Below are 57,671 nucleotides of genomic sequence, written 5' to 3' on the forward strand. Positions count from 1 at the left end.
TTGAGGGATATTGGAGATGTTTTATTGATTCTCTCTTTTAAAGATTCTTAAAGAAGTTGTTCCGGGGGTATCTATTGCAGTTCATCGTTTGGAGTACTCTCTTCTGCTATACGTGGAGTTTGGTTTTGGCGGTTCGGCGATGAATGAGTATACGCGGTTAAATTGCTGTTCTTTAGCTGCCATTTCGAGCTGACTGACCTTCTTCGAAAGTTCATCGATTCGCTCATTCGTTTTTCCTACCATTTTGATCAGGCTGACCAGCAGCTTTTCAAGGGATTCATTTTCACTTGTCAAAATGGCAGCTCCTCTCGTTCTCTCTCCACCGGCGGTGCAAAACTTTCAACTTTATGCTGTGTGTTTTCTTTAATTGGCTTTGAGCTCAAAAACCTTACTCCTTCGGCAACTACCTCTGTAACGTACACTCTTTTGCCTTCCTGGTTCTCGTAATTGCGGGTCTGGATCCGCCCTGTCACTCCAATGACCGAACCCTTCCTGCAATAGTTAGAGGTATTTTCAGCTGTTTTGCCCCAAAGTGTACAATGGACAAAATCAGCATCAATTTCCCCGTTTGGATTTTTGTAATGCCTGTTTACCGCAAGTGTGATGTTCGTGACCGCTTTTCCATCCGGCGTCCACTTCAGCTCGGGATCTTTTGTAATTCTGCCTACTAGCGTAACTTGATTTATCACCTTATCAACTCCTTTCTCGGTTATATCCAAATCATATTCCTATCACTTTTCGGAGTAAAATGACGAAAATGCATGTTTTCCTCTTAAAAATAAGCTCCCATAGCATCTTTTACCGCTAATTTTTCAGTTTTTAATTACCCGCTTATATCGAAAACTCACTTTCTGCCATTTCAGGATTTTTTTTCGACAAACATGCTTTTTTTCGTTTTCTATATTCATTGTGTTATAATTTGGACAAGTATTACGGGAGGTGGTTGACATGAAGACCTTTAAGTTGATCTCAATGCAGCTTGCTGATGATGATGCTTTAGTGGATATCGAGATGGAGGACGGCCTTATTATCAACAAAGAGGATGATAAGGGAACATGGCTCGTGGAGGTTTTTACCGACCATAAATATATCCCTTATTTTGAAGATGCCTGTGCGAATGATAAAGAAATCATCGTTCAAGTCATCATCACTAAGCGGGAAAATGATCCTGCTGCATTCTCGACTAAAGTATGCTGCGTCAAAAAGCTTAAGAAACATGCAAGCATCCTTCTGACCGGAAAATTAACAAAACCAAAGAGCGATTATCCTGAAAAACTATTGGAGCACTTGATCGATAAGGGCTTCACTGGTGACCAATTATTAGCTGAATTCAAACAAAATATTGTTACGAAGCCAAAGATCGCTTTACCGAAAAAAGTATAATCCGACTCCAGCTGAATTTATTAAGCTGGAGTTTTTTTGTAAATTGTTTTTTTTCATGCGATTGTTTGATCTGATTTTTTCCACCTAAATGGAAATACGGAATTTTTCAGGGTTTTTGTAGAGATTATCGTTTAAACCGTAGAGATTAATTGGAGCATTGTAGAGATTATCGGTAAAATCGTAGAAATTAATTGGAGCACTGTAGAGATTCATACATTTTTTGTAGAGATGAATCCAATTTTCGTAGAACTCAATATGTAATAATCCAATCGCAAGATGCAAGATTTTTACCTTAGAAATTAAAAAACGGGCAGGAATCCTCCTGCCCACTAGCCAATTATTCGTCTTCCTTGTCCTTATCGTTCATATCTCTTTGATCTTCAATAGCATCTTCACCTGGCTCATTGTTGTCCTTCGTCATGTCACCGTCGTCATCTGTGTTGACATCTGGAGTGTCAGGTACGTTTTCGTCGTTATCATCGATTACGCCATTGTCATCGACATTGCCATTGTTATCATTCATATCGTTGTTGTCTGCTGGGTTCTCTACATCCACATCATCATTTGGAGGCGGTTCCTGGTCATTATTCGCGCAGCCAGCAAGGAACATTGCCGATAGCAATGAGCCACCAATTAGCATTAATAGCTTTTTCTTCATGAGTAAAAGCCCCTTTCATGTAGTAGGTTTTTAAGACCTGTTGCACGGGTCTGCTGTTATATTGCCCACCATTGAAAAAAACTTGCATGATTTTATACTATTTTCGCATTTTTATCAGGAAATAAAAAAGCCGAACCAAGGAGTCTCCTTCTCAGTTCGGCCAATATTCGAGTATTGCTTGAATTTTATTTTATTGCAAAAGTAATTTCTGCTTCGCAAGCAAGTTCCCCATCCACAGTGGCAATTGCTTTACCTTTGCCGATCGGTCCGCGCAGCTTGACCATTTCCACCTCAAGACGAAGCTGGTCGCCTGGTTTTACTTGTCTTTTGAACCGGCAGTTGTCGATCCCGGCAAAGAAGCCGATTTTTCCGTGGTTTTCTTCGAGCTTCAGAACAGCTACGGCTCCTACCTGAGCAAGCGCTTCAACAATCAATACACCAGGCATTACTGGGTAATCAGGAAAATGCCCATTGAAGAATTCTTCATTCGCGGTTACGTTCTTAATTCCAACGGCTCTTTTACCTTCTTCGATTTCCAAAATTTTATCAACGAGCAAAAAAGGATAGCGATGTGGAATGATTTCTTTGATTTGAGTGATATCAAGCATAATTTTAGTACCTCCTATTAATATTAGGTGCTTAGTTACCATTGTACTAAAAACTATAAATAAAAAGGAAGGGAAACTTCCCTTCCTACTGAATTATTCTTTATTCACCAGGTCTACAATATGAGTCCAGGTTGATTTTTCAAAAATATCTTTTGCTTCCCCGCCGCCCATGACGGCATATCCGAACATTGCGCCAAGCATAATGCTGGCACCCAAAAGGATGAGGACAATAATAATCCGAAGCCAGATCGGAATAAGGCGAACCCGGATTCTTTTCTTTTTTTCGCGTGTTTTCTTTTCTTTTTTCACTTGTTCACGCGTTGTTGCTTCATGATTATTTTTGTTCAAAGCCATTTTGTTCTTCCCCTCTTAACGGATGCCGTTCACAAGCCCAAGCATTTGGTCAGCCAGTGTTATCGTCTTGGCATGGAATTGATAGCCTCGTTGGACATTGATTAAATCCGTCATTTCTTTGCTCATATCTACATTTGATTGCTCAAGAACACCCTGCTGGATGGATACCTGATTTCTTAATGTCCCGGTCAGTTCTGTAAGGATTTCTCCTTCTGTAACACCAAGACCATTCAGGTTAGCAGGAAGTCCAAGTAAATTTCCGCCTTTTTGCTCTAAAAATTGCGGCTTCTTCACTAATACTACACCAAGATTCACTTCCTGGCTCGTACCATCATACCTTTCTGCTGAAAAATTGCCTGTTTCATTGATTTTGTAGCTTTTCACATTGCCGGTTATGGTGACTGGCTGATTGTTTTCGTCAAGAATGGCATGACCGTCACTGTTGACAAGCATCGTCTCATTATCAGAAATAGGTGATAAATAAAGCGCGCCATTCCGAGTTAAATTCAAACTGGTTCCGCCATTTTCATTTTGGACCATTACCCGGTAAAATTGTCCCTCAGCCGTAAATGCAGTGTCCAAATCACGGCCCGTTGATTTCAAACTCCCCTGGGTTAAAACCAGCTGAGTCTGACCCAGCCTTGCTCCTGTACCCTGACGAACATTGAAAGGTGTCTGGCGATTCCGTTCCAATGCATCATTTGGCTGGTTGCGGAATTCCTGCACGAGCAAATCAGTAAAAGAAGCTTCACGACGCTTATAGCCTGCCGTATCAATATTCGCCATGTTATGGCTGATCATATCCATCTGCTTTTGCAGCTGGGAAAGTGTATTTGTAGCTGTGATCATCGTCCTGTTCATATTTTATCCCTCAATGCGGGCCATTACGTGGCCGCCTTTTATTTTCAAAAAAACAGAGTCAAAATCAATGATTCGATTAAAGCTTGCCGATTTCATTTGCTGCCTTTTCCATGCTGCGGTCGTAGGCTTGAAGGATTTTCTGGTTGGCCTCGAATGCACGGTAGGCTGTCATCATATCGGTCATGGTCTTGCTCATATCAACGTTTGATTGCTCAAGGAATCCTTGCTGCAGCCTGAATTGGACACCGGCTGTTCCGAATGCGCTTGGAAGCGGTGTACCATCTTCCGTCCTGAACATTCCATCGCCCTCTTTAATCATTCTGCGGGGATCAATGGAATATCCAATGCTAAGAATGGCACGGTCCCCATTTTCACCAGTAATGACTCCAGTTTCATCAATGGTAAAACGGTCGCTTGAAAGCTGGATTTGCTGCCCAGAAGAATCGAGTACATAATGACCGCTGCCGGTTGTCAGGAACCCTTGTCCATCAACCGTGAAATTCCCATTGCGAGTATAGCGGACCGAGCCGTCTGTATGGCGGACATTGAAGAACACAGACCCATTTTCGGGCATATCGATATCTTGCAAAGCCACGTCCGTCTTATTTCCTGTTTCACGCAAATCGCCCTGGATGAATTTCGGAATGGCTTCCTGCATGTAAACTCCAGTATTAATTGTGCCAATTTCCTTGTTGAACGGTAAATTCAAACCGTTCTCTGTCGGGATGCGCTCCTTTTCAAACCGTTGGAGCAGCATTTCCGGGAATGCCCTCATCGCGGATTGATCCGCTTTGAAGCCTGGCGTGTTGGCGTTGGCCATATTATTTGTCAGCATTTCCGTCCTGCGCTGCTGTGCAAGCATTCCGGATGCAACTGTATAAAATCCTTTAAACATGTTTCCACCTCATAGGATAAGAAATGCGAAAGCTCCTTGCACCGTTGATAAAATCGCCGCTGTGTTTGGCCATTTACGATCATCGGTGTCCGCAAATATTTTGAGCGGTAATGATGAAATATTAATACTATTTGATAAAATCGAAATAGGGAATCTTTTCTCTACTTCTTATTATAAGAAATATATCGGCTAGAAACATTAAAAATTTGCAGGAAAATGTAGGATTTTGGGTTTTATTCCAGAAAAATTGGGTAAAATGCAAAAAAATCTGGATTCTCCCGCTATTTTTACCGGGAGATCTCCAGATTTTTAACCAAATTATTTATACGATTCTGCGTCGGCCTGCAATGCGGTCGATGTTATCAAGCATGATACCTGTTCCAATTGCAACGCAATCCATTGGGTTTTCCGCAACCAATACAGGAACCTTAAGCTCTTCCATCATCAGCTGGTCGATGCCGTGAAGCAATGCGCCGCCTCCAGTTAAAATGACACCGCGGTCGATGATATCAGCGGAAAGTTCAGGTGGTGTGCGCTCCAATACCGTTTTTGCTGCCTGTACGATAACCGCTACAGATTCTCTTAATGCCTGTTCCACTTCTTCTGAACGGACTGAGATCGTCCTTGGAAGTCCAGAAACCATATCGCGTCCGCGGATTTCCATTTCTTCATTGCGGCCGCCAGGGAATACTGTTCCGATGGTCAGTTTAATATTTTCAGCTGTACGTTCACCGATCAACAGCTTATATTCACGTTTAATGTAATTTAAAATTTCTGCGTCAAACTTGTCGCCAGCCATTTTGATCGATGCAGATGTCACGATATCACCCATGGAAAGCACGGCAACATCCGTTGTTCCGCCGCCGATGTCAACGACCATGTTTCCGCTTGGCTGGAAAATATCCATGCCTGCGCCAATTGCCGCAACCTTAGGCTCTTCTTCAAGGTACACTTTCTTGCCTCCGCTTTTTTCAGCAGCTTCCTTGATTGCTTTTTGCTCAACGCTTGTAATGTTCGTTGGACAGCAAATCAGGATGCGCGGCTTGGACAAGAAGCCCTTAACATTCAGTTTATTGATAAAGTGCTTTAGCATCGACTCTGTCACATCAAAATCAGCGATAACTCCATCTTTCAAAGGACGAATCGCTACGATATTGCCAGGTGTACGCCCAACCATTTTGCGCGCTTCTTCCCCGACAGCTAAAACCTTATTTGTGTTCTTATCAATCGCCACAACAGACGGTTCATTCAATACAATTCCTCGGCCTTTAACATGGATCAATACATTGGCAGTACCAAGGTCAATCCCAATATCCCTAGCAAACATTTCGTTTTTATCCTCCTTGACAAATGGCTGGCTGCGGCTGATTAGCCCCGTTTTCTCTATGACTTACTGTCTCATCCTTGTAAAAAAGATGACGATGTTCGAGAATATCCAGACGCTGCCGCAATCTGCGAACCATATTCTACCCTAATTGTTTATTTTATCACAGTAATAGGAAATAAGTAACCGTTTGCCGAAAAATTTGACATGTTTTGTGGAACTTTGTCATGAAAACTGAAATTTTTGTTTACATCCTGTAAAATTAGTAAAAGCGAAATAATGATCGGAGGAAATAAAATGAGTTTTTTAATCGCAGCAGGCGTGCTTGTCATTTTTAGTTCTTATATGATTATCAAGAATGCCCGCGGATCTGCGAACCGAAGCGATGGTCCGGATATCAGTGACCCTTCTTCTGCGCCCGACAGCATCGGGGACAGAGGCCATGACTCTGATGACGGAGATGGGGATGCTGGGGAGTAGTCTTGTTCTTCTGAATTGGGCAAGTGTAACCAATTTTGTTAAGTATGTAGATGGCTCGCTTGTTCTTGTCCACTTCCACACATGATAAAAAGGCGGCAGCTTCCGCTTTTGTATTGAGCAGAATCATACACGCCTTTTGTGGCGATGCCCGGCTTTTTCATATCTAAGCTGGGCATTTATTATGTTGGCTTCATGTAATGCACAGCTGAATTACATTCCCTCCATTCTGTAAAATTTACGTTTCCCGGTTTGTTCACTTAACAGGCTCTTCTTCCCTTTCCTCTTTCCGATACTTCATTTTAGTGGCTTCTCCACCTCTTAAATGGCGAATTGATTTATGATAATCGAGGATCTCTTTTACTTCATTGGCAAGGTCAGGGTTGATCTCAGGCAATCTTTCTGTCAGGTCTTTATGGACTGTACTTTTGGATACGCCAAACTCCTTCGCTATGACGCGAACTGTTTTTCTCGTCTCCACGATATACTTTCCAATCTTGATTGTTCTCTCTTTGATGTAATCGTGCACACCACTCGCCCTCCCTAAATTGGATGTGAGAAGTGTGAAATGAGACTCGCTTTTCATCGGCAAATACTGTTTTCCGCAAAACGCACGCTGCGGCAGAAGGGAATCCTTCTGGATATTACAATGATTAATCAATGTCCCCGGCTAAATCCTCGTATTGTTCAAACGATTCCTCACCTCAAACACTCTCTTTGTCAGGTTTGTAACATTTTATTAGCTTGGTTGAGGATATATGCACGAAAAAAGCAATAGGGACAAGGTATCGTGAAGTTTTTTAGAAAATTCAGCCATTTATTCTTTTTTTTAAGATGTTTTCGTATACTTTGTTGATTTTAATAAGTTGATTTCCGCTTCGTGAAGAAAAACTTTCCTACCTACCCAATTTAAGGACATAAAGAGAATTTTTCCGCCGAATTCCTGTTGAGGAGTTTATTTTTACATTGGGGGAAGAGCAGCTTGGTTACATACAGACAAACAAGAAACCAACGGATCAGAGAACAAAAACGTAAGGTATCACTTAGAAGGCGGCAGAAGGCAATAGGGGCTGCATTGGCGGGTTCTCTGGCAACTGCGCTCCTATTCGGCATGGGCCAAAGGAAAACTGAAGCAGACGGCGCTATCTATACTGTAAAGAAGGGCGATACGCTGTACAGTCTATCAAAAAAATTCGATACTTCTGTTGAATTGCTGAAGGTAACAAATTCTTTGTATCGGGACACGATCCATAGCGGCCAGAAAATACAGGTTCCTGTTGTCTGTGAGGCGGGTACATATATCGTGAAGAAAGGCGATACACTCTTTTCAGTCGCTAAAAAATACGGTGTTACGGTAAAAGCTTTGATGGAGGAGAATCACCTTACTAAAAAAACCATCTTCACAGGCCAGACCCTGATTGTTCCCACCCATTATCATCAATCTGGTGAAGGAATTTATACCGTTCAGCCGGGTGACACGCTATGGAATATCGCCATGCGATATGATTTGAGCTTAAATGAATTAAAGGATGCGAATAAATTAAAAGAAAATATGGTCCTGATTGGCCAAATGCTGATTATTCCTGGGGATCTTGACGTAATGGAAGCCACTGTTGCAGGGGCAGCCGACAATTTCACGGTTGAATTCACACAGAATGGACATGCCATACCATTAAAAGTCGCCTACGGTACATCTAGGAAATACCAGGAGCTGGCTGGCAAAACACTGATTGTTACTTATAAAAACGGTGCTGTTATCCAGATAGATTAAACGGAAAAAGGAGCGTTCACCGCTCCTTTTTTCTATTCCCTAAAACGGCATAGACCTCATCTGACTGTCCGTCGCTTTCACGAGTTCACCCCAAGTGGAGTGACCCCTGTCTTTGAATTGCAGGAGAAGTTCGGTAAACAGATAGGCTGTGGTCAAGGCATCACCAATTGCGCTGTGGCGGTCGTAAATCCGTGTACCAAAGGCCATTGCGTATCGCTCGAGATCGCGCATATCGTATGAAGGGGCAATAAAGCCAATCAAATCCAGCGTATCGATGGTGAACAGCCTTTTCAGTGCCAGCTTTTCGCGTTTAAGCTCGCTTTTTAAAACAGCTGTATCAAAGCTGATATAATGGCCAACGAGGCAGACTGTATCGTGTGATTCAACATAATCGAAAAAATGGGAGATTACATCCAGTGCAACAGGCGCTTCACTTGCCATTTCGTTTGTAATCGAGGTCAGCTCAATTATTTCCCGAGAAATTTGTCGCCTCGGATTTACATATGTCTGAAACTGGTCTTTTTCCATCACTTTCAGTCCGTTGACTGGAACAGCACCAATTTCAATCAGTCTGTCAGTCGTCGCAACCTGGAACCCAGTCGTTTCCGTGTCGAATACTATAAAGGTAAGATCATCGATTGGCGTCGATAAAGGAATCATATCGTATTTTAATGAACAGGAAATATTCTTGCGCTGAAAGAACATGACCTCCTCCTCTCCTTTTATAAAACCAAGGGTGACTATTTTCAACTAGCAACCCGCAAACTGTAAAACAGTTCACTAGATTCATATCTACTAAACCAGCTCCATCCATTCTACAAAATCACCTGACAAATCGCCTGCTAAATCGAAAATCTAGCAAAAACCATCCCCTGAAGCTCCCGCAACGTTCGCAGGCTCAGAATCAACTCTTCCTTTTGCCTTGTAGACATGGCGGAAAATGAAAGGACGGAACTTCCCCCTTTGCTCTCCCACCTTTGCCTCATGTACAGTTGGAAAACATGGCTGAAGGCCTCTTTTACATCGTGAGTGAATTCCGCGGTAAAAATCCCCTTCTCCTTCATGGCTGCTATTTTCTCAAGAGGTGTTCCTGGAATTCCACCGTAATAGAGGGATAAAATCTGCAGACTGTGATGATACGGAAATAAGATTTCCTTTTTCATGTCAATGCTCTTTCGGCCAATTCTAAACAGCGCCTTGATTGGTTCATCAAGCGTGGGGATTTCCTGCTCCCTTTCCGCCTGGACCATCCGGAATAAAAAGATTTTTGAGCGTTCCAGAAGCTCCGCGATTTTTTCCTCAAACTCGCCATTCAGCTCAATGCTGCCGGCAGCAAACCGGTAAGAGAAAAAGTTCTGTGCAAGCAGCAGGTTCTCATTTGTCGACTGCAGCATCCACTTCCTAACCCGGTCCTGCCATTGCAGGACGGTCCCTCTCCATTGCGGCTCGCTCGCCATCATCAAGCCCTTACAGCGGGCATAACCCGCTTTTTCAAGCTTAGTGGTGATTTCAATACCCAGCTTTTCAAAAAAGGCATGGTCACTTGTTTCACCATAGACCAGGAAATGGTCCTGGTCTGTCAGCATGAATTGTTCACCACGGCCGCTTGAACCCATTAAGTAAAAGGCAAACGGTACGGGCGGCGTGAGGCCTTGTTTGCGGAGCGCCTCAACTGATAATTCTACTGTCCGGCCAATCAATCGGTCATAAAGCTTGGTGATGATTTCTAGCAAGGCAAATATAGGCACTCGGTCTCGGAGCAGTGTATCGGTTATTTCATAAATAGCTGCTTTCACTTCAGGCAGACTTGCTTCATCAGCTTGCTCGATTTTTTTGATAGTCTTTATCACACTGTCATTCTTTTTCCGGTGCAGGTCCGTAAAAGTAACTATGCCGGAGATCTCGCCGTCATCAACGACTGGCAGGTGCTTGATCCCTTTTAAAAGAATCTCAGCGATCGCATCGTAATAAAAGGCGAACCTTGAAATCGTGACAGGGTTTGCGGTCATGGCTAATTTTGATGGATCGTCATAGCTTAGCCCCTTAGCGACGACTCTTCCGACAATGTCACGCTCCGTGATGATTCCTTTCAGCTCCTGCCCTTCAAGCACCAGCACAGAGCTTGTTCTGCTCTCAGCCATTTTTCGAGCTGCCTCCTGGATACTGGTTTCAGGGGCAACGGCGACGACTTTTTCCGACATAAGGTCCTGGACTCTCGTAAGGATGGTTTCACCTTCCCCCATTCCTTTTGCCAGTTTCACCTGTTCTGCAAGCGATCCGTACACATCCTTCAGCCTGATGGATACTTGGGTCAGCAAATAGTCATGGACATTCTGGTCACTCCATCTTTTTGACAATACAGCATAAGGGATGAGCAGCGCGTGGACATCTTCTATCGCTCTTACCTCGACTGTCGCCTGGGGTTTATCTGCTTTTTCAAAACCAAGAAATTTTGCGAGGCTTGAAAATCCGACAATCTCTCCTTTTTGAATGACCTCAAGAACTTCATCATGTCCGGCAGCATTTTTCACAAACACTTCTGCAATTCCCTGTAAAACCAGCAAAAGCCCCTGGCGCGGAGTATCAGCCTGGAGCATGATTTCTCTTTTTTGAAAGGTCAAAGCTTCACATTCCTCGACAAGGGAAAGGGCTGTGCTTTCCTCCACCCCATCGAATAAGGGGTGGAACTGCACAGCCTTCCATAATTCCTTATAGTGCTTTTGTTCCATCGTCATTCATCCATACTTCGCCGTTCTTATACACCATCTGTTCAGGATAGCGAAGGTCGAGTACTTCCTCCTGAATTTTTTGCGATGGTGCCGGAGTGGCAAGTGATACTACCACGTTGGCAAGAATTGCAGCAGTGGCACCGAACACGCCAGCACCTGTGTCAATGATTCCAAGGATCGTGTAGCCGCCATATTTTGCCGCAAAAATGTAAGCTAATGTTACGCCTAGACCGACAAGCATACCGGCAATAACTCCCTGTGAATTCGAACGCTTCCACCATACGCCGAGAATCAATGCCGGGAAGAATGTTCCGGATGCAAGTGCGAATGCCCAGGCTACGATTTGCGTAATGGCTCCCGGAGGATTTAAGGCAATGATACCAGCCAGCAATGTAGCAACAACGATTGAAATACGGGCTACGTTCAAACGGTTTTTATCCGTAGCGTTTGGTCTCATAACACGATAGTAAATATCATGGGCAAAAGCAGAAGAGATCGCGATCATCAAACCCCCCGCTGTAGAAAGTGCTGCGGCCATAGCGCCAGCCGCTACAAGCCCAACGACAAATACGCCAAGGTTTGCTATTTCAGGTGTCGCCATAACGACGATATCATTGGAAATGATCAATTCCTTCCATTGAAGGATTCCATCTCCATTTCCGTCCGCCAGCTGAAGCTTGCCCGTATCGACCCATGTTTTTGTCCAGGCAGGAAGCTCGCTGATTTTGCTGCCAGCCACCTTCGTCATTAAAATGAAGCGAGAGAACGCTGCATAGGCAGGTGCAGAAAGGTATAGCAAGCCAATGAAAAGCAGTGCCCAGGCTCCTGACCAGCGCGCAGCCTTCATCGTAGAAACCGTATAAAAACGGACGATAACGTGCGGAAGGCCCGCCGTACCAGCCATCAGTGTAAACATAAGAGCAAGGAACTGCCATTTCGTGCCGTTTGTAAACGGTGCAAAGTATTCAGAAATGCCGAGCTCACGGTCAAGTTCACCCATTTTGCCGACAAGCTCACCATACGAAAGCCATGGCAGCGCACTGCTAGTAACTTGGAGGGACATGAAAATAACCGGAATCAAGTAAGCAATGATCAAAATAATGTACTGGGCAACCTGAGTCCATGTAACACCCTTCATTCCGCCAAATGCAGCGTAGAATGCAATCAGGACTACCCCAATCATTGTGCCAAGCTTTGCATCGATTTCGAATAGACGGCCGATAACAACCCCGGAACCGGAAAGCTGGCCAATTGAGTATGTGAAACTGATGATAATCGTCGTGATTGCCGCGATGACGCGGGCAGTATGGCTGTTGAATCGGTCGCCGATGAATTCTGGTACGGTATAACGGCCGTATTTGCGCAGCTGTGGTGCCAACAGGAATGTCAGCAGCAAGTAGCCGCCCGTCCAGCCCATGATATACGCAAGACCATCATATCCAAGGAGCATAATCGTACCGGCCATCCCGATGAAGGACGCCGCACTCATCCAGTCAGCGCCAATCGCCATCCCGTTAAAAACTGGCGGCACCCCACGTCCCGCAACATAGAAATCAGATGTTTCCTTCGCTTTATTAAAAAGTGCAATTCCGATATACAAACCAAATGTGGCTAGAATAATAGATAATGAGACCAAGAATTGTGTATCCAAAGTTCTCCCCCTTTTTCAACTGCTTCTTTTTGTCCTTCATGTTCCAGTGGCTGGTGAGTAATATATAATCAACTGGCAATAAAGCTTTTTCAACCGTTAATATAATCGCTCTAACCGTTAATAAAAATAGTTCAACCGTGAATATAATTGCTCTAACCGTTAATAAAAGTCACTCAACCGTGAATATCTTCTTCCGAAACCTGCCACCACCGGGAAAAACATCTTCCAAAACTGAAATATGTTTCCGGCCGGGTCCAAAGGGAAAAATTAGTGATCCAAGCTCTTTCCTTCACTTAATTTAATATTCTTCTCTTCATCGATTCCGTACTTCTTATCGATTCCGTCACTAACCTTCGCATTAACGAATAACAGGATAATGAAGGTCAGGACTGCTCCCTGGGCTCCCATAAAATAGTGGAACGGAAATCCGCCGATAGAAATCTCGCTTAGCGGTTCTGCGAACATGACGACCCCGAAGGAAACAAGGAACCAGATCGCAAAATAAATGAACATGTTACGGTTTTTCTCACGGAAATACGCGTCTGCGACAGCCTTATCAATTTTTTTCACATTTACACCCCTTTGTGTTTGATAATCCCCTTTTTATAATCCTTTATGAATGACGGACACAGCTTATTGGATGAATCGCGTGCGTAGCTTCCCCACTCCTTTTTAAAATGAATTTGGGTTATATAAACTTTGCAATGGCAAAGTTGATACCTTTTTTTACGACGACGGGTACTCTAGCTGAGCACTTTGAAGATTTTTTGTTGGAAGTTGAAGTTATATCACTAGCTGAGGCTGAAGATGAATTTTAACGTTTCAAAGAATGGAGCGGGCACCATGATGATCTGGATGAGGAAGTAAAGAAATATGCTAAGAAATGGTACGGCCAGGAAAATCATTTTATTTTTCTTAAAAGCCAATAACAGGCTTATCCCGGTAATGACCAGCAAACCAACTAATATAATCAAACCGCTACCTCCATCTTCAATTTAACTAAATCTTTAGAAAATTTAATTTTATTATCCATATAATGTCCATGCAGGTCAAGATACTATTTCTGAAAAATGTAATCGTTTTCTATGTCGATATTTTTACGACCGTGAAAAAAACAGGAATACCATTAGGCTTTAACAGGCTTAATGATGTCCGGGCTTTGTCGAAAAATAATTTATTTGCATCAGGTCAAGCGGTAGCCAAATCTCATCGCCATCCCAGAATAACAAAAAAGGAACGCCCAATTATGAGCGTCCCTTAAAAGCTATTTTTTACCAGCATGCAATCGAGCCATCTGTCCTCATTTCCGTTCCGCCTGTCAGCACGCCTGTTTCCGGATTTCTTACAATGACCTGGCCTCGGCCAAAGCCGCCGCCGTCATATGCCACCTTCATCTGATGTCCGCGCGCTGCCAGCTGCTTGACGATGTGGTTCGGGAAGTGATGTTCCACCTCGATTTGCTTTCCTTCAATCCATTGCCAGCGAGGTGCGTCAAGCGCGGCCTGTGGATTCAGGCCAAAGTCGATCATATTCATGGCAACCTGGACATGGCCCTGCGGCTGCATGTACCCGCCCATCACCCCGAAAGGTCCAACTGCTTCCTTGCCTTTCGTGATGAAGCCTGGAATGATCGTATGATACGTTTTCTTGCCCGGAGCAAGTGCATTTGCATGATTCGCATCAAGCGAGAAATCATGCCCGCGGTTTTGCAGCCCGATGCCCGTGCCAGGGACGACGATCCCTGAGCCAAAACCCATGTAATTGCTCTGGATAAAAGAAACCATATTACCTTCGCCATCGGCTGTCGCCAAATACACCGTTCCGCCCTTTGGCAGCGAACCTGGTTCTGGCATCCTTGCTTCTTCACTAATCTTCGCTCGAGCTTCCTCCGCGAATTTTTCAGAAAGCAAATCGGCTGCCCTTGCCTGCATTGTCGCTGGATCTGAAACATATTCCTTGCCATCCGTGAATGCCTGTTTCATCGCTTCAAGCTGGAGGTGGACTCCTTCAACATCGTCACGGTGTGTAAACTCGTAACCTTTTAAAATATTAAGAGCCATAAGAGCGACAATTCCCTGGCCGTTCGGCGGAATTTCCCGGATCTCATGTCCGCGGTAGGACACGGAAATCGGATCAACCCATTCAGGTTGATAGTTTTCCAGGTCTGACTTCTTTAGGAAGCCTCCTGCTTTTTCAGATTCCTCAGCAATCTTGTCTGCCAATCTACCTCTGTAAAAACTCTCTCCTTTCGTCTCCGCGATTTCCTGAAGAGTATTCGCATGGTCTTCCGATTTCCACATCTGCCCTGCCTCAGGTGCCTTACCCTCAGGAGCAAATACGCGGAACCATTCTCCATATTCCTCACCCTGGAAGCGATTCTTGTAAGCTTTAAAAGCACCCTGCCAATATTTTGCGAGAGTTGGAGTCAGTGGATAGCCATTGCGGGCATAGTCAATTGCCGGCTGCAGCACTTCCGTCAGCGGCAATCGACCAAACTTTTTCGACAGTTCTGTCCACGCAGAAGGCGCTCCAGGTACAGTGACCGGAATCCAGCCATGTGAAGGCATTTTTTCATGACCGAGCTCTTTTACCTTTTCAATTGAAATCGATTGTGGAGCAGGACCGCTTGCGTTCAAGCCATACAGCTGATCCTTCATCCAAACGAGGGCAAACGCGTCGCCGCCAATGCCGTTAGAAGTCGGCTCCACAACCGTGAGGCACGCCGCAGTGGCAATTGCAGCATCAATTGCGTTGCCTCCCTTTTTTAAAATATCAAGCCCAGCCTGTGCAGCAAGCGGCTGCGAAGTTGCGACCATCCCATTGCGGGCAACTGCCGCCATCCGCTGCGATGGATATGGATATGTATGTAATGACATGTAGATTCCTCCGTTTATTCGTCTTACGAAATAGTATAGCAAAATAGCTGAAAATTCTAAATAAAAAAATCCCTCTCGATGATCGAAAGGAATTTTCTATGGGAAAATCGGAAGTCCGCCTGAATAGACAGATTCTAAATATGATAGAGACGGACCATAGCCACCTTGTGGGATCTTCGCTAAAAAGTCCTGGATGTATTTGTTATCAGAGATGGACTGAAAGGTTGCAGTTGATTTCACTTCCAGACGCCAGTCGTCCTCGTCAAAAAGGATTTCTGTATCCTCCATGTTCGCATTATTGGCATTAATGATATCCTGGATGTCCGCCGTGGCTACCGCGTAAAGGTCACTGCTGTCATTACCCAGCCTATTCCGGAATGCGATTTTTAATAACGGGTGTTTATCAAGCCTAGGCGGCAGCACATCGTTTGCAGCCTTAATAAAGGCATCTGCTTCAGAAGCACCGTTTGCCGTATATTCCGCTTCCTTTTCGGTAATCAAATCTTCAATGCTTTTTCCACCATCGAGGACTTTTTGGGCGACGGATTCTGGCCCGCTGTCGAAATCCTTAACCGCTTCCTTCGTCTTTTCAATAATCGCCGCAGTCCCGGCAATCGCCGCCTGCTCAACCGAAAGGCTGGCATGTTCTTTTACAATAAAAACTTTAGCAATGTTCAAGACGATCAAAAAAAGGATCGCTACAATACCAAGGAGCCACAGCATGAAAAAGACGGCGTTCCCTCTCTCATTGCGGAGATACTTCATGGCACCATCACCTTGCCAATTGCCTCCTGGTTAAGGTCTAGTGAAGCAGCACTTTTCCATGGAGATGGAACAAACACAAGCGGATGATTTGCAGACAGCTTCATTTCAAACTTCCCCTGGCCATCAAGGAAAACAACCTGCATGTTCTTGTAGTTGATTACCGAGCTGGTCCCGATTGTTTGGATTGCCACTTGCTCCGCTTCATTGATATCATTGGTCGCTGCAAACGTTTTAGCTGCGTTATTGACCGCCGTTTTTGCCGTGAAAACTGCATATCCGGAGGCGACCACCTGCCAGAGAAGCAGGAAGAACATAAAAAAGAACGGCAGGATTCCTAAGAATTCAAAGGTAATCGCGCCTCTTTCATTATTGAGTTTATTTTTTCCTGACATTAGAGACACCCCGGATAATTAAAAATAATTGCCTAGAAGCACTGTATTATGCCTTCAATTCCATGCGGTTCAATTTATATTGAAGGTACCAAATATGAAAAATAACGAGAAGCCAAGGGTTATACACTTTTTCATTCAGTTCATCTTCGATCGAATCTCTTGCCCTGAATACTGAAAAATACATAATTCCAAGGCCGAAAAAGGTAAGGATTAAATCTAGACTGTTAAAGACATTGATCCCCAGCTCGGTAAAAATGCCTGTATGGACAAGATTAAGGATAAAGGAAAAGATGTAAAGACCAAAAAGTACTTTCAGAGCGGTAAAATTAAGATTATTTTTTAACGTTTCGAAGTTCTTTTGCCGTGACAAAAACCAATAAGGAACATAGATTCCAAGAGAAACAGAACTCAGGAAAACCATCAGAGGGACATTTGTTTTTTTAAATAAGCTATTTTCCATAAATCATCTAAACCTCCGCAACATCTTCATACCTTTCCGCCAGATAAAAATAGATCAGCGGAAAAATAAACAGGTTAATCAGTATTCGCAAGATCGTATACGTAATGAGGTTCATATCGAATTGTGCAATCCCATTAACAAATAGTGCCCAAACCAGCAAATTAATAGAGGCTAGCAAAATCACATCTCGATGGATGGAAAAGAATCTGCTTTTATAAAAATGAACTGCCTTTTTGGCAAGGAGCTTAAAGTTATCTTCACCATCATTATAAAAGGGCAGAAAAAATGCTATGGTCAGCAGGATGAGTCCGGGAATGATAAATAAAGTAGTTCCTATATAAGACAGCAAAAAGATGATCATTGAACCAAAAAACACAAATCCGAACGACGAAATGAATGTTTTCAGCATACTTTTCAGACTGTAATCTTCGTTTATTTTCAAGTGTTTGTATAATTCAAGGAATGGCTTCATTGTAAGGATAAACATCAATACGTACACGTAGAGTGCCAGAACTGTCTCAATACGGTTCAGGTCAAGCTGATTAAAATAGTAAATCCAGCCGTACAGAAAAATTTGAACTGGAAGAATGACCAGGATCGTAAAACCAAGTATCTTCAGCAAGCTCTGATTATAATAATAGAAAATATCTTTAAGCATGGGCCATGCTCCTGTTTCTCATAAAAATTTTGGCGTATGCACCTGCAAGTGATACACAAGTACCGGTCAATAAAGAATAAAACACCACATCAGGATTGATCAGTATGTTCAGTCCGAGTACCAGATACGAGAATGCCAAATTAATGATGACCAGGGCGAGAGCGGTCATATATGCATTGAAATAGGGATAAACAGTATTTGTTGCGGATGCTATATATCCATTTAAAAAGTAAGTGATAATTAGAGAAAAAATTGATAAATTGAAGATATCCTGAATCACCACGACGCCGATAAAACCAGTTCCCATCATAAGAAGGATTGAGATCCCCAATGTCTTGATAAAGGCATTCATTTTTCCACCCCGCAAGCTATTTAAACTTTGTAAAAACACCGACCGTACTCTGCGCGAAGATTCCCAGCCAGAGGGATCCAATGAGCAGAATAAGTGAAAAATAGGCAAATGTTGCATTTGGTCCAAATGCATAAGAGAAATACTCTGCCGCTTTGTAGTAACCTCCTGCTCCAGCTACTAGCGCTAAACCCATTGTTCCGTGTAAAAGAAAGGTAAACTTACGGTAGCGATCACTCTCGGCAAAAACAATTGCATGCATGAGACGATGATATCGGAAGGTAATGAACGAAGCAGCGATCCAGATTCCTATAATGACTAACTGAATAAACGGCCGATCCTGGTAAAGCTTCACTGCTGGCAAAGCAAAATAAATAGAGCTTAAGACCAGACAAAAGTAACCAATGTATCCTCTTAGCTTACTTGATTTTTTTGACTTCCCAGTAAGGTCAAGGTAGACAGCAAATAAAAACACAGGCACGAACAGGGCAAGTGCCACCCACATGTAAACCATTGAAAAATCCGGGATTGGGAGAGTAATAGCTCCAATCACCAGCGGACCTATTGTTAGTATTGTTGTATTTTTGACCATACTCACTCTCCCTTTCCTAATTAGCCAAATACTCCTGACAGTTTTCCTTTCACACCATCAAACAGCTTTTTGACTCCTTTTTGAACGCTATCCTTAATGCTCTTTCCTGTTTTTGATTCCAGGAAAAGAGATATCCCAATTGCCGTCACTGCTCCTACAACCGTTCCCACTCCAGGTACCACGGAACCTGCCGCTGCTCCAGCTCCTGCTGCTGCAAGCCAGCCGACTCCAGCGCTCACTGCTGTAGACCCAACTCCAAATGCTACATCGGTTGTAATTCCCGCTGCAAAATCTGTTACGTGCGCAGATTTATTCTCTTGTTGAGCAAAATCACTGATTCTTGGAGCAACAGAAAGCAGGACATTCGCAATCCCGTTTCCTTTAGCTACTTTGCTTAATTTGAAAAATTCTTTATTGATGATATTGCCGCTTTTCCAGTTTGATGGTTTTAACGGATTATTAATACCAAACCAGTTTTCCGACATTTCCTTGCCTATTTTTGAGGTCACGGTTTTAAAACTCATATTTTCCTTGAAGAACTTATCAATATGTTTAGCTTTAACAGTCGTGCCACTTCTTAAATTCTTAGTAACCACGTTCGTCTTTTTTCCAAAAGCATCTGTTACCGTTTTCTGGTTCCCTTTCAGGATCAGCTTATTTTCTTTAAAGCTCTGAAGATAATTGTTATACCTCTTATTTAACCATCTATTAAACTTGTTGTTGTTATCTACAACATTATTTTTCCCGAGAATTTGATAGAGGTTCTTGTTCCCAGTTGCAGTGTTCAAATCCTTGATCCTGAACCCGGCAGCAAGAGAGAGAGTACCATCCAGAATCTCACCTAATCTTTTTGGATAGGTGACAAGAAACTTTTTAGCTTTCTTAGCGTAATCCGCGGTCGTCTTCACTCCATCTAACGGTGAACCATCAGCATCGCCATTTCCGGCTGATGCTCCGGCTCCTCCACCAGATGTACCGCCATTAGGGCCTTGACCTCCATCTGGACCCTGGCCTCCGTTCGGGCCCTGGCCTCCGTTCGGACCTTGACCTCCATTCGGGCCCTGGCCTCCGTTCGGGCCTTCACCACCGCTTGGACCTTCTCCACCACTTGGGCCTTGGCCTCCGTTCGGACCTTGACCACCGTTAGGGCCCTGGCCTCCATTTGGGCCTTGACCTCCATTCGGGCCTTGGCCTCCTGTCGGACCATTGCCGCCATTCACAGCCTGGCCTCCGTTCGGGCCTTGACCTCCCTGAAGAGGACTTCCACCTTCAATCCCGATGAACTCCCAGTAAAAGGCACCTGGGGGTGGCGGCGGAACATTCGGGATGATGAATAGACCTAAGGCATTTGGGGATTGCGGGATAATCGGTGTTCCCGATGCCCCGCCAGCTTCTCCAGACTGTGCCGCATCCCCTGGCTTAACCGCTTCTCCCGGTTGGTATACTTTGCCCGGAATGATAAATTGTCCGCCATCAATCGGCTTTCCTGGCTTGTATGTTTGACCCGGCTTAATCGCTTCACCCGGCGTTATGAAGGTGCCGGCCATTGCCATATAAGGCATGACGTTCCAGAATAGCAGGACGGCAATCATCGATATGGCAAAGATTCGATTAAATGTCCTTTCACGCAATTCGTTCACCCCGCTATTGGGAATTTTGCTGGTACTTTTCTTCAAGTGACTTGATTGCTTCTGAATAATTCATTTCGTTCAAAGTATGGAGTTCTTCCTTGAATTTCAGTATCTCGGAATCGATCCAGTCGTGGTATTCACGATTTTTTTCTTCAATGTAAACACGAGATTCAGCTGTCATCATTTCATTCTGCCATAAAACAAAAGCCACATGATTGATGAGATCCTTCTCTTTCTGGCTCTTCACTTCTTCACGAGTGATATAGACGAAGATATCCAGGCTGTTCTGGACTTTTTTGAGGTCAATGCTTTGCATGCCTTTCTTTTTCCACTCATCCCACGATTCAGCCAACTGATTTATCTGTGATAGTTCGTCGCTTAGTTCGGATTCATCTGCCACGCTCGTATAAATACCTTCTGTCGCTGCCGCAATTTCTTTGAGCTGTTTCTGCCCTTCATTATCGATATCAAAGCCGATTACATTGATAATTGGCTTTATATTTGAACCAAAAAGGCTCTTTGCTGCTTCAACTGGGTTATCTTCACATGTCGAAACCCCATCACTTACCAGGTAGACGATGTTTGTATTCGTCGCCCCATCAAACTGGCTTAAATCCTTCTTTGCTTCATTTAAAGCAAGACCGATTGGCGTCCAGCCGGTAGGCTTGATTTTATCCAGCGACGACTGGAACTTACCAGAATCAAAGCTTGAGATCGGGTACATGATTTCACTGCTGCTGCAGGAAAGCTGTTTATCAGAGTCGGCATTGCTTCCTTTATGGCCATAGACCCGGATGCCAACTTTGGCATCTTTCGGAAGCTTTTGTACGAATTGATTAATTGCGTCCTTAGCAGCATCCATTTTTACCTTGCCATTGACTTCCTGAGCCATGCTTCCTGAAGCATCCAGAATAATTTCTAAGTTCAAGTTTTCTTTAAATTGATAGCGGGTATCCTTCATCTCAGGACTGCCAATTGACTGGAACTTCAGACGCTTTATGGCTTCCTCAGGCCCTTTATAATCCTTCTGGACCATCTTCAGCACTTCGCTGTAAAAAAGATCAAGCTCTTTTTCAGAAGGAGTTCCGGACACATCAGGAAGCTCCTTGAATGTCTCCAGAAACATCTGTTGATTTTCTTCAGTCAGATCGTAATTTAAATCATGATATGGTCCCTGAGACAATGCCTCAAGCTCCTGATAGGTTGTTGGCAAAGGTTCCACAGCCAACTCTTCCTTTGGTTCTTCTTTTTCTTGATCCTCATTCGCTTTTTCATCTTTAGCTGGTTTTGTTTCTGCAGTTTTAGCTTTATCTGCAGGTTCTTTGCTCTTCTCAGCTTCCTGGCTGCAGCCTGAAACAAAAACGATAAGACCAATCAATAAAACCAGGAAGTGTTTGATTGCTTTCATTCTTTCCCCACCTTAGAGTATTGCTGTGAATTTCTTTTCCTGAAAAATATTAGCCAACCATTTTCGTGATTTTATCAATGATTTTCGTAATAACACCTGTAATGCTGCCCTGGCTGCTGCTGACCGCCTGAGAAACAATTCCCAAAACAAGAATTAATAATGCCGCAAGTCCTAACCATTCCAAAGACTGTGCTCCTCTTTCGTTTCTTACAGGTACCATAACTTTTGTCCATGCTTTGATCATTAAGTTTTTCATCGTAGAATCTCTCCCTTTTGTTTGTTAGTAGATTGTTGGTTTCTTATTTAAATAAATCAAATAGATTTGAATTGCCGCTGAATAGATTGATGACCATCAGTCCGCCGATTAAGATCAGGGCGGATGGCATGACGAGGAAGGTGGTGATCAAGGTTACCTTTGGTGAGGCTTTTGCAGCCTGCTCCTTGATCTTTTCCTTCTTGATTTTGCGCATTTCCTCGGATTGGTTTTTGAACGTCCTGGAAATCGGCACCCCGAGTCTTTCTCCCTGAATCAGGGAGCGGATCAGGGTCTGGAATTCCCGGCTGTCATTTCGTATGAGCAAAGTGTTATAGGCTTCTGCCCTTGGCACCCCTACATCCGTTTCCTGGATGAACCGGCCAAACTCTTCTTTAATTGGTCCCTCGAAATAAGGAACGATATCCCGAAGCGCCTGGTCGAGCCCTACCCCCGCCTGGAGCGTAACACTCATCGTATCGAGGAAGTCGGGCAGCTGGAAGCTCAGTTCTTCCTGACGCACCTTCGCCTTCCGCTTCAGCCACATGACGACTGCAAAGTATCCTGCGATTGGATAAAGAATGACGGCAATCTGGGACATCGGAAGCTGCAGAACGAGGGCAATGCCGCCAATGATTAATCCAACGACCATCATGAACATTTTTAATCCCTGGAACCGCTCGACCGTTAAGCCATATGGATAACCGGCGTGCATAAGCAGCTTCCTGACCTCATGATCCTCACTGAAAAAGTTGACCCTTTGGCCAATGGATGAGAAATCATCCGCATACTCGAACACTTTCGTTAAAAACTTTTCTTTTCTTGTGATCTTTCTTTCAAACGCATCGTAGATATAGGTTTTTTCGTGAATCTCTTTCTTCAGGTTCTCTTTTGATAACAGATAGTTATAATAGCTTCTTAAGGAAATCGCCAAAAACGCCAGTGACAGGCAAATGACAATAATAATTAATCCATCCATGAGATTACACCCTTATATTGGTTACCTTTCTGACAAGGATAAACGTAAGAACGGTACCACCCAGGAAAAATAACAGCAGGATGATGCCGATCCCTGAAAACAATGGGTCAATGAAGCCATCGATGACGTTATTCATCATCAACACAAGGAAAATCGGCAGGACTGGCACCATATAGGAGACATATCTTTGTTCCGCCGTCATCGTCTTGATTTCCTGCAGCAGGATTTTCCGGTCCTCGAGCGTCTGGCCCATTTCATCCAGAACGGAATACAAATTTCCGCCCGCCTTTTTCTGGATTAACAATGTGGCGACGAACAGCTGAAATTCCCGGCTTTCAAGTCGTTTTTCCATCGCTTTTAACGCGGCGTTGAAATCAATTCCCAGGGAAATTTCCTGTGCAAGCCTTCTAAACTCTCCCTTTGCAGGCTCGGCTGCTTCCTGGGCGACCATATTGATTCCCTGCGTCAGGGTCATCCCCGAACGCGTGGCATTAGCCAGCGTGCGGCATATTTCCGGGAGCTGTTCCACCAAACGCTGTTTCATCTTATTTTTTCTCAGTAAAAATAAAAGCCGTTTCCCGCCTTCAAGCACGATTGCAGCAGCAATCAGGTTGGTCGGGAATTGAATGCTGAAGAAGTTCTGTAAAACAATAACCAGCCCCATGAAGACTACGATCTGGGCTCCAATGTATTCCGATGGTGTCAACGGGATGTTTGCTGCCCTTAATTTTTCATAAAGAGGCTGGGCACCTTCTGTCCTGTCATACCGGTCTCCCCAAACGACGAGCACACTCTTCCGCTTTGCACCATCAAGATAAAACTCATTCGCCCTCTTCTTCCATTCGCGTTTTTCCTTCCGGTAGTCAAGGATGTAATAAATCGCGATGATGAAGGCCAAAGCAGACAGGGTCGAAACGATAAATTCCGTCATTGTTTCACCTCCTCGTATACAGGGGTAAAGGCTGATTCAGGAATGTTGATTCCGAAAACCTTCAGCCTGCTCAAGCATTCCGGTATATAGCCTGTCGGCGTGAAGTGCCCGATGATTTCCCCATCAGGTCCGATTCCAGTCCGTTTGAAATGGAAGATTTCCCTTACTTCATGTGAGCCATCCTTCTTCGTCACGACCTCGGAGATAGAGACGATTTTACGTGAACCATCGGTCAGCCTTGTCGCCTGGACGATGATATCTAGGGCACCGACGATATATTCACGGACGATATGGCTCGGCAAATCCATTCCGGCCATGACGACCATCGCCTCGACTCTGCGCAGTGCGTCATCCGGCGAGTTGGCGTGAACGGTCGTCAGCGAGCCTTCGTGACCGGTATTCATCGCCTGGAGCATGTCAAATGCTTCCCCGCTTCGAACCTCACCGACAATGATCCTGTCGGGCCTCATCCTCAGTGAGTTTTTAACAAGCTGACGAATGGTGACTTCACCGCTGCCTTCGACGTTTGCTGGCCTTGCTTCCATTCCGACCACGTTTGGCCTGTTGAGACGTAATTCCGCGGAGTCTTCAATTGTAATAACGCGTTCACCGAAAGGAATCGAAGCGGCAAGCACGTTTAGAATGGACGTTTTACCACTGCCAGTTCCTCCAGAAATCAATGTATTCATTTTTGCCTTGACGATGCCCTCAAGGAATTCTGACATCGCTGAATTCAAGGTATGGAAGTTTAATAGGTCCTCCATCTTGAAAGGTTCTTTTCTGAACTTACGGATCGAGACAAGCGTGCCATTCAAGCTGATTGGCGATATGACCGCGTTCACACGGCTGCCGTCCGGAAGTCTCGCATCAACCATTGGCGAGCTTTCATCAATCCTTCTGCCGATCGGCGCTACGATTCGATCGACAATATGCCTGACATGATCATCATCGCGAAACTTCACATCCGAAAGCTCGAGCTTACCGAGTCGTTCCACATAGACCTCTTCAGACCCATTGATCAGCACTTCCGTGATGGATGGGTCATTGATCAGCGGCTCAAGCGGCCCGAAACCGACCGATTCATCAAGGATCCTTGTGATCAAGATCTCTTTGTCATGGCGGGAGATAATGACCTTTTCCTCGGACATAAACTGTGAGACAAGCTGTTCTATACGGAGCCTCATTTCACCCTGTGTCAGCTTTGTCAGCGCTTCAAGATTCGTGTCTCTTAAGAGCCTTGCTTTGTAATGTTCAACAAGTTCATCCACAAGATGGTTTTCATATTGATAGGATTGAAGTTTCGCAGAGACAACGACCTTTTCTTTTCGTTTATCAAATAAAGATGCCATTCATGAATCCCCCTATTTCAATACAGAAACCGCCCATTTTCTTACGTCCTTAGCAAAAGGGATCATCCGTTTTTCTTTTGCGATTTTTCTGACCGGCTCACCTTTATTGATAAAAGGCTGCAGCCCTTTGATATCATGCCTTACTGTTGCGGCTATCGGGAAGCGCAGGAACGTTTTTAAGTCCTTTTCCTGCACCTCGTTCTCCTTGGCCAGTTTGTTGAGGACAATGGCCGTCCTTGATGGAAGCTCCATCCCCAGCCTTACCGCCAGCTCCTCGAACTGCTTCAGCACTTTTAGCGCAGGAGTGTCCGGAGTGAGGACATAATAGATTTGATCCGATTCCTCAAGTGCAGTGACTACATTGCTGTTGATATAAGCAGGAAGGTCGACGATGACGAAGTCAAAGCTTCTTCTGCACGTCCTAAGCAATTTAGCGACGAATTCCTCGGTAATCGTTTCCGCAGTTTCCGCATCACATGGGCTGATTAAAACCTCTAATTTCGATGATTCCAGCTTCTGCGATACGTTTCGGATATGGCTCTCATTCAGCTCATTGATAACCGGAGTCAGGTCGGCAATCGAACGGTTCGATTGGATGGATAAAAGCGTTTCGATTCCGCCAAACTGTAGGTTTAAATCGATTAAGATAACCTCGGCGGTAGACTCGAGCTTGATTGTCTGGGCAAGTGCTGCTGCAAGATTTGATTTACCGTTGCCGCCATTGCCGCTGAAAACCGTAATGATTTTTCCGCGTCCGCCTGCAAAAGAAGAGAATGAAGTATCCTGCTTCAGCTTTTGCAGCTCATAATTCTGGAAAATCGATGGGAACCGGCTAATAAATAACCCGTGCTCCTCAGGGTAAACAAAAAATTCAGAAGCCCCCGCTTTTGTGATATTCCGGAGCTGTGAGAAATCCGAATTCTTCGCGATAAAAATAACAAGTGTTGACGGACTTACCGACTTGATATATTGAATACTCTCAACTTCAATGTCCCCATCCGCCTGGACAAAAATGACAATATCCTGAACATCGCGGTTAATCTCCCGGACAACATCACCGGGTGCGATCAGCTGGATTGGATAACTCCCAGAAATGCCATTTAAAATTTGGTTATGAATGACCTCATCATCACTGACTAATAAAATCTTAAGTTTCGTTTCCATCGGTTCCCCTCATACCATCATTTTTATTTATTAGCTCTGTTAAACAAGGCTGTTGATTTTCGTTCCAGGCGCTGAGCTTTCCGCGGAAGAATTATGAAAAAGCCCAACTGCCGGCTATTTCATAAACAAATTCTTCTAGGGGCTGGCGCTGAGCCTCCTCGTCGCTTCGCTCCTGCGGGGTCTCACCTGTCCAGCTGCGCCCGCAGGAGTCTTCGCGCCTTCCACTACAATCAACAGGATTTGATATAACATTGGGCTAACAGAGCCTTTTATTTAGTTACTGCCTTTTTTTAGAGGCAGAATGAATTTTTACCATGATGCTTAATTGATATAAGTTAATTATTAATGTTTTGTGGTTTGAAACAAGTAAGATTCTTTATGGTGTACCACTTTGTTTTGTATCGGTTTGTTTATTATCTGCCGGTTTGGTACCTGTTGGTTTTGTCGCGTCTGTCTTTTTTGGCGTGGTTGCTGCTGGCTGCTGGGCCTTTGGCGGCTGTGTACCAGTCGGCTGCGTCTTCTGTTCAGTACCTTCTTTGGTTGTATCCGTTTCTGGTGGGGTTGCTGTATTCATCGTATCGCCTTTGCCGACGTTTGCTTTCAGCACCCGGACCTTGTCTGCGTAGTTCTGGATATGTATAAGTTTTGGCGCGTCTTCCATGCTTACTTCAAGCGCAACTCCTGCGAAATCCTTACCATTTCCCTGTGCGTATGCTACGGGTACATCCCTCATGAAGATTTCCGTCTTTTGCTTTCCGTTATCGTCGGTAGAAACAATAATATCAACACGGTCAAGTGCTTCGATTACCTGGTCGAATTGTATTTTTTCAGAAGGATACATGGAGACGAGGCGGTTATTTTCATTTCTAAGATTTGAGAATGGCTTTAGCATGTTTTCGGTTATGATATTTCCCTTGGAAACAGGAACAACCAGTACTGTATTGACTAAATCATCTTTTTTCACGACGTGAGAACCCTTTACATAAAACTTATTTGGGATTTCCATCGTCGTGATTTGATTTTCCTGGATCAGTGTCCTCGCTGGGATGTCGCTATTCGCAACATAGATTTTCGTCATGCCCCCCAACTCTGAGTTTAAGTCCTTTACTTTTTGATACACGAGGTATCCAGCCACTGAGGCTAAAAGAAAGGCAAGTAGCAAAAAGATGGTCGCTCTCCTTTTTGACTCTAACATCCTGCATTGATTCCCCTTAATGGTTATTTTTTATTTTTTATGAAAGAATTGGAAATGTTCATTTTCAAATTCCCAGTTTACTAAGTTAATAAACCTAAAAAATTAAAATTTCTCCTCTTTATTTACTATCACCCGTTCACATTTTAGTCAAATATTTACCAAAATAAGGAATAGTTCGTTTTAACTAATTTAATTGTAATTTTTGTTGAATATATCTTTAGTTCGAACTATTTTTTGTATTATTATGGGTCGTTTTTCCTTCTGTGAAAACGTATTATTCATTCTCAGTGAAAAATGCCTTTTCAATTTTTAGGCACATTTACTCATTTTTCCAAAAAGTTGCTTTGTAGGACTGAACCCCCAATTTATCCACTCTACCCCCATAAAAAATTTATCTCACCGTATCTGTCCAAGCTGGCTCTGACTTAAACGGGGCTGGAGACTCATTTTGACATGGTTAGACTTAATGTCGGTTATCTTTGAACACACAAAAAAAGGTCCAGCCTTATTGGCTGAACCTTAATCCATTATAATCCACTTTGCTGTCTTAGCTGATAAAATGCTTTTACTCTTGTAACGACATCTTTGGAGCCTGAGTTCTCGATCATCATCGAGACAATCAGGTCTGCAGATTGAGGGTTGTAGGCGACGAACCATCCGAGTTCTTTGCCTTTCTCACCTTGTTTCTGTTTGATCTCTGCTGTACCAGTTTTTCCGGCAAGCGGATAGTTGGCCATCATGGCACTATGTGCGGTACCCCTTGGATCCGTGACGACCTTGGTCAGCATCTTATTGAGTGTTGCTGAGTTTTCCGGAGTGATTACGTTTTCGTTCCAAACCTGTCCTTGCTGGTCTTCGATTCCAAGAATCGGCTTAATCAGATTACCCTTGTTCATCAAAGGCGAATAGGCTGCAGCCAGATGAAGCACATTCATCTCGACTTGTCCCTGCCCATAGGCTGAATCGGCCAGACTGATTTCACTTTCCATTTTGCCAATTTGCGATGGCTCCATTGGATACAAATATTCCGGCTGATCCTCAAAGCCAAACTTCTTCAGGCCCTCCGCAAAGGTATCAGCGCCGATTTTCTCAAGTGCGGCTCTGGCAAAATAAATGTTGTCCGAGTATATGAGCGCTTTTTCCAGATCAATGTTTCCTTTGATATCTGAATACCTGGTGACCTTGTAATTACCCCATGAAGCGTCCTTCTGCCATTGCTTTGTGTTGATTTCATAGGCGGTCTTCGGCGTAAGCTTACCGCTTTCAAGTCCGATGGCTGCCGTAACGGCCTTGAGAACGGAGCCTGGCGCATACGTAAGCTTGAATCTATTAAGGAATGGCTGCAGTGGATTTTCCTCTAGCAATTTGCGCTTGTTCTGCGAGATTCCAAGCGTCATCTCGTTTGGATCGAAGCCTGGTGAGCTGACCAGGGCGAGCGTTTCACCTGTCGTTGGATTGAGCGCAGCCGATGTGCCAGCCTTTCCTTTGAGTTGATCATATAATTGTTCCTGCATGACCACATCAATTGTCAGCTTTATATCCTTTCCATTTACGACCGGTTTTTCTGCCAGCACTTTTTCAGTTCCGTTTTCTTTTTTAATCGAAATTTTGATTCCGTTTGTTCCTTTTAACTGCTCTTCAAGCACCTGTTCCAGGCCGCGCCGGCCGATGAAGTCCGTGCTTGAATAACCTTTGCCCTCAAGTTTTTCAAGATCATCGGCGGTGACAGGACCGATGTAGCCAAGAAGGTGGGAAAGGGATTCGCCATACGGATATTCACGCGCTCCAACTTGCTGGCTGGTAACACCGGCTAGCGCAAACACTTTCTCCTGAAGCGCTTCATCTGTCCTTGATATTTTTTTCAGCGGCACAAAATGCTCTGGCTTTACCCAGCTCGCATTCAGCGCCTTATTGATTTGTTCTTCAGACATATCGAGCATCCCGGCAAGCTTCTTGATGATTTGGTCCTTTTGCTCGCCCATTTCGCCAGGAACCACACCAATTTGCAGGGCTGTTCCATTGATCGCCAGTCCATTCCCTTCCCGGTCAAGAATGGCGCCTCGTTCCGCTTTCACATTCTGGAAACTAATCTTATCCCCAGATCCCAGTTCAGGGAAAATAAAAGTCGTATCCCAATCTACATACCAATTTGATTCTTTATCCCGTTCCTCTTTTACGAGAGTGGCCTCATGGTCAAACGCAATTGGCCCACCGACACTCTCCATTTTCGCCGAAAAAGGCAGTGAGGTCTGGTCTTCCTTATGCTCCTGTTCCTCTTCCGGCTGCTTATAGCTGACCTTCAGCTTGTTAATCTCTAAATCTTTATAAATTTTATTATAGCGATTGACGAACTCCTCCTTCGAGATCGTTCCCTTCGCTTCCTCAGATAGGTATCCATACATCTCTTCAAACTTCTGATCATTCCACAGCTTCACATACTGCGAAAAACGTTCCTCCGGAGTCGGTTCCTTGCTACAGCCAGCGACGAATACTGCAAAAAATATAAATCCTACTAAAAACAAAAACATCCGTTTCATATGTACCCCTCCTCCCGTCTGATTTTACCATATCAATTCCAAGTAACAAAAGAAAGAACCAGCCCATGCCGCTTTAACACATTAACGTCCTGGGGGTCAGACCCCCAGGACGTTAATGTGTTAAAGTATTTATTGTTTAAGAGTTAGTTGATTCTTCTGAGTCAGTTGAAGTGTCTTTGTCTTGGCCTGCGTCTTTGTCTTCACCGGCGTCTTTTTTGTCAGAGCTGTCATCTGCTGGTTTTTCTTCATCTGGAGTTACGCTGTCATCTGCTGGTGCGCCTTCTTGATCAGCTGCACCTTCTTCTGTAGCTTCTTCGGACTTGCCTGCATCTCCATCAGTAGCAGCTTTTTCGTTCGTAATTTCTGCTTCCTGCAATGCGCTAAGCGACTTGTTGAAGTACTCATGCGGATTTACAGGGACATTGTCCTTACGGATTTCAAAGTGTACGTGGTTGCCAGCCTTTTCATTGATCAGGCTTGTACCAGATTTCGCAATGACTTGTCCTTGCTCGACTTGGTCGCCAACTTTAACTTCGTAGTCTTTAACTGATTGATATTGTGTTACAATACCTTTGTCATGCTCGATTACAATGACGTTTCCTAGTAAACCATCTTCCATGACTTTAGTGACAGTACCGCTTAATGAAGCAACAACATCAAATTCCTTGCCATCTTTAGAAGCAATGTCCAATCCAGTGTTCGGATGGTACGTATTGTCATAGAACACTAGAGCTGCTTCTTGCTCTTCTGCCTTGCTGTCATTATCATAGAATCCCATTTGGATGACAGCGTCGTCTTCACTCACCACTGGCATTACAAAGTTTTCCATTGCGCGGTTAACTTCAACTGCTGGCTGGTCATTGAATTTTTTGCCAGGCATATCAGTCGCTTTGTACTCCGTCTGATCTGTTCCGTTGCTACCGCTGTTTTGATACCATAGGACACCAGTTAGAATGATTGCGGCACTAGCAATATAAACTGTTGGATACACCCACCGCTTCTTGAAAAAGCTGTTCTTTTTGTCTTGAGAAGATCTTTCCTCTCTCATTTTCATCACCTCAGCAATCAGTCTGAACAGATGCGAAAAAATATATACATAGAGTTGAAAAATTTTTTACTGCTTATTTTTCGACAAAGGTGATTATTTTATGCAAAAAAGTTTTCGGGCGGGGAAATTCCAGGTTTTGTGCTGAATACCATCGTGTTTTCGGGCGGGGGGAATTTCAAGTTTTGTGCTAGATTCCGTCTTTTTATAACAATATAAAGTGAGGGTTTATCATGAAAAAGTTACTAGCTTGGTTTTTACGAATTCTGCCTTTTGCCTATATGGCTGCGATCTGGATTATGTCCAGCCTGCCAGATACCGCTGTCATTGAACTTCCGGACCATAGTGTCGATCGCTTTTTAAAAGAGTCTCTTCACCTGGTAGAGTTCGGGATTTTATATGTATTCCTAGTTTTAGCGGCACTGACGACCGGCCGCTTCACACCCGCTTTAAGCTTCATCTTCATGGGTGTGGCCATCTCGTACGGACTGCTCGACGAGATTCACCAAAGCTTCGTCCCGTACCGGTCCTCAACCGTCATTGATTTTGTAAAAGATGTCATTGGGGTTTTAGCGGCATCCCACTTCATTCATCATGCTTACTTCAGCGGCAAGTTTGTGAGACTGGGGAGGGTTTTGCGTGGGATTGAGGGACGCGTTCGAGGATAAAAGAGATTAATTACGGTTTTTTAGCGGCTGGCCTTGGGATTGAGGCTGGCTTTTTGTGTTTAATAGTGACTTCGTCCATTCAAAGCACCGACCGTTGATAAAATGGGGATAACCGGTTATAAATTCCACTCAACCGTAGATAAAATTTCAGCAACCGTTCATTTATTCTCTTCAACCGTAGATATAATGACAAATGGTTATTCAGACATAAAAATTTCATAATCAAACAGTTACATCAGCAGGTAATTTCCGTGTAAAAAAAGAATTCATATAAAAAATAATAAGGAAGTGACACATTTGATTGAAAAAGAAAGGACATACCCCATTCGGCTTCTTATGTATAAAGCTTTAATGGATAGGATCATACCAAATCATCCTAAAACCTCATTGATCGAGCAAGATTACAGAGCCTGGCGTGCCGGTTACAAAGGTGAGCTGCAAACGGATTACCGCTTAAGTTTTTTACCGGAAAAAGGTTACCACATCTTTCGGGATTTACGCCTTCAAGATGAAAAATGGCATTTCCAGATGGATACCCTCATTTTAACTCTTCGTTATATCCTTCTAATTGAAACCAAAGCCTATTCCGGAACCCTTTTCTTTGATAAACATTCCGACCAAATGATTCAAACAAAGGATGAACAAGAAAAATCATACGATAATCCCATTAACCAGGTTCAAATGCAAGTCTGGCACTTGAAAAGATGGCTGCAAAACCATAAATTCAGTGTCCCGCCCATTTATCATCTTGTTGCCATCAGTAATCCATCTACTATTATCAAGGTAAGTGACCGGTCCCTGAATAACTTGATCGTAAAGGGAGATGTATTATTAAATCGCGTTCTTCAGAGAGAAGAAACCATTTCAAATCCAAGTTTTACTGATAAGGAAGTAAAAAAGTTATCCAAGTCATATCTAAAGAATCATTCCCCACACCACCCGGACATTCTGAAACAATATTCCCTAACACCAGACGACCTTCAAAAAGGGGTTCAATGTCCTTCTTGTTTAACATATGGCATGATACGGGAAAAATGGGTTTGGCGGTGTCCAATGTGTAAGTATAAATCCAAAACGGCACATTTTAAAACTGTAAAAGATTTTTTCCTCCTTATTAGTACTACTATTAAAAACCAGATGTGCAGAGAGTTTTGCCCTGGTGTATCATCCAAGACGATCACTGACATTTTATTATCTTTGAATCTCCCATTCACAGGCACAAACAAAGGCCGCATCTACCACATGCCCAAAGACTTCGAGTCATTTTTCGATCCCGCGAAAAATAATAAAAAATCAAATCCATCCCAAACGCGCTAAAAAGCCAGGGCGCACTTTGCCCTGGCCTTGTAATCCTTATTTGGTTCAATTTTGAACATCATAGGTCGGCTTTCCAACTGCAAGCAACCCCAGTCCATTCCTACTTCCTCGCCGTCACCTTCGTCATCAGACTATCCGCAGAACTGATCTCAACACCCTTGTAATAGTGCGTAACGATGTCCTTGTAGGTTTTGCCTTCTGTTGCCATGCCGTTGGCGCCGTATTGGCTCATGCCGACACCGTGGCCGAAGCCTTCGGTGGTGATGATCACGTTTTGCCCTTTGATCACCCAGGAGAAGTCGCTGGATCTTAAATCGAGCTTTTCGCGTACTTCCTTGCCGGTTAAAACCTTTCCGCCTATATCAATCTTTCCAACTCTGTTTCCGGCTGTCCGGGAAATGACCTTGCCGATTGTAGCGGAATTCGGCAGCTTAACACCCAGCTTTGATTCAAACGCAGCAACGGTCATAACGGTCTCACTGCGGAATTTAGGTGATTTCAAGTCCCACGGGCTTTCGACGCTGCGCAAGTACGGGAAAGCATTGGCCCAGTATTCCTCTGAGTTCTCTGTGAAGCCGTTACTCGTTGAAAAGAAGGTTGCATCGATCGGTGCCCCGTCAAAAGTCAGCACCTGCCCGTCAGTAGCTTTTACAGCTTCGGCAATTTTCTTGATTTTCCATTTATAATCTACGCCCCATTGCTTCTTCAGTTCTTCTTTATTTTTAAAGACCTGGTGGATGGTTGTATCGTTCAGCTGAGCACCTGCGGGAACGCCGACTTTATTCGGGCTCATCATTTGTTTTACATAATAGGTTCTTGCCGACAGCGCCTGCGCCTTCAATGCCTCCAGCTCGAATTCAGCTGGCATTTCGGCTGCTACAACGCCAATTAAGTATTCATCCAGTGGAAGCTTCTCTGTCTTTGACAAAGCAGTGCGGTATACGGCCACTTCAACGGCCGAATCTGCGGACGGCACCGCCGCGGCATCCTTCGCATCATTCTTGAGCTCTTCTCCCAGCTTACCGCCTGCCTTCTCTTCCATAAAAGGGAGGACGAGCATAGTTGGTATGAGGAGTGTGACAGCGAATAGGATTGCAGCTAGTACGATGAAAGGTTTGAATTTTAACATAAAAAAAGCCTCCATTATGAAATTAAGGCGGTTCTTACCGTCTCAATTCATTCTTATGGAGGGGGACAAGCTTTTATGACACAATTTTTGAGCATTCACTATTTGGCAAAAATGATTGTCTTCTAAAAAATGAAATTGGACAGATATTTTATAACTAGAATTACTCATAACCCAAATAAAATCGTATAAAAAGAAAAAAACCGCAGAACTATACTAATATGCACAATTCTACGGTTTATTGGGTATGTTGATTTATGCGTTCATATCTGAAACGAGGTTCTCAGTCACTGGCATTTCTTCGATTTCGCTTACGCGTTCGATGTCTGCGCCAAGGGCAGCCAGCTTTAGATGGAAATCAACGTATCCGCGGTCAAGGTGATACAATTCTGTCACGCGAGTCATTCCATCGGCAACAAGGCCAGTCAGGATCAATGATGCAGCTGCACGCAAGTCTGTTGCTGCCACTTCTGCTCCCTGAAGATCAGATGGTCCGTTCATGATGACAGAACGTCCATCAATTTTAATGTTGGCGTTCATGCGGCGGAATTCTTCCACGTGCATGAAACGATTTTCGAATACCGTTTCTGTGATCATGCTAGTGCCTTGAGCACGCAATAGCAGTGCCATCATCTGGGATTGCATATCCGTCGGGAATCCAGGGTGTGGCATTGTCTTGATATCAACTGCTTTCAGCGTTTCAGGTCCGATGACACGAAGACCGTCTTCTTCTTCAATGATTGTAACGCCCATCTCTTCCATCTTGGCAACCAATGAAGATAAGTGTTCAGGTACCGCGCCTTTTACAAGGACATTTCCGCCTGTAATTGCAGAAGCAACCATGAAAGTTCCAGCTTCAATACGGTCAGGAATGATGTTGTGGTCTGCGCCAAACAACACTTCAACACCTTCGATACGGATTGTGCCTGTACCTGCGCCACGAACCTTCGCACCCATTTTGTTCAGGAAGTTTGCAAGGTCAACGATCTCTGGTTCTTTTGCAACGTTTTCCATGATCGTTGTGCCTTTTGCAAGAACAGCCGCCATCATGATATTTTCCGTAGCGCCAACGCTAGGGAAATCTAAATATATTTTAGCTCCGTGTAAGCCATTAACTGCTTCGGCTTCAATAAAACCGTTTCCTACCTTCACAGTTGCACCCATTGCTTCGAATCCTTTAAGGTGCTGGTCGATAGGACGGGAACCGATTGCACATCCGCCTGGCAGCGCTACGCGAGCACGGCCATTCCTGGCAAGCAATGATCCCATTACTAGTACAGAAGCACGCATTTTACGAACATATTCAAATGGCGCTTCGATTTTTAACTCTCCAGATGCATCTACTGTTATTGTGTTATTTTCAAACTCCACTACGGCGTTTAAAGAACGTAATACTTCGTTGATGGTATATACATCGGAGAGAGTTGGCACATCACGAATTACGCTTTTTCCGTCACTTGCTAATAATGTTGCAGCGATAACAGGCAAGACGGCATTCTTAGCTCCTTCAACTTTTACAGAACCGCTTAGCCTTTGTCCGCCGCGGACGATGATTTTTTCCAAGTGTATTCCCCTCCGCGTCCAATTTCTCTATATTAATATTCAATCGTTATGATTGGTGTGCCAACTACAAGGGTAGTCTTTCCGCCCAATCGGTCAGTTTTCCGTAATCCAAGCTGCATATTCATGTCATGTTCACTGCTCAATGATTTGTCGAATAAAGGCGAGAAAGCGGATGTAGAAATAAATGAATCCTCTTCTAATCCTTCGATTTCCTTTGCGTTAAAAGCCTTTAGCAGTTTACTTTTATAAACAGGTAAAGCCGAGTTTATCTTATCATTGATAACGCCTTCGATACAAGAGAAAGTTGTGGCATTTCCTCGAAAAATGTCAAATATTCTGCCTGGTAAATTTTTGCTCAAAAAGGCTTCTGTATTTTTATTCCAAGACTGACCTCTGACCTCATACATGATATACGTATGTACCTGGCCGTTTATGTCGGTAGAAATAATTTTAATTTTTTCATGAAGCCGTGAAGACTTTGATACAGCAATGATTTCTCCATGGTTAGAATCATTGCCCACAGTCCATGTCCAATTTGGTAGCTTAGCCTTCAAATCTTCGACAAGACCTTCTACATCTTCTTGACCATTCACATTTTCCAATGTTTCCCTTGCATATAAAGACCACCCAGTGATCAAAATATCTTCGTTCTGCAAAACTGAGGCCAGAGTCTGGATCTCATGTTCAGCATCAGCTACAGTCGTTTTATTCCCAGCTTGAAGCACAATAAAACCAATAATGCCAAAAATTGATAAAAAAAACGAAATTTTCTTCATGTCGATCTCACTCTCCCCTTATTACCATTGTTACCAGGAGAGCCAATCACATACTTGGGAATTCTCGTCACTTTCTGACACTATTTTTCGGGTCAACTTTGCCGGGTGTACGTTCTTTGTGAAAAAACAAACATGTACATACAAAATAAACTGCAACAAAATGAATTTTACTCAATATTTGTCAATTTGAAAACATGTACGAAGACCTAATTTTTTACCAATTGAAAGATCATCGGCAGCTGCTGTGACCATTGGAGGTAATCAAGGAAGAAATTACTGACCGTGGAACCCAGCGCGATCGATGCCAAAATATATAAAACCCGGGCTTGAAGAACATGATTAGCCCTGAGCAGCTTTTCAAATTGAAGTGCCTGAAGTGCCCACCAGGCAAGACCGATGAATGCTAAATGGGATATAATGCTGGTCAGTGCATATGGACCAATACCTGAAATCATTTGTCTTCCCCCCTATTACCTTTCTATCTTAACATAAGGCCGATGCATACCTGTAATTAGACGGTACATATGAATGAAAGTTACATGTAACAGGAGAAAAACTTTATGAAAAAAGCAAAAAAGCTGGCCTGCGCGTTATTGCAAGGCCAGCTTCCTTCATTATTTTACCCTTTAGCCGTGTAAAACGGCTCCCATGATGAATCAGATTTTCCCCAAAATCCGTTTCATGAATGTTTCGAAGTCGATTCTTTCAAGATCAAAAAGTCTTATCTCATAAAATCAACGAACTGATTGAAATTCGCATGCAAGAAGTCCAATGCCACATTTGGCAATACTCCGAACAGGATTGTTGCAGCAGCTGTAATGATGACAACTGCTGTAATTCCTGCTGGCATCTCGATTTTAGCGTTGTCAGCTGCCGGACGGAAGAACATCTGCGTCATAATTCCAAAGTAATAGAAATACGAGACAACTGTTGTGGCAATCATAATCGATACAAGGACATAATGCGCCTGGTCGACCATCAATGCGCCCAAGAAGATATTAAGTTTACCGATAAAACCTGCAGTTCCCGGGATTCCTGCGAGTGACAGGATGAAGATTCCCATTGTGACCGCAAGAAGCGGTGCGCGGCGGTAAAGGCCCGCGAAGTGGCTGATATCTTCTGAGCCTGTCTTCGCAGTAATCAGCTGGATAATCGCAAATGCACCAAGGTTCATTAATACGTAAGCAAGCAGGTAGAACCAGATCGAATCGAAGGTCACGAATGACATGGCTGTGAGTGCGACGAGGATATAACCTGCATGCGCGATGCTTGAGTAAGCAAACAAACGTTTAATGTTCCTCTGTCTTAACGCAACCACGTTACCGATGATCATTGTTGCTCCCGCAAGGAAACCAATATAGTCCTGGAGTGCGAACAGCAATGGAATTTTCTGTCCTTCGTCACCAGCAACCGGAATATATCCGAATACGGATAACAGAATTCGAAGGATGATCACAAAACCAGCTGTTTTTGAAACAACACTCAAGAACGCTGTCACTGGAGTTGGAGCTCCCTGGTACACATCCGGCGCCCACATATGGAATGGAGCGGATGCAAGCTTGAATGATAATCCAATAAAAATCATGAAGAATGCCAGTCCAAGCAGGTAGATGTGCTGACCATCTGAAATTCCTCCGAAGACAGTGGCAATTCCTTTTAAATTTGTTGTTCCAGCCAAGCCGTAAACATAGCTCATACCGAACAAAGTGATGGCACTTGAAATACCGCCGTTAATGACGTATTTCATTGCAGATTCGTTAGACTGCAGGTTTCGCTTGCGCATACCCGCCAATATATAAGAAGGAATCGATAGCAATTCAAGTCCGACGAACAAGGTGATTAAGTCGCCGCTTGAAGCCATCATCATTGCACCAAGCAATGCAGCGAGGAACAGGTAGAAAAACTCTCCTTTATAATCCTCGAGACCTTCATTATGCGGAAAATCAATAGCCAAAAGCATGACGAGCGCCGAACCAACAAGCAGGATCAGCTTAAAGGCAATCGCAAACGAATCAAGTCTGAATGTATCAAACAAGATTGAAGTTGTCTCACCGCCGATTAGCATCACCAGTGAAAGAATTGACGCGATAATCCCGATAAAACCAATCCAGCCAAGCACTTTCCGGTCTACGTGCTTTGGCATGAATAAATCAAGAACTGATAGGGCTGTTGCTACTCCCAGGATGATGAATTCTGGAGTCATCGTTCCCCAATCAAATGATAGAAGCGTATCTAGATCCATCGTTCATCACCCCCCTATTCCCATCAAGATAGTTTCTAAAGTTGCCTGAAGCGGTTCACTCAGAACGTTTGGATATACTCCAATCAGGACGATCAAGCCCACAAGCACCAAGATCGGTGCCCATTCAAACGTGCGAACATCTGAAATACCGGCAAATTCACGTTCTGCTTTGCCATACGTGATAGCAAGCACGGCGCGCAGCAGGTAAACGGCCGTCATGATGATGCCAAGCGTACCAACCGCTGCAATGATTGGCATTTCCTTGAACAGGCCGAAGAACGCCATGAATTCGCTGACGAATCCGGACATCCCTGGCAAGCCGAGTGACGCCATTGCACCAGCAAGTAAGAAGCCAGATGCGATCGGCATTCCTTTTGCAAGGCCGCCGAGATTTGCAAGTGTAGTAGTGTGAGTGCGCTCATACAGCACTCCAACCAGGAAGAACAATAATGCTGAAATCAAGCCGTGAGATACGACCTGGAAAATCGCCCCTTGAATACCAGCTTCATTATTTGCCCCAAGTCCGATTAACACGATACCCATATGGGAAATAGAAGAGTAAGCAAGAACCATTTTAAAATCTGTCTGGATAAAAGCAAGGAATGCTCCGTACAACAGATTGATGACGCCAAGTACTGCAAGCAATACTGTTAATTGTTCGAATTGCTCTGGGAAGATCCCCATCCCGAAGCGGATCAAACCGAACGCACCGATTTTCAATAGGATCCCTGAGTGGATCATAACGATTGAAGGCGGCGCCTCTACGTGAACGCGCAGCATCCAGCTGTGGAGCGGGAAGATTGGCAGCTTTACGCCAAAAGCGATTAGCAAGGCAATCAACAATCCCATCTTCAGTGACTCTGATATCGGCGCTACTAATTGCGCATTTTCAGTGTTCAAGATCATTTTGAGCATTTCGATATTCGAAGTGCCTGTTCTTGAAAATAACACCATGATGACAATCAGCAGGATCGCTGAACCAAGGCCATTATAGATCAAGAAGCTGTAAGCAGCCTTTTCTTTTTCGTAATAACCCCATTTCCCGATCAGGAAAAACATTGGGATCAGAGTGATTTCGAAGAAAAGGAAGAACAAGATCAAGTTTTGGGATGTAAATACACCAAGCATGCCGATTTCAAGAAGCAGAAACAGCATGTAGTAGCCCTTCCATTCTTTTTTGATATGGAAGGATGCAAGAGCTGCAAGCGTTGCAATCACTGCAGTCAGTACGACCATGATCAGCCCGAAACCATCAATTCCCAGTTCATAATTGACACTGAACATGCCGGTTTGCTCGGCACTTGGTCCGCCAAACTGGATCCAGCGGAATTTTTCCGAAAGATTAGCAAGGTCTGCTCCGCCGCGATAGGAAAAATAGGCGATCAGTGCCAAAACAAGTGACGGAAGTGTCGCTAAAACGCCAAGCATTTTAATGCCTGATTCATTCGCTTTAGGCATGAACGCCAAAAGCAGAATACCTAGCAAAGGGGAGAATACAAGCAAGGTAAGAAAATAGTTAAAATCCATTATAAATACCCCCCTGTTAACGCGAAGATGACCATCAGAACTGCCAAACCGACAAACGCGATTGCGCCATATGTCTGTACCTGGCCGCTTTGAAGTTTAGCGCCAGTTTTACCAAGGGCCTGAACAGAAGCAGTTGTCAGTTTCACTAGGCCTTCAACAAGGAAGAGCTCGATAAAACGCAGGAATAAACTGATTGCCTTCACAGCAAACACGATCGTCTGGCTGTAAATTTCGTCGATATAGTACTTATTTTTCACAACGCCATATGCGATCGGCGCTCTGCTGCTGAGCCAGTCTCGGGAAATGGACTTTTTGCTGTACATCATCCACGCAAGCAGAATACCAAGTAATGATACGACTGTCGCAACAACCATAATCCATGCCGGACCTTCGATGTGTCCATGGCCAAGGTTTTCATTGCCCTCAGTCAGCCAGTCGCCAAGGAAAGTGCCGAACCAAGGTGTGTTCACATAACCAGCGATAACAGCAAGAACACCGAGAACGACCATTGGCATTGTCATGACTGACGGTGATTCATGGACATTCTTCATCTCGCTGCGCGCCTCACCGGCAAAGACCATGAAGAACAGACGGAACATATAGAATGCCGTGAAAAATGCTGCAATCACTGCTAACCAGAACAAACCATAATTTCCGTGAGCCCATGCAGCGATTAAAATTTCATCTTTACTGAAAAATCCTGAAAATAATGGTACGCCGCTGATTGCCAATGTCCCAATCAGGAACAGAGGTCCAGTGAACGTAAGCTTTTTCCAAAGCCCGCCCATTTTCTCAATATCCTGAGTATGTACAGCATGAATGACACTACCTGCTGCAAGGAACAACAATGCTTTGAAAAAAGCATGAGTCATCAAATGGAATACTCCGGCAACATAGCCGGCAGATCCTAATGCAAGCATCATATAGCCTAGCTGACTGACTGTTGAAAACGCAAGAACGCGTTTGATATCAGTCTGTACAAGACCAATTGTAGCAGCAAAGATGGCCGTGAAGGCACCAATGACCGCTACCGTCATCATAGCTGTTTCACTGGCATTGAATAGCGGGAACAGCGATGCGACTAAGTAAACACCCGCTGCAACCATTGTCGCTGCGTGGATTAACGCAGAAACTGGCGTAGGGCCTTCCATCGCGTCAGGAAGCCATGTGTGAAGCGGGAATTGACCTGATTTACCAACTGCCCCAATGAAAATCAGGATGGCAGTCAAGGTAATCATTGTTCCGGAAATTGCGCCTTCTTCTACTGCTGCAAATATCTCATCATATTCGAAGCTGCCAGTTTGCCAGAATAATAAAATCATCCCAATCAGCAGCCCTACATCCCCGATACGGGTCATGATAAAGGCTTTTTTCGCAGCCGCTTTGGCGCTTTCTTTGTAAAAATAGAATCCGATCAACAGGAATGAACCTACACCAACCAGCTCCCAGAAAATATAAGTCTGAAGAAGATTCGGCGAGATTACAAGACCTAACATCGCAAATGTAAATAACCCTAGATAAGCATAGAAAACCGGGAACCGCTCATCACCATGCATATATCCTTTTGAATAGGTATGCACAAGGAAGCTGACAAGAGATACGATCACCAGCATCAATGCATTTAATTGGTTTACTTCAAAGCCCGCAGTCAGTTGTAAATCCCCTATTGTCAGCCAAACGGTTTCAGCTTTGAAGGTGGACTCCGTCAAGCGCTCGAGAAGCACTAGGATGGAGTATACCAGTGAGGCAAGAGTCGCTAAAATTCCAACGAAGGCACTTGCTTCTTTGAGCTTTTTACCGAATAGAAGAAGGAATAGAAAGGATACAAGCGGGAACAGCGGAATGAGCCAAGCATTCTCCATTAATATCACAATCCCCTTTTTTGAACGGGCGTTGTCTATCATTTATACGTCCGTCAGATTGAGGCCCGCATTGCACGGGGCAGTCCAGCTACAAGAAATGTTCTAAACATTAAGCAGCGGGATGTTCCGCCGCCTTCAAACTTAATTAATTTTTTAGCTGATTCATTTCATCAACATTGACCGACCTGCGGTTGCGGTAAAGAGCAATCAAAATCGCTAGTCCCACAGCTGCTTCTGCCGCTGCTACCGAGATGGCAAACAGTGCGAAAACCTGGCCTGTGATGGAAGGATTCAACCCGTATTTACTGAAAGTTACTAGATTGATATTGACGGCGTTGAGCATCAATTCAATCGAGATCAGCACAATAACTGTGTTCCGTTTAGTCAGCGCACCGTATAGTCCGATGCAAAACAGGATAAGTGCAAGTGCAAGAAAGGCTGAAACTGGAACAGAACTCATTCCTTATCCCCCTCCTTATCATCATTTCGCGCCAATACGATAGCGCCTACCAGCGCTACAAGCAGAATCACGGATGTCAGTTCAAATGGAATGATGTACTTAGAGTAAAGCGCCATTCCGATTTGTTCTGTGTTATTTTCGTGCAGCGTATTCGGCACTGCATCAAAACTCAAGTCATAGATTCCGTAATAAACAGCTGCACCGAAGCCCAGTACGCCAAGAAGAACCAGCAGCTTTCTCCATGGACTTGTTTTTTGCTCTTCATCGTCACTGTGGTGGCGGGTAAGCATGATTCCGAATAGCATGATGATCGTGATCGCTCCGGAATAAATCATAACCTGGATCACTGCGATGAATTCGGCTGATAACAAAATATAGATTCCTGCAATACTGACGAATGTAAAGACGAGTGCAACGACCATGTGGATGACCTTGGTAAGGTTCAATAAAAGCACGCCGCCCATTACCGCCACTAAAGCAAGTGACATAAACGCAAAAAATTCGCCTGATAACGTCATGCTTTATTCACCTTCCGTATATTCTCATCATTTTCATCAAGCCATTCCAGGTTCTTAAATAAGTCATCCCGACTGTATTCAGCAAGCTCAAAGTTGTTCGTCATGATGATTGCTTCAGTCGGGCATACTTCTGTGCATAGGTCACAGAGGATGCAAAGCTCGAAGTTGATATCATACGTATCTATGATTTTTCCTTTTTTCGTTGGATCAGGATGCTTTTTACCAGTCAAATTAATGCATTCTGTCGGACAAATGTTGGCACATTGATTGCAGACAATGCATTTTTCGGGATAAAACTTCTGAATGCCCCGGAACCGGTCCGGAAGCGGAATTGGTTCGTTTGGATAATCATAAGTGAGCTTTTCACGAGATAATTGTTTAAGGGTATAAGCTAATCCTTTTGTCCATCCTAGCACGTTATTCACCCCTTTTAATGCAGGAAGCAGAGGCGCTTTTTTAAAGCGAATGCTCCCATTCTTATTTTAAATATTGAAAAGTTCTTTGATCAAAGCTGTCAGGAAAATGTTTGCAAGTGCAACCGGCAATAGTACCTTCCATGCGAACTCCATCAACTGGTCTGCACGGATACGCGGGAACGTCGCCCGGAACCAGATCAGGATATACACTACAAGGCTGAACTTAAGCGAGAACCACACAGCGCCTGGGATAAAGCCCAGGAACGGAAGCGGCAGCCAGCCTCCAAGAAAAAGCACAACAATCAAGGCTGACATTGCGAACATATACACATATTCAGCAAGCATGAACATCGCCCAGCGGAAGCCAGAGTACTCGGTATGGAAACCGGCAACTAGTTCATTTTCCGCTTCAGCAAGGTCGAATGGCACCCTGTTCAGTTCTGCAGTTGCAGCAATAAAGAATACGATGAAAGCAATTGGCTGCCATAGAATGAACCAGCCTTTACTGCCCTGTGCCTCTACGATTTCATTCAAGTTCAGGCTTCCTGAAAGCAGGACAATCCCAAGAACACTCATGACCAGCGGGATTTCATAGGAAATCATCTGTGCCGCGGCACGCATACCGCCAAGCAAGGAGTACTTATTGTTTGATGCCCAGCCTGCCATTAACATCCCGACAATCGTCAGGCCTGAAATGGCGATATAGTATAGGAAACCCACATTCAAATCAGCAAATTGCAGTTCATCGGTCAGCGGGATTGTCGCCATTACCATGAAGGATGGAGCGAACGCGATCACCGGTGCGATAATGAACAGCGGCTTATCCGCTAATTTCGGGATTAAGTCTTCTTTTACCAAAAGCTTTAATACGTCGGCTACAGACTGCAAGAGGCCCCATTTACCGCCTACATGTGCCGGACCGTAACGTCCCTGCATAAAACCAAGCACTTTTCTCTCAGCCAGAATGGCCATTGTTACAAATCCGAGGATTACGAGCAACAGGACAACTGCCAAAAGAAAGAAAATACCAAAGTTGATCAAGCCCGGGCTATTAGTGAGAAGATCCGCAACCATTAGCCGTCTACCTCCCCAAGAACGATATCAACCGCTCCTAAAATTGCAATCAGATTCGAGATGCTTTCACCTTCTAAAAGTTTAGGAAGGATCTGCAAATTATAGAAGCTAGGCCTTCTGAACTTGAGACGGTAAGGCTCTTTTTTGCCATCGCTGGATATGTAACAGCCAATTTCGCCTCTGGAGCCTTCGATCCGGACAAACGCTTCCCCTTTTGGAGCCTTGATGATCTTAGGAACTTTGGCCATGATTTCTCCCTCTTTCGGGAATTGTTCCAAAGCCTGTTCGATGATTTTCAGTGACTCTTCGATTTCACCCAGCCTGCAATAGTAGCGGGCAAGAGCGTCTCCTTCTTCACGAGTGACAACGTCAAAGTCGAAGCGATCATAGATTGAGTACGGCTCATCCTTGCGCAAATCCCATTTGACACCGGTACTGCGAAGGTTCGGTCCGCTCAATGAATAATTGATGGCATCTTCTTTTGTATATGTTCCGATGCCTTTTGTACGGTTAAGGAAAATTTCATTTCCCGATACAAGCTGATGGTAACCCTTCAGCTGTCCTCTTAAGTAAGGGATGAACTCAGCAACCTTTTCAAGCCAGCCTTCCGGAGCATCCCATTTCACGCCGCCAACACGCATGTAGTTGAATGTAAGGCGCGCACCTGACAATTCATTTAGCAGGTTCAAAATCATTTCCCGGTCACGGAATGCGTACAGCAATGGGCTCGTAGCTCCAAAATCAAGGATGAAGGTTCCCCACCAGAGCAGATGGCTGGCAACACGGTTCAATTCCATTGCAAGAACTCTTAGGTACTCTGCGCGTTCAGGAATCTTGATGCCCATCATCGTTTCCACAGCATGGACAAGTACATAGTTATTTGTCATTGCCGATACATAATCCATTCGGTCCGTGTACGGAATGATCTGGGTATATTGAAGATTTTCCGCAAGCTTTTCCGTACCGCGGTGCAGATAGCCGATTACCGGCTTCGCTTCAACAATAATCTCCCCGTCGATTTTAAGAACGAGGCGGAATACACCGTGTGTACTTGGGTGCTGCGGGCCCACGTTCAAGAGCATTTCTTCTGTGCGTATCACGGGCTACACCTCCACATCATACGGTTCATAGTCTTTTCTTAATGGGTGGCCGACCCAGTCTTCACCCAGCATGATGCGATGGAGGTTAGGATGGCCCTCGAATTTAATACCAAGCAAGTCGTAAGTCTCACATTCAGGCCAATCTGCACCCGCCCAAAGCGGCTGAACGGATTCAATGACAGGATGATCACGATCCAGCTTTACCTTAAGTGCAACTGTCTGCCTGTTTTTGTATGAGTATAAATGCACATACACTTCCATATGTGTTTCAAAATCAGTGCCGTGAAGCTCTGATAGATAATCGAATCCAAGCAATTCATTGTATTTCAGGAATGCAGCGACACGTTTGTACGAATCTTTCTTCGCAACAAGCGTCGGCACATCCTTGGATAACGGGTTAATATAGTAATCTTCTAAAACATCCGCACCAAGGTTGTCTGAAATCACTTTTACATATTTATCAAGATATGGCTGGTTTGGAGAAGGCTTCTTCTCTTCTGCAGGTTCTGCAGCTTCGGTTTTTGCTCCGGCTGCGGACTTTGCCTTTGCGGCAGCGGCTGCTTTTGCCTTAGCTGCAGCAATCGCTTTCGCTTTTTCGTCATCGGCAGATCCACCAGCATCTCCGCCCATTGCTGCAGCTTTCGCTTTCGCTGCTGCTGCGGCTTTGGCTTTTGCTACTGCAGCGGCTTTTTTCTTCGCCAGGTCATCATCGTCTCCCGATGAAGCTTCTGTTAACTCACCAGCTTCTGCCTTCGCTTTTAGTTTTGCTGCTGCCGCTGCTTTTGCTTTCGCTACCGCTGCGGCTTTCTTCTTCGCGAGGTCATCATCATCACTTGATGAAGCTTCTGCTGACTCACCAGCTTCTGCCTTTGCTTTCAGTTTTGCTGCGGCTGCTGCTTTTGCTTTCGCTACCGCTGCGGCTTTCTTCTTCTCGAGGTCATCATCTTCTCCTGCTGGAGCTTCTGCTGATTCCCCTGAATCTGCCTGGCCAGTCGCTTTCATTTTCGCGAGTGCGGCTGCCTTTGCTTTTGCTGCGGCGGCGGCTTTCTTCTTCGCGAGGTCTGCATCATCGTCTCCTGCTGGAACTGCCGGTGTGGCTGGCTCCTCTGACGATGCGGGAGCTTCAGTTGATTCTCCTTCTTCTTGCGCATTCGCTTTCATTTTTGCCAGTGCTGCTGCCTTCGCTTTTGCTGCAGCGGCGGCTTTTTTCTTCGCGAGGTCCGCGTCATCACTTACTGCTGGTGCCTCAGCTTGTTTTTCTTCTGGTGCAGCGACTTTTTCAGCAACCTCTTTCGGATCATTTCCCTCACCCGATTGCTTTGCTGCCAGGCGCTGTTTTGCCAGCTCTTTCGCTTTTTCAGCTGCTTCTCTCTTTATCTGCTCTAAATCCTTTTCCCCGCTCATCGGTTAGATCACCTTCTTCCCGGTTTTCGCCTCATAACGGATCTTCTCTTTTAACTTATTAATCCCGTAAATTAGCGCTGCTGGGTTCGGCGGGCATCCCGGTATGTATACATCGACGGGAACGATCTGGTCGACCCCTTTAACTACTGAATAAGATTTTACGTAAGGACCTCCTGCTGTCGCACATGAACCCATGGCAATTACCCATTTCGGTTCAGCCAGCTGATCATAAAGTCTGCGGACTGTCGGAGCCATTTTTTTCGTTACGGTTCCTGATACGATCATGACATCTGATTGACGCGGCGAGTTCCGGTAAAACGTTCCGAAACGGTCAAGGTCATAGTGAGCGGAGCTGGAAGCCATCATTTCGATCGCACAGCAAGCTAGACCAAATGTCATTGGCCACATGGAGTTGCTTCGTGCCCAGCCTTTAACCTGTTCAAGTGTAGTCACGAATACATTTCTTTGGAGTTCTGCCATTTCTGCAGGTGAAAGATCATCCAATTTTAAATCCATTTTAGCACCTTCTTTTTCCACGCGTAGATGAGTCCAATGAGAAGCAATACAACAAAGATCAGCATTTCAATTAATGCAAAGATCCCCAATTTCTCATAAGCGACAGCCCATGGATACAAAAACGCTGTTTCTACATCAAAAATAACGAACATAAGGGCAAACACATAATAACGGACGTTAAACTGAACCCTTGCATCACTGAAAGGTTCCATCCCGCTCTCGTAGGTGGTATATTTCCGCTCATCCTGCTTGTACTTCGGACGCAGCAGCTTTGCTGCGAATAAAGCAACAACAGGAAGCAATACCCCGAGACATAGGAACACAAAGACTATCAAATAGTTATTTTGATATAGATTCAACTGTTCCATGCCCATCCCTCCAATGTTGTAAAATTTTCATACTTTTTAAACTTGTAACCGATAACAATTATACCATTGTTGCAAATGTGTGTCGATAAAGCTTTGAACAAACTGGCAACCTTCTTCCATGTCTACTAACATACGAAAAAAAGATAAAAAAGCACGTTAAAAAAGTCTACGGCAAGAGTCGTCGCTTTCCATACTTAGTAGCATTCAGTGAAATTTATTCGTATTCTTTTAACCAGGTTTATTTCGAAGTTTTGGAGCTCACCGTCGTGCAGGATGGCGCATGCTCCTTTTTTCCACGAAATAAGCTTTTGACATAAAAGATGCGCTTATACTAAAGAAATCATTCGGTTACATTCTATATTTAACCGATTTGGATTTAGTTGTCAGTGATGTTTGTCAACATTTTTAAGTTCTGTTACAGCAGAGGTTATGGTGGAATTGTGTACTTTTTGATTTTATCGGGTTAATTATTGAGGAAATGAATGAGGAGTCAATCTCAAACCCGCAGTTTTTTGATTAACCTGTTGTAATTTATGTAAGAGCTGTGACTAGACATAATTTATTACCATAATTTCCGTGTTTAAATACATTCCGTTTTATAACAAAAAGTTTTATATCGAAAATAAAAATTTTATAGCGAAATTTGATAATTTATAGCGAATTACGATTTTTTATAGCGATAATTCTTTTTTAATAGCTAAATTTTAGTTTTTATAGCGAAACGGAAACTGTTCCCATATATGCAAATGTATTGGGAGCAAAGATTCGCCACTCTCAAAATAAAAAACACCCTCCAGAATGATCTGGAGGGTGTTCATCATTAGATTTTGCGTTCAGCAACTGAAATACGGTTGATCGCACGCTGCAGGGCAAGTTCTGCGCGTCTGAAGTCAACGTGTTCCTGCTGTTTTTCACGCAGGCGCTGTTCAGCGCGTTCTTTTGCTCTTAGTGCACGCTCAAGATCGATCTCAGAAGATTGTTCAGCGGATTGAGCCAGGATGGTTACCTGCTCAGGACGGACTTCAAGGAAGCCGCCGCTGACCGCAACGAATTCAGTATTGCTGCCATTTTTCAAACGGACAGCGCCAATTTGTAGCGGTGCAACCATTGGAATGTGGCCTGGCAAGATTCCGAGCTCACCTGTGCGAGCTTTTGTGCTTACCATTTCTACATTTCCTTCATACACCGGCCCATCGGGAGTAACAACACTGACTTTAATCGTCTTCATTTTTTACCCTCCTGGTCCGTTATTAGACCTCTACACCCATACGTTTTGCATTCTCGATAACTTCTTCGATACGGCCAACTAGGCGGAATGCATCTTCTGGAAGGTGGTCATATTTCCCGTCAAGGATTTCAGTGAAACCTTTAACAGTTTCTTTAACTGGCACGTATGAACCCTTCTGACCAGTAAACTGCTCAGCTACGTGGAAGTTTTGTGATAGATAGAACTGAACACGGCGAGCGCGGTGTACGATTAACTTATCTTCGTCAGAAAGTTCATCCATACCAAGGATCGCGATGATGTCCTGAAGTTCTCTGTAACGCTGTAATGTTTGCTGAACACGGCGTGCTACATTGTAGTGGTCTTCGCCCACGATTTCAGGTGTCAATGCACGTGAAGTCGAAGCAAGTGGATCCACCGCAGGGTAGATACCCATTTCAGAAAGCTTACGCTCAAGGTTTGTTGTTGCATCCAAGTGGGCGAAAGTTGTAGCCGGAGCCGGATCCGTATAGTCATCGGCTGGTACGTAAATCGCCTGGATTGAAGTTACAGAACCTACGTTAGTAGATGTGATACGTTCTTGTAATTTACCCATTTCAGTTGCAAGAGTCGGCTGGTAACCTACCGCTGAAGGCATACGGCCTAATAGGGCAGAAACCTCGGAACCTGCTTGCGTGAAACGGAAGATGTTATCCATGAAGAATAGAACGTCCTGTCCTTGCTCATCACGGAAATATTCTGCCATTGTCAAACCTGTAAGGGCAACACGCATACGTGCTCCTGGCGGCTCGTTCATCTGGCCGAATACCATCGCAGTTTGCTTGATAACGCCAGAATCAGTCATTTCGTGGTAAAGGTCATTACCTTCACGTGTACGCTCACCAACACCTGCGAATACAGAGATACCGCTGTGCTCTTGAGCGATGTTGTTGATTAATTCCTGGATTAATACAGTTTTACCTACACCGGCACCACCGAATAATCCGATTTTTCCACCCTTGATATATGGAGCAAGAAGATCTACTACCTTAATACCTGTTTCAAGGATTTCAACCTCAGTAGAAAGCTGTTCAAAAGTTGGAGCTTCCCTGTGGATTGAATCGCGGCGTGCATCAGCCGGTAGTGGAGCGTCAAGGTCAATAGACTCACCCAATACGTTAAATACACGTCCAAGTGTTACATCCCCAACTGGTACAGAGATGGCAGCACCTGTATCTGCTACTTCCACTCCGCGCTTTAGGCCGTCAGTGGATGACATCGCGATTGTACGAACTGTATCATCACCTAAATGAAGGGCTACTTCAAGGGTTAGTTCGATGTTAACATCCGCATCGTTACTTACAATTTTCAAAGCGTTATAGATCTCTGGAAGATTGCCGCTTTCAAACTTAACGTCAACAACCGGACCCATAACCTGGAGAACGCGTCCTTTGTTCATCTTGTTCCCTCCTAACGTACTTGTTCAAATATATACATCATGATGGGATGTGGACATCATGCCACATCCCCGATTGTCATCAAAAAATTATGATATGGCGGCATGCGCCAATTATCGATTCTACTCGAGAGCTGCGGCTCCACCGACGATTTCGGTGATTTCCTGGGTAATAGCAGCCTGACGTGCACGGTTATAGCTTAAGCTGAGTGAATTGATCAGCTCTTTCGCATTATCCGTTGCATTTCTCATAGCTGTCATACGAGCAGCGTGTTCACTTGCTTTGCTGTCAAGCAGTGCTCCGTAAATCAAGCTTTCTGCATACTGTGGCAAGAGAACATCCAGGATTGTTTCAGCATCTGGTTCAAATTCATAGGAAGTCAGCTTTGCAGATGCTGCCATATCAGTTAATGGCAACAGCTTCTTTTCATTCACTTCCTGTGAAATTGCGCTGATGTAATGGCTGTAGTATAAGTACAGCTCATCAAATGTTCCATCAGAGAACATACCAACAGTACTGCTGGCGATGTCCTGGATCTCAGCGAAAGATGGCTGATCCGCAATACCGACGATATCAAGTACAACATTCATGCCACGCTTTTGGAAAAAGTCACGGCCCACTCTGCCGATGGCGATAATTGCAAATTCATCATTTGATTTATGGCGACTTTGGATCGTCTGATAAACCTGACGAATGACGTTACTATTGTAAGCCCCTGCAAGACCGCGGTCTGAAGTTATCACTAGATATCCCGTTTTCTTAACTGGACGGCTGTTCAGCATTGGATGATTGGAATTTTTGCTGCCCATCGCGACTGATGTAGTCACTTCCTGGATTTTTTCCATGTAAGGTACGAATGCTTTCGCGTTCATAACTCCACGGTTCCATTTAGCTGCAGATACCATTTCCATTGCCTTTGTAATCTGGCTCGTCTTTTTAGTTGAAGTTATACGGGATTTTATATCACGTAAAGATGCCATTTAGGTTCTCACCACCCTTTTTCAAAGATTGTTCCTGTACAAAGTAAAGCCTTGCCGGCATGTCCTATACTTGGGCCATATGGCTTCAATCATGGGGCATTCCGGCTTGAGCTTTAGATTTTATTCAGATACTGCAAACGTCTTTTTGAAGTCGTTGATTGCAGCAGACATATCGTCATCTGAAGGAAGTTCCTTCGTTGTACGGATATGGTCTAACACTTCTTTGCGGTTGTGGTCTAACCATGTATGGAACTCTGATTCAAAGCGGCGGATATCCTGCAATGGAATATCATCAAGGAAGCCGCGAGTAAGTGCATATAGGATCGCTACTTGCTTTTCAACAGATAGCGGCTTGTTCAAATCTTGCTTAAGCACTTCTACCGTACGGGCACCGCGGTTAAGTTTTGCTTGAGTTGCTTTATCAAGGTCAGAACCGAACTGTGCGAATGCTTCCAATTCACGGTATGATGCAAGGTCAAGACGCAGTGTACCAGATACCTTCTTCATCGCTTTGATTTGAGCGGATCCACCTACACGGGATACAGAAAGACCTGCGTTGATCGCTGGACGTACGCCAGAGAAGAATAGGTCAGACTGCAAGAAGATCTGTCCGTCTGTGATTGAGATAACGTTCGTTGGAATGTAAGCAGATACGTCGCCTGCTTGTGTTTCAATGAACGGAAGTGCTGTGATTGAACCTGAGCCTTTAGCGTCGCTCAATTTCGCAGCACGCTCTAATAAACGTGAGTGCAAGTAGAATACATCCCCTGGGTAAGCTTCACGACCTGGAGGACGGCGAAGCAGCAAGGAAAGTTCACGGTATGCAGCCGCTTGTTTAGAAAGGTCATCATATACTACAAGCACGTGCTTGCCATCGTACATGAAGTCTTCCGCCATCGTTACACCAGCGTAAGGAGCAAGGTATAAGAGTGGAGCTGGCTGTGAAGCAGATGCTGTAACAACGATAGAATATTCTAACGCGCCGTGCTTACGGAGAGTTTCAACCGCATTACGTACAGTTGATTCCTTCTGACCGATTGCAACGTAGATACAGATCATGTCCTGGCCTTTTTGGTTAAGAATTGTATCGATAGCAACAGATGTTTTACCAGTCTGACGGTCACCGATGATCAATTCACGCTGTCCGCGGCCGATTGGTACAAGAGCGTCGATCGCCTTGATACCAGTTTGCAATGGCTCATGAACCGATTTACGATCCATAACGCCTGGTGCAGCGTACTCGATTGGACGAGTTTTAGTTGTGTTGATTGGACCCATACCATCTACAGGTTGTCCAAGTGGGTTTACCACGCGGCCGATTAGCTGTTCCCCTACAGGAACCTCCATGATGCGGCCCGTACGGCGCACCTCATCACCTTCGCGGATGTCAGCGAAAGGTCCAAGGATGATAATACCAACGTTATTTTCTTCAAGGTTTTGTGCCATACCCATAACGCCGTTTGAAAATTCAACAAGTTCTCCAGCCATGACATTGTCGAGGCCATGAGCACGGGCGATACCGTCACCTACAGAGATAACTGTACCCACATCACTCACTTGAATTTCCGACTGATAATTCTCGATTTGCGATTTTATCAGCGCACTGATTTCTTCAGCATTGATGCTCATGAGTTTACCCCCTATCTACGAATCTTAGCCTAGCAATTTACGTTCTAAACGGTTTAACTTGCCGCGCAAGCTGCCGTCATATATGCGATTCCCAATACGGATTTTCAATCCGCCTAGCAATTCAGGATCTACAATGTTTTGAATGCGAAGCGATTTTTTACCAACCTTAGCTGCAAAGCTTGCTGATAATGCATCACTTTCGTCTTCTGTTAAAGGGCGAATGCTGTACACTTTCGCGTCAGCAATGCCATGTTCTTCATTTGACAGTTCAACGAATTGATCTACCACTTCGACCATTTGGTCCTGGCGATGACGATCAATCAGAATCATTAAAGTATTCAATACGAAAGGATTCACCTGTGAAAAAGAGTCTTTGATGATCTCTTTTTTCTTCGCAGCTGAGACTTTAGGAGACTGCAAAACTGCGTTTAAATCACTGGAATTAACTAAAACTTCCTTCACTACACGAAGTTCTTGTTCCACTTGTGCCAGAAGGTTATTCTCCTTCGATAACTGGAAAAGAGCCAACGCATAGCGCTTTGCTACCATGGAGTTCATCGGCCTTCTCCTGCCTCTTGAATATATTCATTGATCAGCTTTTCTTGATCAGCTGCAGTAAGTTCCTTTTCAATCACCTTAGAAGCAATTAAAACAGAAAGGCTTGCAACTTGTTCACGAATAGCAGCAACAGCTTGTTCTTTTTGCTGTTCGATTTCACGCTTCGCAGATTCTTTAATGCGTTCTGACTCAGCACGAGCAGCCACGATGATTTCTTCGCGTTGAATATCGCCTTGCTTTTTCGCGTTCTCAATCAATTCTTGAGCCTCATTACGAGATTGCTTTAATAATTCACGTTGTTCTGCTAGTAGCTTGCTTGTTTCTTGACGAGCTTGTTCAGCAGCGTTAATTTCGCCTGCGATATGCTCTTCACGCTGTTTCATGATGCCCATTAACGGACCCCAAGCGTATTTTTTAAGCAATGCTAGCAAAATAAGAAACATAATTAGCTGGAATACGATGTCTCCACCGTTAATACCTTCGTGTGCTGTTTCTGCAGCACCGAGTACAAATTGGCTTGTTAACACCCTCGATTCACTCCCTTCAAGAGTCTTTCCCTTTTTTGATTGAGCGAAAGGAACCTTTGCTTCAATATAAAAGGATGAAATATATCGATTTGATTATTTTTCAATCATTATGGGTACATAAGAATGGCGAAGCATCAAATAGAATCGTCTTCGCCATTTGAATAATTTACGTGAGATTAACGGCCTAAAACCATGAATGCAATAACTACACCGATGATTGGCAATGCTTCTACTAACGCAACCCCGATGAACATTGTAGTTTGAAGTAAACCACGTGCTTCTGGCTGACGAGCGATACCTTCAACTGTACGACCTACGATTAGTCCGTTACCGATACCAGCGCCTACTGCTGCTAGACCGATTGCGATTGCTGCTGCGATAAGATTCATTATTTGTGTTCCTCCTTAAATTGTATAGAAAAATTTTTTTAAAAAAATTGTTGTTCATATGAACAGAGTTATTTTAATGGTCGTGACCCACTTTATGGGACAGATAAACCATTGTTAACATGGTGAAAATATAGGCTTGGATCGTACCAACAAAGATGGAGAATCCTTGCCAAACCAGTGTTAAAGGAATCGCTGCGATAGTACCAACAATCCCGGATGCAGCCAAACCGCCTGCAAGCAAAGATAGTAGTAATTCACCAGCATAAATGTTACCGTAGAGACGCAAACCAAGTGTTAGCGTGTTTGCAAACTCTTCAATAATCTTAAGTGGGAACAAGAATTTCATCGGACTGAAAAAGCCCTTTGCATATTCTCTTCCGCCCTTTAACCTGATTCCATAATAATGGGAAAGTGCAACCACCATTACGGCTAAAGTTAAAGTAATGATTGGGTCCGCAGTTGGTGATTTCCACCATAATGTTTCGTCAATCACGATTGCGAATGGCAGACCAAGCATATTGGACACGAAAATGTACATTAACAGAGTCAGTCCAAGTATGTGGAATCTTCCACCATCCTTCCAATCCATCGTGCTGTTGATGATGCCCTTTACGAAATCCATAACCCATTCAAAGAAGTTCTGCATTCCAGTAGGCTTCATTGCAATACGACGTGTAGAAAGAACAGCAATCAGAAAAACAATAACACTTGCTATTGTAATCATTAAGACATTAGCTAAGTTAAAAGTAAGTCCCAAAAAATGAACTAATGGAGCTTCATGATGCAACAGTATTCACCTCTCTTCCCCCGCTATTTATGTTGTAGAAAACTTTGAATAAAATAATCTATGATAATAACAACATAGGTTGTCATTAGTCCCACTACCACACTTGCCATATGAAATTGATCTTCATATTCCAATGCAATCATTGCTGCGATTGCCGCTGTAGCCAATCGAGAGACAGAGCCGAGCGAACGGACCTTTTTCCCTTGAGACACAGCTTTATCAAAGCTTTGCGCTCTTTTTGCCAAAAGCAATAAGATCATGAAACTGAATGCAGTTCCAAGAGCTAGTCCTGCAAAGATTGATTTATAGGAGGTAAATCCCCAGCCAAGAACATAAACAGCTAAAAGTACGTACATATACCGACGTTGCCGATGAAACATTTGGTTTATTTCTGACATTAAAGATTAGTCTCCTGAAAAAAAGTGTTGGATCAAACGGAGCATGGCGTACACGCCAGCAGCCAATCCCATGAGTAGACCGAGAATGAGAAAAAGTGGTTCGGTTCCTACTTTGTGATCGAGCCATCTTCCTGAGAAAATGCCAATCAGTATAGATCCGACTAATTGAGAAAGGATCGCGGACGTTAGAGCCATTGCTTGCAATGGATGACGCTTGTTTTGACGCATTCAATCACATCCTCGTTTTAGGGATTGAACAGTCCGAATGTCTATGTAAGGATTTATTCTAGCAAAACATTTAAAAATATTGTCGAAATATTTTTGAAAACCCTATCATTTACACCTAGATAAGCATACAATAGGCTCCAATCAAAGTCAATCCATTGGAGTGAAAAAATTCACAAAGTTTTCACGTGCGTTTTATACCCTTTACCCTATCTGAAAATAGCAATCACAATAGTTTTCCAAAATAAAGCCGGCAAGGATTTTAATTCCTTCCGGCTTTGTTTTCATTTTCATTTTTCTTGACTGAGATAACGGTTTCAATCGTGCTTTCCCGTCCGGCCTTTTTAGCAAAAACCTTGGCTAAGTATACTCCTTCTTCTGGAAGGTCTTCGAAACGTATTTCTTTTTCCCTCATCCCTTTTTTGATTTTCCTTCCCCAATCAAGGAACCCTATGAAGCGATACTGATCCGGATCAAAAAGCGCGATACCAAACTCTTCAGCTCCTCCAGGCAAATAGACTTCATATCTATATGCGCCAGCATTGTCAGCAGGTGCAAAATCAAAGCCCATGACTCTTGGATAATCCGGTTCCTCAAGGACATACAAATAAGGAATTCTGATTTTATTTTTTCCATCATCAAGAACAAGGCTGCCGTCATGAATTTTCTGTTTTAACAACTCCGGACTGGCAATCATGGCGATTTCCACTATCTTCGTTTCATTTGGCTCAACGGTAAAGGAAAATGGCAGCTCCCACTCAATCCCTGTTTCCAATTTCGGCCTCGAAAAAGAATAGTGCTTCTGGTGAGTGCTTGTATTCTTGACTTCAAGCCTTGCACTGTGCCGGTGCATATCATCTGCCAGCTGGAACTTTCCGAATTGCAGCGATCCCGGCTTGACGAGGGTTTCGGTTTTGATCGCTGCTTCTGTCTGGATACGGCCGGCTCCTTGTTCATATGTTCGATATATTTTTCCATCCCGATTCACAATCTGCTTGGCCGTGTTCATGATTGCCGCCTTGATTTCGTATGGTCCCCATTCCGGGTGCGCCTGTTTGATCAATGCAGCTGCACCCGCGACATGCGGTGCCGCCATGCTCGTGCCCTGCAGAGATAAATACCCCCCTGGAATGGTACTGTTTATGGCCACTCCAGGAGCAACAATATCCGGCTTGATTTCCCAAGTTGACGTAACCGGTCCCCGCGAGCTGAAGTCTGCAAGAATATCTCTTTCTTCTATTAATTCTATCCTCAGTAGAGCCTGGCCATTTGCAAGCTGTTTTTT

At 44.2% G+C, this 57,671-nt stretch carries 62 protein-coding genes (1 of these 62 only partly in view); 5 read left to right on the forward strand and 57 right to left on the reverse strand.

Translation table 11 applies throughout. The annotated features are described in order from the left end of the window. Positions 1–81: 81 nt before the first annotated feature. Together AABM38_RS22770 and ssb are read right to left on the reverse strand one after the other, a co-directional pair. Positions 82–294 carry a hypothetical protein gene (locus AABM38_RS22770; protein WP_423408433.1) on the reverse strand — a complete coding sequence of 71 codons (213 nt, stop codon included), beginning with the start codon at positions 292–294 and terminating at the stop codon, positions 82–84. Beyond that, positions 291–689 carry a single-stranded DNA-binding protein gene (gene ssb / locus AABM38_RS22775; RefSeq protein ID WP_423408434.1) on the reverse strand — a complete coding sequence of 133 codons (399 nt, stop codon included), beginning with the start codon at positions 687–689 and terminating at the stop codon, positions 291–293. Before ssb ends, AABM38_RS22770 begins: the two co-directional genes overlap by 4 nt. 259 nt (positions 690–948) lie before the next feature. Between ssb and AABM38_RS22780 the strand changes: the two genes are divergently transcribed. Then, positions 949–1,383 carry a YwpF family protein gene (locus tag AABM38_RS22780; RefSeq protein WP_423408435.1) on the forward strand — a complete coding sequence of 145 codons (435 nt, stop codon included), beginning with the start codon at positions 949–951 and terminating at the stop codon, positions 1,381–1,383. A 337-nt stretch (positions 1,384–1,720) separates the two neighbouring features. Here AABM38_RS22780 and AABM38_RS22785 read toward each other — a convergent pair whose 3' ends face one another. The 6 genes from AABM38_RS22785 to AABM38_RS22810 all read right to left on the reverse strand — a co-directional run bounded on the left by AABM38_RS22785 (position 1,721) and on the right by AABM38_RS22810 (position 6,086). After that, positions 1,721–2,041, reverse strand: coding sequence for a hypothetical protein (locus AABM38_RS22785; protein ID WP_423408436.1), 321 nt, complete (start codon positions 2,039–2,041; stop codon positions 1,721–1,723). A gap of 185 nt (positions 2,042–2,226) precedes the next feature. Beyond that, positions 2,227–2,649 (reverse strand): 3-hydroxyacyl-ACP dehydratase FabZ, encoded by a 423-nt coding sequence (gene fabZ / locus AABM38_RS22790; RefSeq protein WP_423408437.1) that lies wholly within the window; start codon positions 2,647–2,649, stop codon positions 2,227–2,229. 93 nt (positions 2,650–2,742) lie between these two features. Next, positions 2,743–3,003, reverse strand: coding sequence for a DNA-directed RNA polymerase subunit beta (locus tag AABM38_RS22795; protein ID WP_423408438.1), 261 nt, complete (start codon positions 3,001–3,003; stop codon positions 2,743–2,745). Between the two features lie 15 nt (positions 3,004–3,018). Beyond that, positions 3,019–3,864 (reverse strand): flagellar hook-basal body protein, encoded by an 846-nt coding sequence (locus AABM38_RS22800; protein WP_423408439.1) that lies wholly within the window; start codon positions 3,862–3,864, stop codon positions 3,019–3,021. Positions 3,865–3,940: 76 nt separating this feature from the next. Next, positions 3,941–4,759, reverse strand: a complete 819-nt coding sequence (locus AABM38_RS22805; RefSeq protein WP_423408440.1) for a flagellar hook-basal body protein — start codon at positions 4,757–4,759, stop codon at positions 3,941–3,943. Positions 4,760–5,081: 322 nt separating this feature from the next. After that, a complete protein-coding gene (locus AABM38_RS22810) occupies positions 5,082–6,086 on the reverse strand; it encodes a rod shape-determining protein (protein WP_423408441.1) in 1,005 nt (334 codons plus the stop codon). A gap of 294 nt (positions 6,087–6,380) precedes the next feature. Between AABM38_RS22810 and AABM38_RS22815 the strand changes: the two genes are divergently transcribed. Beyond that, positions 6,381–6,563, forward strand: a complete 183-nt coding sequence (locus AABM38_RS22815) for a hypothetical protein (RefSeq protein WP_423408442.1) — start codon at positions 6,381–6,383, stop codon at positions 6,561–6,563. Positions 6,564–6,816: 253 nt separating this feature from the next. Here the strand turns inward: AABM38_RS22815 and spoIIID are convergent, their stop codons facing one another. Beyond that, positions 6,817–7,089, reverse strand: coding sequence for a sporulation transcriptional regulator SpoIIID (gene spoIIID / locus AABM38_RS22820; RefSeq protein ID WP_031307660.1), 273 nt, complete (start codon positions 7,087–7,089; stop codon positions 6,817–6,819). A 453-nt stretch (positions 7,090–7,542) separates the two neighbouring features. Between spoIIID and AABM38_RS22825 the strand changes: the two genes are divergently transcribed. Next, on the forward strand, positions 7,543–8,331 hold the full coding sequence (locus AABM38_RS22825; RefSeq protein WP_423408443.1) for a LysM peptidoglycan-binding domain-containing protein: 789 nt from the start codon (positions 7,543–7,545) through the stop codon (positions 8,329–8,331). Between the two features lie 39 nt (positions 8,332–8,370). Here AABM38_RS22825 and AABM38_RS22830 read toward each other — a convergent pair whose 3' ends face one another. From AABM38_RS22830 to AABM38_RS22935, 22 genes are all read right to left on the reverse strand, one after another. Further along, positions 8,371–9,036 carry a PolC-type DNA polymerase III gene (locus AABM38_RS22830; protein WP_423408444.1) on the reverse strand — a complete coding sequence of 222 codons (666 nt, stop codon included), beginning with the start codon at positions 9,034–9,036 and terminating at the stop codon, positions 8,371–8,373. Positions 9,037–9,173: 137 nt separating this feature from the next. After that, entirely contained in the window at positions 9,174–11,060 is a 1,887-nt protein-coding gene (locus tag AABM38_RS22835; protein ID WP_423408445.1) for a DUF294 nucleotidyltransferase-like domain-containing protein, read from the reverse strand. Then, a complete protein-coding gene (locus AABM38_RS22840; protein WP_423408446.1) occupies positions 11,041–12,711 on the reverse strand; it encodes a sodium:solute symporter family protein in 1,671 nt (556 codons plus the stop codon). The genes AABM38_RS22835 and AABM38_RS22840 overlap by 20 nt, the downstream gene beginning before the upstream one ends. Positions 12,712–12,978: 267 nt before the next feature. Beyond that, positions 12,979–13,281 carry a DUF4212 domain-containing protein gene (locus AABM38_RS22845; protein WP_335377352.1) on the reverse strand — a complete coding sequence of 101 codons (303 nt, stop codon included), beginning with the start codon at positions 13,279–13,281 and terminating at the stop codon, positions 12,979–12,981. 221 nt (positions 13,282–13,502) lie between these two features. Continuing rightward, entirely contained in the window at positions 13,503–13,685 is a 183-nt protein-coding gene (locus AABM38_RS22850; protein ID WP_335377351.1) for a hypothetical protein, read from the reverse strand. A gap of 297 nt (positions 13,686–13,982) precedes the next feature. Beyond that, positions 13,983–15,587 (reverse strand): gamma-glutamyltransferase family protein, encoded by a 1,605-nt coding sequence (locus tag AABM38_RS22855; RefSeq protein ID WP_423408447.1) that lies wholly within the window; start codon positions 15,585–15,587, stop codon positions 13,983–13,985. 96 nt (positions 15,588–15,683) lie between these two features. Continuing rightward, positions 15,684–16,352: a hypothetical protein gene (locus AABM38_RS22860; protein ID WP_423408448.1), complete on the reverse strand. Its 669-nt coding sequence runs from the start codon at positions 16,350–16,352 to the stop codon at positions 15,684–15,686. Continuing rightward, positions 16,349–16,744: a pilus assembly protein gene (locus tag AABM38_RS22865; RefSeq protein WP_423408449.1), complete on the reverse strand. Its 396-nt coding sequence runs from the start codon at positions 16,742–16,744 to the stop codon at positions 16,349–16,351. Before AABM38_RS22865 ends, AABM38_RS22860 begins: the two co-directional genes overlap by 4 nt. A gap of 46 nt (positions 16,745–16,790) precedes the next feature. Continuing rightward, a complete protein-coding gene (locus tag AABM38_RS22870; protein WP_335377347.1) occupies positions 16,791–17,204 on the reverse strand; it encodes a hypothetical protein in 414 nt (137 codons plus the stop codon). 7 nt (positions 17,205–17,211) lie between these two features. Continuing rightward, positions 17,212–17,862, reverse strand: coding sequence for a hypothetical protein (locus AABM38_RS22875; protein WP_423408450.1), 651 nt, complete (start codon positions 17,860–17,862; stop codon positions 17,212–17,214). Further along, a complete protein-coding gene (locus AABM38_RS22880; protein ID WP_423408451.1) occupies positions 17,855–18,214 on the reverse strand; it encodes a hypothetical protein in 360 nt (119 codons plus the stop codon). The genes AABM38_RS22875 and AABM38_RS22880 overlap by 8 nt, the downstream gene beginning before the upstream one ends. Positions 18,215–18,230: 16 nt before the next feature. Further along, positions 18,231–18,803 carry a hypothetical protein gene (locus AABM38_RS22885; protein WP_423408452.1) on the reverse strand — a complete coding sequence of 191 codons (573 nt, stop codon included), beginning with the start codon at positions 18,801–18,803 and terminating at the stop codon, positions 18,231–18,233. A gap of 20 nt (positions 18,804–18,823) precedes the next feature. Next, entirely contained in the window at positions 18,824–20,434 is a 1,611-nt protein-coding gene (locus tag AABM38_RS22890) for a hypothetical protein (protein ID WP_423408453.1), read from the reverse strand. A 13-nt stretch (positions 20,435–20,447) separates the two neighbouring features. Further along, positions 20,448–21,842, reverse strand: a complete 1,395-nt coding sequence (locus AABM38_RS22895) for a vWA domain-containing protein (RefSeq protein ID WP_423408454.1) — start codon at positions 21,840–21,842, stop codon at positions 20,448–20,450. Between the two features lie 49 nt (positions 21,843–21,891). After that, entirely contained in the window at positions 21,892–22,098 is a 207-nt protein-coding gene (locus tag AABM38_RS22900) for a hypothetical protein (protein ID WP_423408455.1), read from the reverse strand. A gap of 43 nt (positions 22,099–22,141) precedes the next feature. Further along, positions 22,142–23,074: a type II secretion system F family protein gene (locus tag AABM38_RS22905; RefSeq protein ID WP_423408456.1), complete on the reverse strand. Its 933-nt coding sequence runs from the start codon at positions 23,072–23,074 to the stop codon at positions 22,142–22,144. Between the two features lie 4 nt (positions 23,075–23,078). After that, positions 23,079–24,005: a type II secretion system F family protein gene (locus AABM38_RS22910; RefSeq protein ID WP_423408457.1), complete on the reverse strand. Its 927-nt coding sequence runs from the start codon at positions 24,003–24,005 to the stop codon at positions 23,079–23,081. Continuing rightward, a complete protein-coding gene (locus tag AABM38_RS22915; RefSeq protein WP_423408458.1) occupies positions 24,002–25,354 on the reverse strand; it encodes a CpaF family protein in 1,353 nt (450 codons plus the stop codon). The genes AABM38_RS22910 and AABM38_RS22915 overlap by 4 nt, the downstream gene beginning before the upstream one ends. A gap of 12 nt (positions 25,355–25,366) precedes the next feature. Then, positions 25,367–26,518 (reverse strand): AAA family ATPase, encoded by a 1,152-nt coding sequence (locus AABM38_RS22920; RefSeq protein ID WP_423408459.1) that lies wholly within the window; start codon positions 26,516–26,518, stop codon positions 25,367–25,369. Positions 26,519–26,894: 376 nt separating this feature from the next. Next, positions 26,895–27,596 (reverse strand): SAF domain-containing protein, encoded by a 702-nt coding sequence (locus AABM38_RS22925; RefSeq protein ID WP_423408460.1) that lies wholly within the window; start codon positions 27,594–27,596, stop codon positions 26,895–26,897. A 644-nt stretch (positions 27,597–28,240) separates the two neighbouring features. After that, entirely contained in the window at positions 28,241–30,250 is a 2,010-nt protein-coding gene (locus AABM38_RS22930) for a penicillin-binding transpeptidase domain-containing protein (RefSeq protein WP_423408461.1), read from the reverse strand. A gap of 136 nt (positions 30,251–30,386) precedes the next feature. After that, positions 30,387–31,298: a peptidoglycan DD-metalloendopeptidase family protein gene (locus AABM38_RS22935; RefSeq protein ID WP_423408462.1), complete on the reverse strand. Its 912-nt coding sequence runs from the start codon at positions 31,296–31,298 to the stop codon at positions 30,387–30,389. A gap of 230 nt (positions 31,299–31,528) precedes the next feature. Here AABM38_RS22935 and AABM38_RS22940 point away from each other — a divergent pair, with 230 nt between their 5' ends. Both AABM38_RS22940 and AABM38_RS22945 read left to right on the forward strand, forming a co-directional pair. Next, positions 31,529–31,963 (forward strand): VanZ family protein, encoded by a 435-nt coding sequence (locus tag AABM38_RS22940; RefSeq protein WP_423408463.1) that lies wholly within the window; start codon positions 31,529–31,531, stop codon positions 31,961–31,963. A 297-nt stretch (positions 31,964–32,260) separates the two neighbouring features. Next, entirely contained in the window at positions 32,261–33,280 is a 1,020-nt protein-coding gene (locus AABM38_RS22945) for a nuclease-related domain-containing protein (protein WP_423408464.1), read from the forward strand. 100 nt (positions 33,281–33,380) lie between these two features. Here AABM38_RS22945 and spoIID read toward each other — a convergent pair whose 3' ends face one another. The 26 genes from spoIID to AABM38_RS23075 form a co-directional block, all read right to left on the reverse strand. Continuing rightward, entirely contained in the window at positions 33,381–34,409 is a 1,029-nt protein-coding gene (gene spoIID, locus AABM38_RS22950; protein WP_423408465.1) for a stage II sporulation protein D, read from the reverse strand. A gap of 252 nt (positions 34,410–34,661) precedes the next feature. Continuing rightward, positions 34,662–35,969, reverse strand: coding sequence for a UDP-N-acetylglucosamine 1-carboxyvinyltransferase (gene murA, locus AABM38_RS22955; RefSeq protein WP_423408466.1), 1,308 nt, complete (start codon positions 35,967–35,969; stop codon positions 34,662–34,664). Positions 35,970–36,001: 32 nt separating this feature from the next. After that, on the reverse strand, positions 36,002–36,745 hold the full coding sequence (locus AABM38_RS22960; RefSeq protein WP_423408467.1) for a YwmB family TATA-box binding protein: 744 nt from the start codon (positions 36,743–36,745) through the stop codon (positions 36,002–36,004). 206 nt (positions 36,746–36,951) lie between these two features. Continuing rightward, positions 36,952–37,200, reverse strand: a complete 249-nt coding sequence (locus tag AABM38_RS22965) for a DUF1146 family protein (protein WP_335377328.1) — start codon at positions 37,198–37,200, stop codon at positions 36,952–36,954. Positions 37,201–37,466: 266 nt separating this feature from the next. Beyond that, positions 37,467–38,987: an NADH-quinone oxidoreductase subunit NuoN gene (gene nuoN / locus AABM38_RS22970; RefSeq protein ID WP_423408468.1), complete on the reverse strand. Its 1,521-nt coding sequence runs from the start codon at positions 38,985–38,987 to the stop codon at positions 37,467–37,469. Positions 38,988–38,993: 6 nt separating this feature from the next. Then, positions 38,994–40,514, reverse strand: coding sequence for a complex I subunit 4 family protein (locus AABM38_RS22975; protein WP_423408469.1), 1,521 nt, complete (start codon positions 40,512–40,514; stop codon positions 38,994–38,996). After that, complete coding sequence (gene nuoL, locus AABM38_RS22980) at positions 40,514–42,376, reverse strand: NADH-quinone oxidoreductase subunit L (RefSeq protein WP_423408470.1); 1,863 nt, start codon at positions 42,374–42,376, stop codon at positions 40,514–40,516. Before nuoL ends, AABM38_RS22975 begins: the two co-directional genes overlap by 1 nt. A gap of 145 nt (positions 42,377–42,521) precedes the next feature. Beyond that, positions 42,522–42,836 carry an NADH-quinone oxidoreductase subunit NuoK gene (nuoK, locus tag AABM38_RS22985; RefSeq protein ID WP_335428292.1) on the reverse strand — a complete coding sequence of 105 codons (315 nt, stop codon included), beginning with the start codon at positions 42,834–42,836 and terminating at the stop codon, positions 42,522–42,524. After that, on the reverse strand, positions 42,833–43,354 hold the full coding sequence (locus AABM38_RS22990; RefSeq protein ID WP_335377323.1) for an NADH-quinone oxidoreductase subunit J: 522 nt from the start codon (positions 43,352–43,354) through the stop codon (positions 42,833–42,835). The genes nuoK and AABM38_RS22990 overlap by 4 nt, the downstream gene beginning before the upstream one ends. Continuing rightward, on the reverse strand, positions 43,351–43,770 hold the full coding sequence (gene nuoI / locus AABM38_RS22995) for an NADH-quinone oxidoreductase subunit NuoI (RefSeq protein ID WP_207501336.1): 420 nt from the start codon (positions 43,768–43,770) through the stop codon (positions 43,351–43,353). The genes AABM38_RS22990 and nuoI overlap by 4 nt, the downstream gene beginning before the upstream one ends. A gap of 66 nt (positions 43,771–43,836) precedes the next feature. Further along, complete coding sequence (gene nuoH / locus AABM38_RS23000) at positions 43,837–44,844, reverse strand: NADH-quinone oxidoreductase subunit NuoH (protein WP_335377321.1); 1,008 nt, start codon at positions 44,842–44,844, stop codon at positions 43,837–43,839. Next, positions 44,844–45,944 carry an NADH-quinone oxidoreductase subunit D gene (locus tag AABM38_RS23005; RefSeq protein WP_423408471.1) on the reverse strand — a complete coding sequence of 367 codons (1,101 nt, stop codon included), beginning with the start codon at positions 45,942–45,944 and terminating at the stop codon, positions 44,844–44,846. The genes nuoH and AABM38_RS23005 overlap by 1 nt, the downstream gene beginning before the upstream one ends. A gap of 3 nt (positions 45,945–45,947) precedes the next feature. Then, a complete protein-coding gene (locus AABM38_RS23010) occupies positions 45,948–47,348 on the reverse strand; it encodes an NADH-quinone oxidoreductase subunit C (RefSeq protein ID WP_423408472.1) in 1,401 nt (466 codons plus the stop codon). Between the two features lie 3 nt (positions 47,349–47,351). Further along, positions 47,352–47,864: a NuoB/complex I 20 kDa subunit family protein gene (locus AABM38_RS23015; protein WP_207501340.1), complete on the reverse strand. Its 513-nt coding sequence runs from the start codon at positions 47,862–47,864 to the stop codon at positions 47,352–47,354. Further along, positions 47,855–48,232, reverse strand: coding sequence for an NADH-quinone oxidoreductase subunit A (locus tag AABM38_RS23020; protein ID WP_207501341.1), 378 nt, complete (start codon positions 48,230–48,232; stop codon positions 47,855–47,857). The genes AABM38_RS23015 and AABM38_RS23020 overlap by 10 nt, the downstream gene beginning before the upstream one ends. Before the next feature lie 820 nt (positions 48,233–49,052). Then, positions 49,053–49,460, reverse strand: a complete 408-nt coding sequence (locus AABM38_RS23025) for a F0F1 ATP synthase subunit epsilon (protein WP_423408473.1) — start codon at positions 49,458–49,460, stop codon at positions 49,053–49,055. 22 nt (positions 49,461–49,482) lie between these two features. After that, on the reverse strand, positions 49,483–50,895 hold the full coding sequence (gene atpD, locus AABM38_RS23030) for a F0F1 ATP synthase subunit beta (RefSeq protein ID WP_423408474.1): 1,413 nt from the start codon (positions 50,893–50,895) through the stop codon (positions 49,483–49,485). A 120-nt stretch (positions 50,896–51,015) separates the two neighbouring features. Then, positions 51,016–51,873 carry a F0F1 ATP synthase subunit gamma gene (locus AABM38_RS23035; protein WP_423408475.1) on the reverse strand — a complete coding sequence of 286 codons (858 nt, stop codon included), beginning with the start codon at positions 51,871–51,873 and terminating at the stop codon, positions 51,016–51,018. A 120-nt stretch (positions 51,874–51,993) separates the two neighbouring features. Next, positions 51,994–53,502: a F0F1 ATP synthase subunit alpha gene (atpA, locus tag AABM38_RS23040; protein ID WP_423408476.1), complete on the reverse strand. Its 1,509-nt coding sequence runs from the start codon at positions 53,500–53,502 to the stop codon at positions 51,994–51,996. A gap of 24 nt (positions 53,503–53,526) precedes the next feature. Further along, on the reverse strand, positions 53,527–54,060 hold the full coding sequence (locus tag AABM38_RS23045; protein WP_335377314.1) for a F0F1 ATP synthase subunit delta: 534 nt from the start codon (positions 54,058–54,060) through the stop codon (positions 53,527–53,529). Next, entirely contained in the window at positions 54,057–54,587 is a 531-nt protein-coding gene (atpF, locus tag AABM38_RS23050) for a F0F1 ATP synthase subunit B (protein WP_335377313.1), read from the reverse strand. Before atpF ends, AABM38_RS23045 begins: the two co-directional genes overlap by 4 nt. Before the next feature lie 176 nt (positions 54,588–54,763). After that, positions 54,764–54,976 carry a F0F1 ATP synthase subunit C gene (gene atpE, locus AABM38_RS23055; protein ID WP_026572680.1) on the reverse strand — a complete coding sequence of 71 codons (213 nt, stop codon included), beginning with the start codon at positions 54,974–54,976 and terminating at the stop codon, positions 54,764–54,766. Between the two features lie 73 nt (positions 54,977–55,049). After that, complete coding sequence (atpB, locus tag AABM38_RS23060; RefSeq protein WP_335377312.1) at positions 55,050–55,763, reverse strand: F0F1 ATP synthase subunit A; 714 nt, start codon at positions 55,761–55,763, stop codon at positions 55,050–55,052. Between the two features lie 23 nt (positions 55,764–55,786). Further along, positions 55,787–56,161, reverse strand: a complete 375-nt coding sequence (locus tag AABM38_RS23065; RefSeq protein ID WP_423408477.1) for an ATP synthase subunit I — start codon at positions 56,159–56,161, stop codon at positions 55,787–55,789. Positions 56,162–56,167: 6 nt separating this feature from the next. Then, complete coding sequence (locus AABM38_RS23070) at positions 56,168–56,389, reverse strand: AtpZ/AtpI family protein (protein WP_423408478.1); 222 nt, start codon at positions 56,387–56,389, stop codon at positions 56,168–56,170. Between the two features lie 259 nt (positions 56,390–56,648). After that, positions 56,649–57,671, reverse strand: the 3' end of a protein-coding gene (locus AABM38_RS23075; RefSeq protein WP_423410822.1) for a S8 family serine peptidase. Its footprint extends 1,287 nt past the window's final position; only the last 1,023 of its 2,310 coding nucleotides appear in the window; its start codon lies beyond the right edge, outside the window — the gene reads right to left on this strand; it ends in the stop codon at positions 56,649–56,651.

The sequence above is a fragment of the Heyndrickxia sp. MSNUG genome, assembly GCF_049532715.1.
Classification (GTDB): Bacteria; Bacillota; Bacilli; order Bacillales; family Cytobacillaceae; genus Mesobacillus.

Bases quoted from the DNA above. Each gene is read 5' to 3' on its own strand.
- AABM38_RS22780 (WP_423408435.1), top strand. From the start codon at position 949: ATGAAGACCTTTAAGTTGATCTCAATGCAGCTTGCTGATGATGATGCT.
- AABM38_RS22785 (WP_423408436.1), bottom strand. From the start codon at position 2,041: ATGAAGAAAAAGCTATTAATGCTAATTGGTGGCTCATTGCTATCGGCA.
- fabZ (WP_423408437.1), bottom strand. From the start codon at position 2,649: ATGCTTGATATCACTCAAATCAAAGAAATCATTCCACATCGCTATCCT.
- AABM38_RS22795 (WP_423408438.1), bottom strand. From the start codon at position 3,003: ATGGCTTTGAACAAAAATAATCATGAAGCAACAACGCGTGAACAAGTG.
- AABM38_RS22800 (WP_423408439.1), bottom strand. From the start codon at position 3,864: ATGAACAGGACGATGATCACAGCTACAAATACACTTTCCCAGCTGCAA.
- AABM38_RS22805 (WP_423408440.1), bottom strand. From the start codon at position 4,759: ATGTTTAAAGGATTTTATACAGTTGCATCCGGAATGCTTGCACAGCAG.
- AABM38_RS22810 (WP_423408441.1), bottom strand. From the start codon at position 6,086: ATGTTTGCTAGGGATATTGGGATTGACCTTGGTACTGCCAATGTATTG.
- AABM38_RS22815 (WP_423408442.1), top strand. From the start codon at position 6,381: ATGAGTTTTTTAATCGCAGCAGGCGTGCTTGTCATTTTTAGTTCTTAT.
- AABM38_RS22830 (WP_423408444.1), bottom strand. From the start codon at position 9,036: ATGTTCTTTCAGCGCAAGAATATTTCCTGTTCATTAAAATACGATATG.
- AABM38_RS22835 (WP_423408445.1), bottom strand. From the start codon at position 11,060: ATGGAACAAAAGCACTATAAGGAATTATGGAAGGCTGTGCAGTTCCAC.
- AABM38_RS22855 (WP_423408447.1), bottom strand. From the start codon at position 15,587: ATGTCATTACATACATATCCATATCCATCGCAGCGGATGGCGGCAGTT.
- AABM38_RS22860 (WP_423408448.1), bottom strand. From the start codon at position 16,352: ATGAAGTATCTCCGCAATGAGAGAGGGAACGCCGTCTTTTTCATGCTG.
- AABM38_RS22865 (WP_423408449.1), bottom strand. From the start codon at position 16,744: ATGTCAGGAAAAAATAAACTCAATAATGAAAGAGGCGCGATTACCTTT.
- AABM38_RS22870 (WP_335377347.1), bottom strand. From the start codon at position 17,204: ATGGAAAATAGCTTATTTAAAAAAACAAATGTCCCTCTGATGGTTTTC.
- AABM38_RS22875 (WP_423408450.1), bottom strand. From the start codon at position 17,862: ATGCTTAAAGATATTTTCTATTATTATAATCAGAGCTTGCTGAAGATA.
- AABM38_RS22880 (WP_423408451.1), bottom strand. From the start codon at position 18,214: ATGAATGCCTTTATCAAGACATTGGGGATCTCAATCCTTCTTATGATG.
- AABM38_RS22885 (WP_423408452.1), bottom strand. From the start codon at position 18,803: ATGGTCAAAAATACAACAATACTAACAATAGGTCCGCTGGTGATTGGA.
- AABM38_RS22895 (WP_423408454.1), bottom strand. From the start codon at position 21,842: ATGAAAGCAATCAAACACTTCCTGGTTTTATTGATTGGTCTTATCGTT.
- AABM38_RS22900 (WP_423408455.1), bottom strand. From the start codon at position 22,098: ATGAAAAACTTAATGATCAAAGCATGGACAAAAGTTATGGTACCTGTA.
- AABM38_RS22905 (WP_423408456.1), bottom strand. From the start codon at position 23,074: ATGGATGGATTAATTATTATTGTCATTTGCCTGTCACTGGCGTTTTTG.
- AABM38_RS22910 (WP_423408457.1), bottom strand. From the start codon at position 24,005: ATGACGGAATTTATCGTTTCGACCCTGTCTGCTTTGGCCTTCATCATC.
- AABM38_RS22915 (WP_423408458.1), bottom strand. From the start codon at position 25,354: ATGGCATCTTTATTTGATAAACGAAAAGAAAAGGTCGTTGTCTCTGCG.
- AABM38_RS22920 (WP_423408459.1), bottom strand. From the start codon at position 26,518: ATGGAAACGAAACTTAAGATTTTATTAGTCAGTGATGATGAGGTCATT.
- AABM38_RS22925 (WP_423408460.1), bottom strand. From the start codon at position 27,596: ATGACGAAAATCTATGTTGCGAATAGCGACATCCCAGCGAGGACACTG.
- AABM38_RS22930 (WP_423408461.1), bottom strand. From the start codon at position 30,250: ATGAAACGGATGTTTTTGTTTTTAGTAGGATTTATATTTTTTGCAGTA.
- AABM38_RS22935 (WP_423408462.1), bottom strand. From the start codon at position 31,298: ATGAGAGAGGAAAGATCTTCTCAAGACAAAAAGAACAGCTTTTTCAAG.
- AABM38_RS22940 (WP_423408463.1), top strand. From the start codon at position 31,529: ATGAAAAAGTTACTAGCTTGGTTTTTACGAATTCTGCCTTTTGCCTAT.
- spoIID (WP_423408465.1), bottom strand. From the start codon at position 34,409: ATGTTAAAATTCAAACCTTTCATCGTACTAGCTGCAATCCTATTCGCT.
- AABM38_RS22960 (WP_423408467.1), bottom strand. From the start codon at position 36,745: ATGAAGAAAATTTCGTTTTTTTTATCAATTTTTGGCATTATTGGTTTT.
- AABM38_RS22965 (WP_335377328.1), bottom strand. From the start codon at position 37,200: ATGATTTCAGGTATTGGTCCATATGCACTGACCAGCATTATATCCCAT.
- nuoN (WP_423408468.1), bottom strand. From the start codon at position 38,987: ATGGATCTAGATACGCTTCTATCATTTGATTGGGGAACGATGACTCCA.
- AABM38_RS22975 (WP_423408469.1), bottom strand. From the start codon at position 40,514: ATGGATTTTAACTATTTTCTTACCTTGCTTGTATTCTCCCCTTTGCTA.
- nuoL (WP_423408470.1), bottom strand. From the start codon at position 42,376: ATGGAGAATGCTTGGCTCATTCCGCTGTTCCCGCTTGTATCCTTTCTA.
- nuoK (WP_335428292.1), bottom strand. From the start codon at position 42,836: ATGAGTTCTGTTCCAGTTTCAGCCTTTCTTGCACTTGCACTTATCCTG.
- AABM38_RS22990 (WP_335377323.1), bottom strand. From the start codon at position 43,354: ATGACGTTATCAGGCGAATTTTTTGCGTTTATGTCACTTGCTTTAGTG.
- nuoH (WP_335377321.1), bottom strand. From the start codon at position 44,844: ATGGTTGCGGATCTTCTCACTAATAGCCCGGGCTTGATCAACTTTGGT.
- AABM38_RS23010 (WP_423408472.1), bottom strand. From the start codon at position 47,348: ATGAGCGGGGAAAAGGATTTAGAGCAGATAAAGAGAGAAGCAGCTGAA.
- AABM38_RS23015 (WP_207501340.1), bottom strand. From the start codon at position 47,864: ATGGATTTAAAATTGGATGATCTTTCACCTGCAGAAATGGCAGAACTC.
- AABM38_RS23020 (WP_207501341.1), bottom strand. From the start codon at position 48,232: ATGGAACAGTTGAATCTATATCAAAATAACTATTTGATAGTCTTTGTG.
- AABM38_RS23025 (WP_423408473.1), bottom strand. From the start codon at position 49,460: ATGAAGACGATTAAAGTCAGTGTTGTTACTCCCGATGGGCCGGTGTAT.
- atpD (WP_423408474.1), bottom strand. From the start codon at position 50,895: ATGAACAAAGGACGCGTTCTCCAGGTTATGGGTCCGGTTGTTGACGTT.
- AABM38_RS23035 (WP_423408475.1), bottom strand. From the start codon at position 51,873: ATGGCATCTTTACGTGATATAAAATCCCGTATAACTTCAACTAAAAAG.
- atpA (WP_423408476.1), bottom strand. From the start codon at position 53,502: ATGAGCATCAATGCTGAAGAAATCAGTGCGCTGATAAAATCGCAAATC.
- AABM38_RS23045 (WP_335377314.1), bottom strand. From the start codon at position 54,060: ATGAACTCCATGGTAGCAAAGCGCTATGCGTTGGCTCTTTTCCAGTTA.
- atpE (WP_026572680.1), bottom strand. From the start codon at position 54,976: ATGAATCTTATCGCAGCAGCAATCGCAATCGGTCTAGCAGCAGTAGGC.
- AABM38_RS23065 (WP_423408477.1), bottom strand. From the start codon at position 56,161: ATGTCAGAAATAAACCAAATGTTTCATCGGCAACGTCGGTATATGTAC.
- AABM38_RS23070 (WP_423408478.1), bottom strand. From the start codon at position 56,389: ATGCGTCAAAACAAGCGTCATCCATTGCAAGCAATGGCTCTAACGTCC.